The following is a 40,616-nucleotide window of genomic DNA, read 5'->3' as shown; positions in this document are numbered from 1 at the left end:
CGCAAGCATTGATCAGCCTGGCCATGCTCAGCCTCGGCGGCCACAAACCGGTACTCCCCGGACGAAAATGACCCACGGATATGTCAGGAGAGCCGGATTTTTGGCGATTTCCGGGTGTGCTTCAAGGCGATGGGCGTCTTAGAACGGAACCCTCGTCGGTCCGAATCCCTGAGTTGCACGGCCTTCGCAAGCGGCCGGCAGGCATCCAAGATGCGCGGAATAACAGGGAATTGGGCGATGCAGGTCGCTGCTCAATGCCAGCGGTGTCCTTCCGGACGGCGCCCAGACGGTCCTCCCCTTCGAATACAAAGGTCGTCGGTTGGAAGCGCTCGGTAGGGCGGGGTATATGACGCTGACCTGCGGTTTTCCTGGAGCCGCGTGGCCTGGCGGTGCTCCGTTCGGACCGAACTCATTAGAAACTCATTAAATTGAACCTCGGACCGTATCGGTTAGCCCCTTCCCTCTGCGTCCATTGACCTTATCCCGGCTGAGCACGCGGTGGATAACCCCGCCGTCGCTGACCGCCTTTCGTCTCGGCTTCTAGGCACGGAACATACTGACTCTGATCGAATGTCAACCCAACGGGTGGTGGCACTCTAGCTGCAGATTCATTTCCCAGACCCATGGTGCGGCAACCCAGACCATACCGAACATGCTCATGGGCATTCTCGAGAACATGGCATCGAGGATTTGGTTGTCCATCTCTGGGATATTTGATGTCTCCGACCTAGGGCATTCTGGCTGGCCGGCCGTGCGCAGAGGACTATTCAGAAAGGATGCAACAGCATACCAAGCGATCGGTGAGTCTAGTGTGCCCTCGCGACGTTTGGGGCTTGAGTCCTGCATTTCCCGCGTTTAGGAGAGTCCCAAACGTAATAAATGCGAGTGCTCGAAGAAATAAGCATGTTTGCTGGATGGACTGGACTAACCTCGAATCGTGCTCAAATCCAACTTCACGTCCAAGCCATCACGTGGGCAGACGCTGCCATTAGTCCTTCTTATTGTGGGTGTACTCCTGGGCCTCATGACTTTCGTATTTGCGGGGAATCAGTCCGAACCCGCCCTCGTTATCCTTGGTGGACTCGGTGCAGTCACCGCAATTGTGCTGACGTTCATTATTGCCCGGAACCAGAATGCGGACACGTCCCACTTGCGACACATTGGTGAAGCGACCCACGACCTCGGTGAAGCAACAAACCAGGTTCTTGAAGATGTTCGACGCGTGTTACTCAGGGTCGAAGAGCAAACTGCGAATCATGACTACGGTCAAAGTTTGCAAACATCATCAGAAGAATCCAGCAGCGTGGACGTGAGCTTCCAAGAAGCAACCGACGAACCCGCCCACGCAGACATGCCGTCCTATGCTGCCGAGGCGATTGTGATGCTTCAGAAGCGCGGAGCAAACTTAACGTTCGAAAATCTGCTTTGGCGCCCTAAAATTCCCCTCCCTGCCATGAGAGGCAACCATGGGTGGTTCGTGGAATCCAAAGACGGTACGAATCCCGAGCGCTGGTTCGTCCGCAAGGCCAAGGGCCTAACAGTGCGAAAAGCCATGCCCCGGGAGTTTTTGGACGCATTGGAAACACAGGCTCCCCTCGACCTCCGCGAAATTAAACATGACTTCCAACTTAGAGATCACGGACTAGCCGCTTGGTACGCACGTACCTACGACAACGTCCTCTGGAAGGTGTCGCGAAGCAACAGGAATGCATCCGCCGGTATAAGCGTCACCCGTGAGAATCCTGACGATTAGGTTCAACGCTAAGCGTGACGACACTCGGGGGTGTATCGCTGAAAGGTGACGGAATTATCCGGGTCGAGGGGCACCAATGGACGGTAAACGGCTTTTATGCTGTTTTTCCTTGGGTTGATTGATTCATTTAGGATCGGGTGGAGGCGGAATTTTGGGGTCTCTGTTTTCAGGAATCGGATCAGATATTTGCTCATGGGGTCCGCCCAAAGTTTGGTTGCCATCTTGGAGTCAGGGTCAGGTCGATAGGTCGATCGGTGCATGGTGAGTCGGCATTCAGCGGTGTTGCTTGTGGCTGGGTGTCGTACCTAGATCAGATGGGCATATCGGTTGTTCAGAGTTAACTGATATGACTATGCATAATAGTTGATAACAGGTTACTATTGTGTCTATGGTTCAATCTTGGATGACCACAGTGGAAGCTGCCGAGGAGCTAAAAGCCACACGGCCTATGGTCCATAAACTGCTCAAAAATGGAAGTCTGCTCGTGGCCGGCCGTGCTGGACGCTCGATTCTCATCGACAGTGCTTCTGTCCAGCGTTATAAGAACCGGCGTCCCCTGAAGGGGCGCAGTTGGAATGCTGCGACGGCCTGGGCCGCGCTCAAGATCATTGAGGGTGGAACACCAAGCTGGATTGACGCGACGTCCCGTTACCGTCTCAAGCAGCGCCTCAAAACCATGGATACAGCCGAACTGGCGGCGGCCGTGGGTACCAAAGACCAGGTGAAGCGCTACCGCATTGCACCCGCCGGTATTCCACGTGCTGCAGACTACTTCCTGCCTACAGGGACGACGGCCCTGAACGATTCAGTGGTTGCGGATCGATTCGGGCTGGCCGCCGGAAGGACGGATGTTCTGGAAGGCTACCTCGATACAGTCAGGGCGCCGATGATTGTCAACGGTCTGTCCCTGGTGGAGGACCCTGCCGGGAATATCATCATGCACATCGTCGATGGCGGATACGCCTTCGAAGATCCCGGCACGCCAGATGCTGCCATTGCCGTCGACCTTATGGATTCACTCAACTCCCGGGAGCGGGCCGCCGGCAAAAACATGCTCGAAAAGATCTTCACGCAGTGGAAAGAAGCTAATGGTGGTTGAACGCGAAACTTGGACTATCGAGGCACCTGCCGGAGGATGGGCGCCGCCTTGGCCGCAATGCATGGAGTTGGCCGCCGTGATCCCTTCTGACCAGTGGACGCTGGTTGGTGGACTCATGGTTCAGCTGCACGCAACGGCTGCTGGCCTTCCGGTTAGCCGAGCCACCACGGACGTGGACATGGTGCTGCACATTGAAACGGAGGCAACTACTGCTCCGAAGATGCAGCATGCCCTCGGGGCTCTGGGCTACGAGATCAAGCAGTCACTGAATGAGGATGCACCCGCGCACCGCTTCCTTCGCGGTAAAGAGCAGGTCGATGTCATGATCGCAGACCACACGGCGCCGCGGAACATCACGAAGATGGCCGGTAGGGAGCCGTTCCAGATCGAGGGAGGCACTCAGGCTCTCCAGCGCACGGTAAACGTGGTGATCATTGGCGATGATGGGGTCAAGACCCAGCTGAGCATCCCCAACGTGCATGGCGCCCTGGTTCTCAAAGGTGCCGCCTACATGACGGATTCACGGGACCGCGGCAGGCACTTGGACGACGCTGCCGTGCTGTGTGCGTGCATCAAAGACCCCTACGCCATCGTCGAGGCGCGTCACGGCTCCGACAGGAAGAGGATCAAGGCCCTGTTTACTGCGCTCGTGTCTCCGACGCACCAGGGGTGGATGCAGCTCGAAGAGTCGAAACGTCAAGCGGCACACGACGTGCTGCGAATCCTGGCAACTGCAGACAAGATGCCGGTGCTGCCTCCGATCGGCCGTTTGGGCAACCCCGACTGAGCCAGCCTACGAGGCCATCTTGATTTCGTCGGCCGGCTTGTAGTCGTACGGGCGAGGCGCGCGAGCTGTCACCACGGTGGATGTAACCGACTCATTAGAAACTCATTAAATTGGATGACAATCATGCAAGCTTCAGTACCATCCATTGTTATGCTTCCTTCGTACTGAAAAAGGTCAGGAATGGCTTTTGGCAAGTCGAATCGGACGATAGAGGCGACAGCGGGGGTCATGGGTTCGAATCCCATAGGAGGCCCATTGGTGGTCGGTAGTTATCGGCACTGCTCAAAAATCCTGGAATTGCGGGGATTTTTGGCGATTTCCGGGTGCGCTTCAAGGCGATGGGCGTCTTAGAACGCAACGGTCGTCGGTTGGAATGGCCCGGTGGGGTAGGGGACGTACCGCTGACCTGCGGCTTTGCTGCGGGGGAGTGGGACTGGGAGACGCTGCTTCGACCGAACTCATTAGAAACGCACTAAATTGATACAAGACCTGTGCGGTTCACCTGCGCGCGGTCTTTGAAGGTAGCTTGGGCGCATGTTAGCCAAGCTGCCTGACCGATCGCCGCCCCCAAACATGGGGCGAGGTGGACATACCCACCTCGCTCGCGGCGGCGAGTGTATTGCAACTGAGCCCTGACAATGTTCCTTGGCTGCTGGTACTGCAGCTCTTGCTGCTATTGCAGCCGGTATCCCCGGCCGCTCCAACTTCCGGACGCTGTCCTTCTCGAAATTCAAGACCCTGTCATCGGCCGCGGGGTTGGCGACGAGGCCACGCGCGGGATGCAGGATCCTTTTGAAGGCCTTTTCGCATTTGAAGTTCCGTTCTGCGAGAGGCCACGGCCTGAACGCAAAATGTTCCGGTGTTGGTGGGCAACGCGGCCACGTTTGGATGCCGCGCGTGGAACAACTACAACGGCGGCGATCACGTCATCGTGGTGGGTGCGGTCTGCGCACTGACCGTGGGGGATGCGGGGCCGTTGCTCTTCCACGAGGGCGCCTTCCTCCAGATGGGTGAGTGTCTCGATGAAGGGCAGGATGGCGCGTCGTTCGCCGGCGCGAAGTCCTTCGAGCCGTTTATCCGTTAGGAATACTGAATGTGGTTGCCTCAGCAGGTCCGGCCTGGACTACACGGCGGGACCCGCTGAGTCACTCGTGTTATTTCAGGAGTGCTTTGATGACTTCGTTGGCCACGTCCTCGCTGGACTGAGGGTTTTGTCCAGTGATGAGGTTGCCACTGCGGACTACATTGGAGCTCCAGGCAGCACCATTGTCAATGATGGCGCCCTTGTCCTTCAAGGCATGCTCAACGAACCAAGGAGTGTTGGGCCCGGTCCCACCGTTGAGCTCTTCTTCATTGGTGAATACGGTCAGGTGGCGGCCTTCGAAGGCGAACTTGCCCTCATCACTCACCGCGCTTAGCAGAGCGGCCGGACCATGGCAGAACGGGGCAATGATCTTTCCGCCCGTATCTGCAGCGATGAGCAGCCGGCCCAAATCCTTGTCCTTGTAGAGATCGGTCATGGGGCCGTGTCCACCGGGCACGACGACGGCGTCGTAGAGTTCCACGTTTACCTCCGCCAGCACCAGAGGCGCAGCCAGCTGCGCGTCTATCGAGGCGATGTACTCGCGGAAACCCGCGGCTCTTTCCTGGCCCCCAGCCGAATCGGGCGCCAAACTCACCTGATCCACGGTGGGCTTCACGCCTCCGGGAGTTGCAATGTGAACGGTGTGTCCGGCGTCGAGCAGGGTCTTGTGCGAAACCACAAGCTCCTCCGCCCAATAGCCGGTGGGGTGTTCGCTGCCGTCGCGCATGGTGAGGGAATCAGCGGCGGAAACAACCATCAGTATGTTAGCCAAGTTTGTGTTCCTGTTCTGCTGGGCCGTGCGGCCCAGCTGATGTTCGTGTGTAGTTATTGACGCGGTGGAAGGCTGTTAGCGCGCTGCTTCGAGTTCCGCGTAAGTTTCGTCATCAAGGGCCACGCCGGCCGCGCCCATGTTTTCTTCGAGGTGCTTGATAGAGCCGGTGCCGGGAATGGGCATCATGGCCGGCGAGCGGCGCAACAGCCACGCCAAGGCCACCTGCGAGGTGGTGGCACCCAGGCGCTTGGCGGCCTCATCGAGGGGTCCGCCGGGCCGTGCCAGCTCGCCAGCGGAAATGGGTGCCCAGGGGATGAAGCCAATACCGTTTCGCTCGGCGTAGTTCAGCACGTCCTCGGAGCTGCGGTCGGTGAGGTTGTACCGGTTCTGCACGGTAGAGACGGTGAAGTACTTCCCGGCTTCCTGAAGCTCGGCCACGCTGACCTGTGAGAGGCCTATTGCTTTGACCTTGCCCTCTTGCTGCAGCTCACGCAGGACCGTGAATTGCTCTTCCGGATCCACCTTGGGATCGATCCGGTGCAGCTGGAGCAGATCCAAGGAATCCACTTTCAACTTGCGCATACTCAGCTCGGTTTGCTGGCGCAGGTATTCGGCTCGGCCCACGGGAATCCATGCGTCGGGGCCCGTGCGGGTGAAGCCGACCTTTGTGGCGATCTTCAGGCCATCCTTGTAGGGGTGCAGTGCCTCGGCCAGAATGTCTTCGCTGATGTTAGGCCCGTAGGAATCAGCGGTGTCAATGAAGTCGACTCCGAGTTCCACGGCACGTTGGACGACGGCGATCGCGGCACTGCGGTCCGCAGGCTCACCCCAGACTCCGTCACCGACGATGCGCATGGCACCGAACCCTAAACGATGGACCGTTCCCAGACCCGATAGATCGATGGTGGGTGATAGTTTCAGATGCTGTGAGTTCTCATGTTCCATAGAGGACACAACCCCCTCGACTCGCCGAGTATTCCCTCGTGGTTGTGAAGTGGCAGGTGGAACGTGCCTCCTTCTCGTAGTGAACTCGGACTTTTGACCGTGTCCAAACAAGCGACTTATTGACTGCACCACGCTCATCAACCTAACTCGTGGCTACATGGCAGGCCATCTCGATGGGGGCACTTTTAGCTCAGCAGTTTGCGCAGTCCAATGCCGTAGCCTGCCCGTGCCACAACAGCTCCAAGGGGTCGCAGCCAGCGCGGCAGCCACGCTGGCCGGAGACTTTGGGTCCAGGTGACCACCACGCCGGCGTCGTCCTGCTCTACGCGGGCCTCGACCTCGCCTGCCAGCGGACCAAATTTAGACACCTCTAAGCGTCCCGGATTTCCAGCATTAGGTGCTTCGGCGCGGCGTACCACCATGCGGTCAGCCATTTTTACTGGCCCCACGGATGTGAGTCCAACAAACTCCAGACCATCATGCATCCGGCTCTGTGCTGGCGACACGATGGTGAGGGGAATGGCTCGGGTGTGGCCATCAAGATCGGTCAGCTTGTCCCATACATCATTGGCCTCTCCGGTGCGCCTAATCTGGAGCGTGAACGTATCGCTGAAAGGCCCACGCGCCTTGGCCATTCCGTGCGTTGCGCCAAGTGCCCGTGCGGCAGCAGCTCCACTGGCCAATGCTCCTTGGATGGAGGCTTCGGCAGTATCTCCGGCGATGATCACGCCGTCGATCCCACTTGAAAGGGGCCGTCGCCCGGGCTCAATAGAGGGCAGAGCATCCGGGATGTGGTGCCTGACCAGCAACCTCCAGCTGGGATCTTTGACTCCCATGATGCTGGCGGCTTGGGCCATAGCCTCGCTGTCATCGAGATTATGCACACCCACAGCGGTGGCTTGCACCAGATGTCGTCCGGCAGGGGCGTAGGACGGGCACGCATTGGAGATCACTGAAGTGTGGATCAGCCGGGAATTTCCTCGGAGATCAAGGAAGAGGAAGGGCAACTTACTGGGACGCTGAGGAGCATCAAACCACCACGTGGTCAGAGAATTCATGGTCGGCTCTGGCTGTCCAGTGAGCCGGGCACTATCCCGGGGACCGGTGGCCACCACCACCTGGTCCGCTATCAGCTCTTCGCCGGAGGTACAGACCACTCTCACTTGGCCATTGTGGCTGCTAAGTGATTCTGCAGTCGTCGAGAATCTGATCCGTTCCAAGACCGGCCCGGCCAACTGATGTGCCACTGCCGACATTCCTTGTGCCGGCAAGGATGGGATTCCCTTGGCGAAATACCAGGCCAGTGTCCTAGCTGAAGAAGCCACGGTTTTTAGATCCCGGTCTGCCACCACACCCGAAAAGAATTTTTGAATGACCTTGCGTAAGGACACTGAGAAACCAGCGCTGTCAATCGTTTGGTGCAGTGTCAGTGATTCGTCGCTTGCAAGGCGATTCCAACGGAGCAACGCAGCAACGTCGCTTAGTTTGACCGTACCGCTGAACAACCCTTTCAGGTATGAGGGATGCCGGAAGGGATCTGCGACTATCTGCAACCCAGACTCATCGCGAACTGCGACACCGCGTCCTGATGGATGTAGGTCAAGGTCTTTGAGGTTCAGCGCCCGCCGAGCGTCTGGGTAAGCCGGGTTAATGAGCTGAAACCCCCGGTCGCACCGGAATCCGTCAATTAGTTCTGTATCGACGCGGCCACCAACTATAGGGGATGCTTCCAAGACCGTGACCTCGTGCCCTTCCGCCACGGCTAGTCCTGCGGCACGCAGGCCCGCCAGCCCCGCGCCAATCACAATTACCTTCACAGCATTTTCCTTCTCCGGTCAGGAATCATCGTATTAATTCGTGCCCTTACCAAAGCTACGTGCCGTTACCAGAGCTTAGCCCTGATCCGCCAACGAAAGTCGGTGAATGACCGATATTTTTCATCATCAAATCTCCCCTGTCTCGGAAAATTCAACTCACTGTAGAACAATTCTTCCAAGAACAAAAGGCACTTCGCGGATGCATGTTTCTTACCGTCTATCCCGGGTGCAGTCGTAAATATGCGGGGGCTTGGACTCCACATCGGTGGCCGCCGCAGGGGGTATCGACGCTAAGAATTACTGGATTCGGGGGTGGGGATCAAACTAGCGTGTCTTCGACAGTCGGTTCCACCTCTCTCTGCAACGGGGTCGGAGTACCGTGATGACATGACTGATCAGCAGCCTTACCAAATCGTGCGAAGCTTCGATGATTTTGAAGTACGCCGCTATCCCGAGCACGTCCTGGCGGAGGTCCTTGTCGAGGGAACCTTTGAAGATGCCAGCAACCGCGCGTTCCGTTACCTTTTTGCCTATATCAGCGGAGAGAACCAGGCAAGCCACAAAGTCGCGATGACCGCCCCGGTGGTGCAGGAGGCTGCTCCAGAAAAGATCTCGATGACCGCTCCCGTCCTACAGCAAGGAGTTGAGGTCCAAAGGGATGGCGGCGGGACGTCAAAGTTCCGGGTCGCCTTTGTCTTGCCGGAAGGTTTCACGATCGAGAGCGCGCCTTGGCCCACCAATCCCAATGTGCACTTACGGACAGTTCCAGAGAGCCTTGCTGCGGTTGTCCGCTTCAACGGACGCTGGAGTGCCGCGCGCTATCAGCAGCATCTTCAATCGCTGAGAATTGCCTTGAGGGAAGCCGGTCTCGCATCGATTGGCGCGCCCCGCTTCGCCAGATTTGATCCGCCGTTCAAGCCATGGTGGCTGCGTCGCAATGAGATAGTGCTTGACCTTGTGGAGCCCGGCCAAGGTGGCACCGGATACAGCTCAACATAGACCATCCACTCTTGTAATCGCCACAATGTGGACAATGGAGTTCCGTAACCATCAATAGCTACCCGCCAAAAATAACGCCAGTTACAACCGACTCATCAGAAACACATTAAATTGAGTGCCAAACGCCGGCTTTTCAGTATCATCTATTGTCATGCACCTGTCGCAGTAACAAAGGACAGAATCGGCTTCTGACATCTCAAAACTGTCGATCGCGTCGACACGGAATTTTTCAAGTCAAGCGGTACCAAGGTGAGTTAGACAGCGGCTAGGCTGCTGTTTTTCAGGTGGGTTCTTGTGGTTGGTTGATCCATGCCGGGCCGGGGAGGGCCAGAATTTTGGGGTCGGTAGTGGTGCTGAATCGTTGGGGGCGTGTGGCCCGTGCTGCCGCCAGGGTCTGCGATCATTTCTGTGCGACCTCGTCGACGAAGCCGTAGTGGACGTTAGCCGGGGTGTGGAAGACGATCCGGGAGTGTTGGGGGTGGTGGCAACGTCCCCAGCTGGATCCATGCACCGGACAGAGCGAATATGTTGCTGTCGCAGTTCCGGGTGACCCGGTCAACCCATGTAAGAATTGTGGCTCTACGTGGATCCTGAAGCCACCCTTTTGGTTACAGGCTTGATTGTGGCTACTGTGCCCATCGGCATTACTGGTGAACTGTCTCAGTTTGCAGGCGGTTCTGAAAGGGCTTCCGGTTCCAGGCCTCGGGCAGGGTCTTTCCGTGTTGCCTCCTTACTGCCAAGGGACAGGGTGGCCAGCAAGCCCAGGCTCAGGAACCCTGCGGCGAAGTAGGCGGAATATTTGGTGCCGTTCGAAAATGCTGTTCTGGCGGCCTCCGCAGCACCTTGGGTTGTCGGATCCTGCTGAAGGACTTTAATGGCGGCTCCTGAGCTTTCCACCACGGTTGTGACGATCTGCTCCCGTGTTTGTGGGGGCATGGTTTGATCGCTCAGGTAGTTGTCCAGCTGCACCGAGGCGGTCGTGAACAAAACTGTTCCAAGGATGGCGATACCCAGAGCGGAACCGATTTGTCGTGACGTGCTTTGGGTTCCGGATGCCTGACCACTTTTGAGCTGCGGAACATCCTTGAGTGCAACCCCAGTGAGTTGGGCTGTGGCAAGTCCTACTCCCAGTCCGTAGATGAACAGGAAGGGCACCAATAGACCCCACGGTGTGGTTGAACTGATCGACAGGCCCAACAGTGCCACGCCGATAATTTCCAACCCAATGCCCGTGCGGACAATTGTCACGGGCTTGATCTTATTGCCCAGAGCACCGGCCAATCCACTGGCGGCGAAGGACCCTGCCGCAAGAGGCAGCAGCAGCAGACCCGTCTGTAACGCGGAGTACCCCAATACGTTCTGAAGCCAAATTGGCAGTGACAAGATGATGCCGAACTCGCCCAAGCTCACAATCATGGCTGCTACATTGCCATTCCGGAAGGACGGGATGGAAAAGAGGCTGAAATCAAGTAGGGTACTGGCGCCCCTGCGCGAACGGGACAGCCCTGAAGCGATGAAGGCTACTACCGACAGAAGGCTCACAACGAATGCCACCGGCACCGGCGACAGTTCCAGGGGCCAACGCCAGCTGCCCAAAGTGAAAGGGTTATGGACCAGCCACCACCCGTAATTTCTTCCCTCAATCAGCCCGAACACCAATGCTGCGCTGGCGATCACCGAGAGCACGGCACCGCTAATGTCGATTGTCCTGCCTGAGGTGGTGTCGCGCGACTCCTCGACTGCCATGAATATTCCCACCACAACTATCATGCCCAGGGGAATGTTGATCCCAAATGCCCACCTCCAAGAGAAAGACGTGGTCAGCCATGCACCCAGCAGCGGACCTATGGCGGACATGCCACCAATCGTGGAGCCCCACACGGCGAAGGCGATGGCCCTTTCCTTGCCGCGAAAAGTGGCATTGATAATCGAAAGGGTCGTGGGCAAAACCATGGCACCGCCGACGCCCTGCAAGATGCGGGATCCAATCAGAAATACACCGAGACGACCACAGCAATTCACCCTATGGGGCGGGCAAGGCGAGTGCATCTGTAAGCATTCCTTGCCCGCCCCGCACCATTTTTGTTAAGGGTTGCGTGCCACCATGGCAGGAATCGGAGCTGAATCTATCTAGGAACTCCCTCCGGGTCACTTGGGGTGTTCCTCAGAGAATTTTTCCTTTTCCGCGCCACCCATAGGGACTCCAACAAGATGCTGCACAAGACCCAGAGCAACGTCCTAATCGCCACATGTCCGGTCTGCAGACATTAGGTCGAACTTTCCCCAGCATTTCGTGTAGACCAGCAAGCTGGTACCAATTGTCATTCGATTGTATCGACCACGAGATTGACTGAATTTTGTCCGCATCATGGTTCCACCTACGGACTGCACCAGGTCTGTGCAGCCGAGTACTGAAATTGGTGGAGGCGACTTCTGAAAATTAGAGGCGGGGGTACTCTCACTGATGCGCAACGGCGCCTGGCTTCGTTCTGATGTGCCGTGGTGTCTCGCCTCGGTCGCGGGTTTGGTCGCCGAGTTGTGTCCGCAAAGTCTCATTTTCCTTCTCCAACACCAAGACTAGGCGGATGCCGGAGAGGTTCAGGCCCAGGGAGAGAAGCTCCGTGATCCGTCGAAGGGTTACCAGGTCCTGCTCGCTGTAGCGGCGCGTGCCGCCTACGGTACGCCCCGGTACCAATAACCCCTTCCGTTCGTAGAGCCGGAGGTTTTGCTGGCCCGTTCCGACGAGTTCAGCCGCGACGGAGATCGCGTACACGCCGCGTGCTTGCGGGTTGGATACCACGGTAGTGAGCTCCTGAGTTGCCATCTTGCTTGCTTGAATAAATACACCTTGCACCCAGTGTGTCAGTCGTGTTATAAAAAATCTATGCCAGCCACAACAGATCATGGCGGCGTGAGAGAACTAAATATCTGCAACTGAAAGCTAAATGACACTGAGATTAAGTGGCGTTGTGAAGGAGTGAGTAAGCAATGTTGATGCGTACAGACCCGTTCCGTGAACTCGACCGGCTCGCGCAGCAGGTTCTGGGAACCGCGGCCCGCCCGGCGGCGATGCCGATGGACGCCTGGCGTGACGGGGACACCTTTGAGGTGGAATTTGACCTTCCCGGGGTAGCCCCGGACTCGATCAACCTCGATGTGGAACGCAATGTCGTCACGGTCCGGGCGGAACGTCCGGGCCTGGATGGGAACAAGGAGATGCTGGCCTCCGAACGGCCCCGCGGCGTGTTCAGCCGCCAACTGGTCTTGGGCGAGAACTTGGACACAGAGCACATCGAAGCCAGTTACGACACCGGGGTACTAACCCTGCGCATCCCAGTAGCCGAGAAGGCCAAGCCACGCAAGATCGCTATCACCACCAAGGAAGGAGACCGCCAGGCCATCAACGCCTGACGCAACAGTACTCAAAACCGGTTAACCCAGACCGGGAAGGCAGACCAGGTCCGCGAAGGGATATCGGGCGATCGCCGTAGGGCACGCCACCGCGCCTCAAGCGCAACAAAAAGCGGTAACTGTTACTGTCTCCCGCACCGGCGGTCCCCGGCCCCCAAGACCGGGGACCGCCCCACCCATCAGCTGATGCCGCCCCGGGGTGCCGGGCACCGCGGGGCTCGCGAGGATGTGAGCTGTGATGAGAAGTTCCCCAGACTTATATGCCGTGCTGCATCTGGATCCGCAGGCCACCCCAGCGGAAGTGCGCCGCGCATACAGATCCCTGCTTCGATACCACCACCCAGACGCCCGCCCGGCTCCGGCCACGCAGGGCGAGGCGGCCAGCGAGCACGAGAAGCTGACGCAGATCATGGACGCACACGCCGTGCTGGCGGACCCTATCCGACGGGCCCGCTACGACCATAACCTGCCTGGCAGCCAAATAGGGCAGTCGACAGACAAACGGGATGAGAGGACACCGGAGAAGACCTCCTCAACGAGGTACACGGGTACAGGCCTCCCCACAGCACCGCACGAGTGTCCCTGGATCATTGTCGGTCCGCTACGGTGGGGACCACCCCGCCAAGGAGGTAGATTTTGATGAGCGCATGGCACCGCTACGATTCACCCCTGCTGCCGGCTTTCCACGAACGCTTCGAGCAACGCTGGGGCAAGGGCACGGCCCCGTTCCTGGATCCCGAATTCCACGAACAACCGCTGCCCCGTGCTCAATGGATTAACGCTGATACCGGGGCCGCACTGGCCGTGGTCCCGGTATGGAACGATGACGATGGCATCCACCGTTCCTTCGCCGTGTTCTATCTCCCGCCCGCAGGAGACATCTGGCTGCTACGTCCAGGCAGCACGGACTACCTCCAATCCCCCGGCACGGAGCACATCGCCCTGCGTAACGACGCCTTCAAAAAAGCCGTCGACCACGCCGAAAATTTCATCCACGGCCCCGAAAAGCACTAACCACCACCACTGACCGCACCAGTCAACCGCGCCAGATAGCCCCGCACACTCCCGGGACCTGCACCGCTATGAGGGACGTCCCTAGTCGAACTAATTCGCTCCCGTGGCAATCGCTGATGACACGTTGAGCATCCCTCGATAACCATATGGTGTCCCGTTCAAGGTTCCCTTGCGGAACACCATTTTTGCGAAGCACTAAATCCACTGTATTGAGCGTAGTGGCACCATCCGCAGACCTTTCGAGAGACAGGGCCCCATTTTTCGAGTATGACAGGGAAGTGGCAGACTTGCAGCCATGAAGACGACAACTTGGTATCAGCGGATCGAACGATGGGAGCCACTGGTTCTTAGCATCGTGTTAATCGCTGTCGGCATCAGCATTGTCAGTCGTGTTGCCACAGATCCGTCCGGTTGGGATTGGGTGTTTTTTTGCGTTTGGTTAGTGGCGATTCTGTCCAGCGGCGGGGCGGCAATTGCACGACGACGCCATCTGGGTAGGTGGCTCACGAAACGAGTCCCCACAACAGGTGAGATACCAGCCGGTGACGTGCAGGCGGCTGTCGAATCCACCGACAATCGGATAGCGGCAACCAAGGCCCTACGTGAGCTACACCCGGGACTCGACCTGGTGGCTGCCGCTGATCTGGTCAACGACCTAATGGACAGTGACCAACGACCCTAGTACCCCATGCTGGCTGACATTCTCGTGGTGGCGGGTACACCTCGGTTTACTATCCCTACTTCATATCCGAAGGACCGGGCCTCTAAATCCACCATTCGCACTCGCGCCCTTAACGATGTCAACACTGTGCCGACTAGCTGTCCCGCATACCCTCCCGGCATACGGTCCGCTTGCCCCGGTCTCCTCTCAATGGCATGGAGCTGGACTTATCAACGCTGTATCGGATCCAACTTGGTGAACTGTGAGAGCTGCCTTGAGTGATTCGAGGTGGGCGTGGCTGGATTCAGCGGCACTGGTGCTGTCTTGCGTGGCAATGGCTTCGACAAGCGCAAGATGGGCACCGTGGTCAGTTTCGCTATCGAGTGGCGCGCTTAGGCGAAGCACCTCGACCATGGATTGCCGTAGCCGAGGAACGAAGCTATCGAAGAGCTCAAGTAAAACAGTGTTGTTGGATGCAGCGACCACGGCACGATGGAACTGCATATCGGCATCGACATACTCTTCCTTGGACTCCGTACGACGAGCCCGTTGCTCGAGGGCGCGATGGATGGTGAGGAGGTCCTGAGGGGTTCTTCGTTTTGCTCCGAGTGAGGCTGCTTCGGATTCGATCGCTATACGGGCTTCGGTCGCTGAAATGATGTTGGCGCGTCGAAGCACGACTTCCCAGTCATCATTCACATCCAAGGCCGTAGCAAATACCCCGACGCCTTGCCTGGTCTGCAGGACGCCTTTACCGACCAGTTGGCCGATCGCTTTCCGGACAGTTGAACGTCCGACGCCAAGCTGGGGACCTAGGGTTGTTTCGCCGGATAGTTTCGCACGCAAAGGCCACTCGCCGGAACGGATACGTCCGTGTAGGAGTTCGGCGGCCTGGTCGGCTAGGGCGTGTTTCCTTGTTGGCGTAGCCAGATCAGGGTTGCGTAGAGGGCTATGCCGGCTCGGTAGGTGATGGCGAGTTTGTCGTTGCGTGTGGCGATGCTGCGCCATTGTTTGAACAGGCTGAGGGATTGCTCGACGACGGAGCGGCCTTTGTAGGCTTCGCTATCGAAGTTCACGAGCCGGCCGCCGTTGGCACCTTTGCGTTTGCGGTTGGCAATTTGGTCTCGTGGTTCCGGGATGATGGCCTTGATTTTCTTGTCCCGGAGCAAGGTTCGGTTGGCCCGGGATGAGTAGGCCTTATCGCCCATGACCGCATCGGGGCGTGTTCTGGCGCGGCCACCGCCTGGGCGTGGGACGCTGATGGCGTCCATGACGTGTGTGAACATGCGCGAATCAGAGCCTTGGCCCGGCCCGAGGACGAACGCCAGCGGTCTGCCCTTGCCGTCACAGGCGTGGTGAATTTTTGTGCTTAGCCCGCCCCGGGAACCACCCACGGCATGATCCTCAGGCTCGGTCCAGAGTTTCTTGTAATTCGGTGGATCCCCCTGTGCTGCGGGGAAGGTTTGTCCTGGTGATTGCGGAACGGGCGCCCGCGCTGGCCCTCAGAACTAGGCAACAACGGCTCAACACGGTCCCATTGGTCATCTGTAAAAACTAGAAAACGCGATACCCTCCAAGTTAATCAACCAACGACCAACCTATTTGGGAGACACGTCCTAGCCGCCGAGCCGGTCGGTGATCTGCTGGGCCGTCTGGGTACAAGCCTCACCCAAGGTTTGAAGCCGCTCCGGGGAGACACGGAACCGGGGCGCGGGGATAAGCACCGCCGCCACCAAGTTGCCTCGGTGGTCGCGGACCGGTGCGGCAACACCAACCTCGTCCAATGAAGATTCACCGTAGTTGGTCGCATAGCCGCGTGCCGCGGCATCCTTGAGTCGGAGCAGGTACGCTTCCAAGCTGGCCTCGTCCACGCCAGCGTAGGAGATGGTGCCGTCTAGGATCAGCGCCCGGACCCGTTCCTCCGGCTCTACGGCGAGGAAGACCTGCACGGAGGCGCTCATGGCTTCATGGTAGCGGGCGCCCAGCGGGGTGGTGTGCTTGACCTGCTGGGGGCTGGCGATTTGTTCCACGCACATGGATTCGCGGCCGTTCCACACCATGAGCGCACTGGTTTCGGTGGTCAGTTCGGTCAGGCGGTGCAGCAGCGGATAGGCCACGCGCCTTTCTTCGAGTTCGGCCAAGAGAGGCCCGGCCACCGCGATCAGGCCCAGCCCCAGTTTGTAACGGCGCGAGCTTGAATCACGCTCCACAAGGTCTTCCTGTTCCAAAGTGGTCAGGATCCGCGACACCGTGCTCTTGTGCATGCCCACCCGCAGGGCAATCTCGGTGACGCCCAACAACGGCTCTTCGGCGGAAAAGCAGCGCAGGACGGCAATGGCATTCACGATCACAGAAGTGCCGCGGGCGTCGGGGGAGGCGCTGGCGCCGTCGCTTGAGTTGGCTGTAGTCGTCATGGCCACCATCTTTCCCTAATTGTGCTCATGTTGTGGACACCTGCGGCTGCGGCGCCACGGGTTTCGTGGCGCCGCAGATGGGTGTTAGGCGTTGATGATGTTGTGCTCCGGGCCGAACGGGAACTTGGTGATGTTCTCCGCACCGCTTTCACCAACCACAAGGATGTCGTGCTCGCGGTAGCCGCCGGCACCTGGCTGGCCGTCCAGGACGGTGATCATCGGTTCCATGGAGACCACCATGCCTGGTTCCAACACCGTGTCGATGTCTTCACGCAGTTCCAGTCCGGCTTCTCGTCCGTAGTAGTGGGAGAGGACGCCGAAGGAGTGGCCGTAGCCGAAGGTACGGTTGGCAAGGAGCCCGCGATCCACGTAGATCTCGTTGAGCTCGGCGGCGATGTCCTTGCAGACGGCGCCGGGCTTGATCAGTTCCAGCCCGCGGCGGTGGACCTCAACGTTGACGTTCCACAATTCCAGCGAGCGGGCATCAGGCTCGCCGAGGAACAAGGTGCGTTCCAGTGCCGTGTAGTAGCCGCTGGTCATGGGGAAGCAGTTCAGCGAGAGGATGTCGTGCTCGGCCAGCTTGCGCGTGGTGGCCCAGTTGTGGGCACCGTCGGTGTTGATGCCGGACTGGAACCACACCCAGGTGTCGCGGATTTCCGAGTTGGGGAAGGTGCGGGCAATTTCGTGCACCATCGCCTCGGTGCCGATCAGGGCCACCTCGTATTCGGTGATGCCGGGACGAATCGCGTTGCGGATGGCTTCGCCGCCGAGGTCGCCGATGCGGGCGCCGTGCTTGATGACAGCGATTTCCTCCTCCGACTTGATCATGCGCTGGCGCATGGCGTCCTGCGCCACGTCAACCAAGGTCGCGCCGTCGAAAGCTGCCTGGATCTTGTTGCGGTTGTCCAGCGGCAGCGAGTCGTCCTCCACGCCGAGGCGGCGGACCTTGATGCCGCGGGTGCGCAGGGATTCCTGGATGGCGAAGATGTAGTTGTCCCGGCGCCAGTCCGTGTAGACGACGTTCTCTCCGTAACCGCGGCGCCACGGCATACCGGCGTCGATGTTCGCGGTGACGGTGACGGTGTCGCTTGCAGTCACCACCATGGCGTAGGAACGGCCAAAGGAGGTGAACAGGAAGTCGGAGTAGTACTTGATGCCGTGGTAGCTGGTCAGGACGACGGCGTCCAGGTCCTTGGCTGCCATGATCCTGCGAAGCCCCGCAAGGCGCCGCTCCATTTCAACGTCTGAGAACGTCAGCTGCACTTTTTGGCCGTTGTGCAGAACCTTCAGGCGCTCCAGTTCGGTGACGGACGTGGTGACTTCTGGGGTGGTGATGCTCATGGTGACTCCTTGTTGATAGCGTTTGTTTACATTTGTGGGGAAGGATCGGAGAGGATTGGGAAAGCTAGTGTTTCAGGGGGGCCTTGGACGTTTCCTTGGCAAGGGACACCGCAATCAGGGATACCACGGCGGCTGCCATCAGGTACCAGCCTGGGGCCAGGTCGGAGCCGCTTACGTTGATCAGCAGTGTTGAGACGAAGAGTGCGGTGCCGCCGAAGAGGGCGTTGGTGAGATTGAAACTCACGGCAAATCCGCTGTAGCGGACCTTGGTCGGGAACAGTTCGGCGAGGAAGCTGGGCAGTGTTCCGTCGTTGAGTGTCAGCATGGCGCCCAGCAGAATCTGGACCAGGATGATCACCAGGAAATTTCCAGTGCCCAGAAGCATGAACGCGGGCACGGTCAGGACTACGAAGAGTATCGAGGCCGTGATGAGGACCCGCTTGCGGCCGAACCTGTCCGAGGCCAAGCCGGTCAGGAAGATGAAGCCAATGTAAGTGGCGAGGGCGACAGTGGTGGCGATGAATGAAAGGGAAGCATCCAGTCCAACAACCTCGCTGAGGTAGGTGGGCATGTAGCTAAGCACCACATAGAAGCCCACAGCGTTCAGGACGACGGCGCCGACCGCGATCAGCAGCGGACGCCATTGTTCCCGGAACATGGACATGACTGGTGCCTTGATGGCTTCGTCCTCCATTTCCAGGGCCAGAAATGCCGGGGTGTCCTCGAGCTTGACACGGATGTAGCGACCGATCAGGCCCATCGGGGCAGCAAGCAGAAACGGCAGGCGCCAGCCCCAGGAGTTAAGTTGTTCTGGCGCGAGCGAAACCGAGAGCAGCAGTGCGATCAACGAGCCAAGGAGCAGCCCGGTGGCTGTGCTGGCCGGCACGACGGCCGCGTAGAGGCCGCGCCTGTTTGCCGGGGCATATTCCACCAGAAACGCGGAGGCGCCGGCGTATTCACCTGCGGCCGAGAATCCCTGGACAACCCGGACGATCAGCAGCAGGATCGGCGCCCAAATACCGATGATGTTGTAGTCGGGGATCAATGCGATGCCGAAGGTAGCCGCAGACATGATCAGGATCGAGAGGGACAAGGCGTTCTTTCGCCCCACCTTGTCCCCGATATGCCCCCAGATGAAGCCGCCGATGGGACGGACAAAGAATGAGATGGCGAACAAGCCGAACGTCAGCAGCAGAGCGGTCTGCTTGTCTGCTTCGGGGAAGAACACATGGGATATGGTGACTGCCAAGTAGCCGTACACGGCGTAGTCGAACCACTCAACAAAATTACCGATAAAGCTGGCGCCAACCACTCGGCGCAAGGTGCTTTTAGATACCTGGTTGCAATTCTCAGGGTAGGGCTGGCCGCTCAAGGTCGTCTGCTCGGCAAGATTCGGCATCGTTGCCGCCCTGCCGGAGCTTGTGGGTTGCTGATTTGTCATTTGATCCACCAAAGAGTTTGGGGTTGCATCCAACGCAACGCTGTTGCACCAGATTATGTGTGGTGCGCGTCACCGTCAAGGCTTATTGGTCAATATCTTCAAAGACTTTTCGTCCGCTTAGAAAATCAAAAAGTTGCGCCTCGCACTATTGACGTACGTCACATTCGCCCCTAGTGTTGCACTCACCGCAACTCAGTTGCATCAAAACGACATTACGAAGGAACAACGATGACGTTCACCCTTGACGACACCTTGGCAGGCGCCGACGCAGAAGTTGCCGCTGCCATCACGGACGAGCTGCTGCGCCAGCAATCGACGCTGGAGATGATCGCCTCCGAAAACTTTGCCCCCGTCGCAGTTATGGAAGCCCAAGGCTCTGTGCTGACCAATAAATATGCCGAGGGTCTCCCGGGCAAGCGGTACTACGGAGGCTGCGAGCACGTTGACGTCATTGAGCAGCTGGCCATCGACAGGGTCAAGGCCCTCTTTGGTGCCGAGGCCGCCAATGTCCAGCCGCACTCCGGGGCGCAGGCCAATGCCGCCGCCATGTTCGCCCTGCTGGATCCGGGCGACACCATCATGGGGCTGGACCTGGCCCACGGCGGGCACCTAACCCATGGGATGCGCATCAACTTCTCCGGCAAGCTCTACAACGTCGTCCCGTACCATGTGCGTCAAGATGACATGCGTGTGGACATGGCCGAAGTTGAGGCGCTGGCGCTGGAGCACCGGCCCAAGTTGATCGTGGCTGGCTGGTCAGCCTACACACGCCAGCTCGACTTTGCCGAGTTCCGCCGCATTGCGGATCTGGTGGGCGCCTACCTGATGGTGGACATGGCCCACTTTGCCGGGCTCGTGGCCGCCGGCCTGCACCCGAACCCGGTGCCGCACGCCGACGTCGTCACCACCACAACGCACAAGACCCTGGGCGGACCGCGTGGGGGTGTCATCCTCAGCAAGGAATCGCTGGCACGGAAGATCAACTCCGCAGTGTTCCCGGGCCAGCAGGGCGGGCCGCTGGAACATGTGATCGCCGCAAAGGCAGTGTCCTTCAAAATCGCCGCCTCCGAGACCTTCAAGAACCGCCAGGCACGCACTCTGGAGGGCGCTAAAATTCTCGCCGAGCGCCTGCTCGCTCCCGATGTTGCCGAGTATGGAATCTCCGTGGTGGGCGGTGGCACCGACGTGCACCTGGTCCTGGTGGACCTGCGCAACTCCGAACTGGACGGACAGCAGGGTGAGGACAGACTGCACCGGATCGGCATCACCGTCAACCGCAACGCCGTCCCCTTTGACCCCCGCCCGCCCATGGTCTCCTCCGGCCTGCGCATCGGCACCCCTGCCCTGGCCACCCGCGGCTTTGGTCCGGCAGAATTCACCGAGGTTGCCGACATCATCGCCGAGGCCATCAAGGGCGAGCTCAGTGAAGAGTCCGCCGTGCTGCTGCGCGACCGCGTCACCATCCTTGCCGAAAAATTCCCGCTCTACCCCCACCTATTCGACGGTAAAGCTACCAACAACGCCGGAACCACCCCGAACGGAGTCCCACAGTGAGCGCAGACCACCTTCCTGAGCACCCGGAATTCCTGTGGCGGAACCCGGACCCCAAAAAGTCATACGACGCTGTCATCGTTGGCGGTGGCGGCCACGGCCTGGCCACAGCCTACTTTCTGGCCAAGAACCATGGCATGACCAACATTGCCATCCTGGAAAAGGGCTGGCTGGCCGGCGGCAACATGGCCCGCAACACCACCATCATCCGGTCCAACTACCTGTGGGACGAAAGTGCGGCCATCTATGAGCACTCCCTGAAACTGTGGGAAATCCTGCCGGAGGAACTTGAATACGATTTCCTGTTCAGCCAGCGCGGAGTCATGAACCTGGCCCACACCCTGGGCGATGTACGCGAAAGCATGCGCCGAGTCGGAGCCAACCAGCTCAACGGCGTCGACGCCGAATGGCTGGATCCTAAGCAGGTGAAGGAACTCTGCCCCATCCTGAACATCAACGACAACATCCGCTACCCCGTCATGGGTGCCACCTACCAGCCGCGTGCCGGCATCGCCAAGCACGACCACGTGGCGTGGGCGTTCGCCCGCAAATGCGACGAGCTGGGTGTGGACATCATCCAAAACTGCGAGGTCACCGGCTTCCTCAAGAACGGCAACAAAGTCACCGGCGTGCAGACCACCCGAGGCACAATCAACACCGAAAAGGTGGGGCTCTGCGCGGCAGGACACAGCTCGGTGCTGGCCGAAATGGCCGGTTTCAAGCTTCCCATCCAGTCGCACCCGCTGCAGGCGCTCGTCTCCGAATTGCACGAACCGGTTCACCCCACGGTGGTCATGTCCAACCACGTGCACGTCTATGTCTCCCAGGCCCACAAGGGCGAACTGGTGATGGGAGCCGGCGTCGACTCCTACAACGGTTATGGCCAGCGCGGCTCCTTCCATGTGATCGAGGAACAGATGGCGGCCGCCGTCGAGCTTTTCCCGATCTTTGCCAGGGCTCATGTGCTGCGCACCTGGGGCGGAATTGTGGACACCACCATGGACGCCTCTCCCATCGTGGGTCTGAGCCCGGTGGAGAACATGTTTGTGAACTGCGGCTGGGGGACGGGCGGTTTCAAGGGCACCCCCGCAGCAGGGCTTACCTTCGCGCACACCATCGCCACCGGCGCCCCGCATGCGCTGAACAAGCCGTTTGCCTTGGAACGCTTTGAAAGCGGCGCCCTTATCGACGAGCATGGCGCCGCAGCCGTAGCCCACTAACCGGCCCTCTTAGGAAAGATCAGGAGCACATAATGTTGTTGTTTTCATGCCCCAATTGTGGGCCGCGCAACGAAACCGAATTTCACTACGGCGGGCAGGCCCATGTGGCTTATCCGGCACAGCCGAACGAACTGTCGGACCGCGAATGGGCCGAATACCTGTTCTACCGGGAGAACCCCAAGGGTCTGTTCGCGGAGCGCTGGGTGCACACCGCCGGATGCCGCAAATGGTTCAACATGGTCCGCGACACCGTCAGCTACGAAATCCATGCCGTTTACGGGGTGGGTGAGCAGGCTCCGGAAGACCTGATCGCTCCGGCGGCGGCAAAAACCCAATCCCAGCCCTTGGCACCTGCTGAGGCCGGCACTCTCACATCATCGGAAGGCGTGTAGTCATGACACCGCAGAACCCGCAGCCAAATCGGCTCGCACGCGGCGGCAGGATCGACCGCAGCGCCGCCCTGAACTTCACCGTGGACGGTGTCCCCTACGTCGGCCATCCTGGCGACACCGTGGCGTCGGCCTTGATTGCCAATGGCCGCTTGGCCGCCGGCAACTCCCTGTACGAGGACCGTCCCCGCGGCATCCTGTCATGCGGTGTGGAAGAATCCAACGCGCTGATCAAGGTCGCCGGCCGGTTCCCGGGCCACGCCGCCGAATCCATGCTGCCGGCTACCGCCGTTTCCCTCGTTGACGGGCTTGAGGTGGAGCTTCTTTCAGGGCTGGGCAGACTGGACCCCACCGAAGACATGGCCGAGTATGACAAGAAGTACGTCCACACGGATGTGCTGGTTGTGGGCGGTGGACCCGCAGGCTTGGCCGCAGCCCGTGAAGCGGCCCGCACCGGTGCCCGTGTCATCCTCATCGATGATCAGCCCGAACTCGGCGGGGCGTTGCTCTCGGGCCGCGACGAGCTCGTGGATGGCACGCCCGCACTGGACTGGGTGGCCGGCATCACCGAAGAGTTGGCAGCAGCCCCGGAATGCACCGTGCTGCACCGCACTACAGCATTCGGCTCCTACGACAGTAATTTCCTGCTGGCCGTGGAGAACCGCTCCGACCACCTCGCAGCGGCACCGGCTGACGGCGTGTCGCGCCAGAGGGTGTGGCACGTCCGTGCCCGGCAGCTCGTGCTGGCCACCGGAGCCCACGAACGCCCCATCGTCTTTGAAAACAATGACCGCCCCGGCATCATGCTGGCCTCTGCTGCCCGTAGTTATCTAAACCGCTATGGTGTAGCGGCCGGGTCCCGGGTCGTCATTGCCACCACCAACGACAGCGCCTACCAGCTCGCCGCGGACCTGCTCGCTGTCGGGATTGAGGTCGCCGCCGTCGTGGACGCCCGTCCACAGCTGTCTGCACTGGCCCAGTCTGCGGCCGCCGGCGAGGACGTGCGGGTCATCAACGGCAGTGCCGTGGTCAACACCACCGGCGCGTCAGTGCTGGAATCGGTCCTGGTATCCGGCATCGACGCGGATGGCTCCCCCGTTGGCGAGGTCGAGCAAATTGCCGCCGATCTGTTGGCTGTATCCGGCGGCTGGAGCCCCGTGGTGCATTTGCACAGCCAGGCCCAGGGCAAGGTGAGCTGGGATGCGGACCTGGTGGGCTTTGTTCCCTCCAATGTGGTGAGGAATCAACAGGTTGTCGGCGCCGGCCGGGGCAGCTACAGCCTGTCGGATTGTGTCGCTGAAGGGGCCACGGCCGGGGCGGTTGCCGCCGTCAACGCTGGCTTTGCCACGGCCGAGACGGTTGCCGCCGCCACCGCCACCGCCGCGGCAGCCCGCCCCGCCCGCCCGGCCCAGCCCTCAGCCCCCACCCGCGCCTTGTGGCTGGTCGGCGGCACAGAAGGAACGGCGTCGGACTGGCATCACCACTTTGTGGACTTCCAGCGTGACCAGAGCGTCGCCGATGTGTGGCGTTCCACCGGCGCCGGGCTGCGCAGCGTCGAGCACATCAAGCGCTACACCTCCATCAGCACCGCCAACGACCAAGGAAAGACCTCCGGGGTCAACGCTATCGGCGTGATTGCTGCAGCGTTCCGCCAGCAGGGGACCGTGGTTGACCCCGACATTGGCGCGATCGGCACCACCACTTACCGTGCCCCGTTCACCCCGGTGCCGTTTGTGGCCTTGGCCGGGCGGCAGCGCGGGGTACTTTTTGACGCGGCCCGCCGCACTTCCATCCACCCGTGGCACGAAGCCCGCGGCGCGCTTTTTGAGGACGTCGGGCAGTGGAAACGACCGTGGTTCTACCCGCTGCCGGGTGAGGACATGGACGCGGCTGTGCTGCGCGAATGCGCCGCAACACGCGACTCGGTCGGTTACATGGACGCCAGCACGCTGGGCAAGATTGAGATTCGCGGCAAGGACGCCGGGGAGTTCCTGAACCGGATCTACACCAACGCGTTCAAGAAACTGGCCCCGGGCTTGGCCCGTTATGGCGTCATGTGCACCCAAGACGGGATGATCTTCGACGACGGCGTGACCCTGCGCTTGGATGACGACCGGTTCTTCATGACCACCACCACCGGCGGCGCCGCCAAGGTGCTGGACTGGCTGGAGGAATGGTTGCAGACTGAGTGGCCGGAGCTGGACGTCACCTGCACCTCGGTGACAGAACAATGGAGCACCATTGCCGTCGTCGGTCCCAAATCACGGGCTGTGTTGGCGAAATTGTCACCGGAGCTGGACCTGTCAACCGAAGCTTTCCCGTTCATGGCGTTCCGCGAAACGACGCTCGCCTCAGGTGTTCCGGCCAGGATCTGCCGGATTTCCTTCTCCGGTGAGCTCGCCTACGAGATCAACGTCCCGTCCTGGTACGGGCTGGGAACGTGGGAGGACGTGACGGAGGCCGGTGCGGAGTTCAACATCACCCCGTACGGCACCGAAACCATGCACGTGCTGCGCGCTGAAAAGGGCTACCCGATCGTCGGTCAGGACACCGACGGCACGGTCACCCCGCACGACGCAGGCATGGAGTGGGTGGTGTCCAAGGCCAAGGACTTCATCGGCAAGCGCTCCTACCTGCGTGCCGATGCCAACAGCGAAAGTCGCAAGCACATGGTCAGCGTGCTGCCGGTGGACGGTTCCATCCGACTGCCGGAAGGCACCCAGCTGGTGGAAGCCGGCATCGCCGTCAACCCGGCCTACGGGCCCGTGCCCATGCAGGGTTTTGTCAGTTCTAGCTACCACAGCGCCGCTCTGGGCAGGTCCTTCGGCCTGGCCCTGATCAAGAACGGACGCAACCGGATCGGTGAACGTCTTGTGGCTTCCGTGGGATCCGAGCTGGTGGACGTTGTTGTAGGAGAAACAGTACTTTTTGATGCCGAAGGGAAGCGCCGAGATGGGTAACACAATGAACAACACGAACGTGCAGGCACGCCGGCACAGCCCGGCAGAACACCTCTGGGCCGATTTTGAGGCGGGTTCCGTTGCCGGCGAGCGCGGGGTGTCCCTGCGCGAAGTCCCCTTCCAGGTCATGGTCGGCCTCCGTGTTGATCCGCTTTCAGATGCCGGCCAGCGGATGGGGGCCGTAACCGGGGGGTTGCCTGCCACGGCAGGCCAAGTCACCACCGCTCCTTCCGGCAACGGCGGGGCCGGCATCAGCACGTTGTGGTTGGCTCCGGACGAGTTCCTGGTGGTAGGTCTGGAAGAGGGCGTGCCCGGCACACTGGCCGCGTCCCTGGTGGCTGCCTTGGGTGACGGCGCCGGGCAGGCCATAGAGCTCTCCAGCAACCGCACCACCTTCGAGCTGTCCGGGCCCAGCGCCCGAGCCGTGCTTGAAAAGAGCTGCGCGGCGGACCTGCACCCACGATCCTTCGCAACCGGAACCGCCATCACCACGGAAATCACCAAGATTCCGACCATTTTGTGGAAGACCGGGGACGACTCGTTCTTGATCTTCCCCAGGTCGTCCTTTGCCGACTACCTGGGCCGCTGGTTCCTGGACGGCATGCGGGAATTCGCCTCGGGGGGCGCACCGTGGCGCTAAGTGTCCTGGACCTGTTTTCCGTGGGCATCGGGCCCTCCTCCTCCCACACCGTGGGCCCGATGCGCGCGGCCAAGCGCTTTGCTGAAGGACTCGAGCGCGACGGCGAGCTGTTCGGCGTCGTCCGCGTTGAGGCCGAACTGTTCGGTTCCCTCGGCGCCACGGGCCGCGGCCACGGCTCCGACAAGGCCGTGGTGCTGGGGCTGCAGGGGCATGACCCTGAGACAGTGAACACCGCCACGGCTGACGACCAGGTGGCCGCAGCGGCTCTGGATGCGCAACTGATGCTCGCGGGGCAGCACCGTGTCGACTTCAACTACGACAAGGACGTGGTGCTGCACCGTCGCAAGTCGTTGCCGGCTCACCCCAACGGCATGACCTTCCGTGCCGTGGACCACGCCGGGGAGGTGGTTCGCGAGCGCACCTACTACTCCGTGGGCGGCGGCTTTGTAGTGGACGAGCAGGCGGTGGGGGCGGACCGGGTGGTCATGGACGAAACTGTCCTGCCCCACGCGTTCAGCACCGCTGACGAGCTGCTGGCCATCTGCGCAAGGCAGGGCATGAGCATTTCCGAGGTCATGCTCGCCAATGAAATGGTGTGGCACACGAAGGAGGAACTCCGGGCAAAACTGCTAAACATCTGGGCTGTCATGCAGGCGTGCGTGGACAACGGCTGTGCCGCCGAAGGCATCCTGCCCGGCGGGCTGAAGGTCACCCGCCGGGCGCCAGGGCTTTTCCGCACGCTGCAGGCGCCCGAGGATGCAGATGATCCGTTGCGGGCCATGGAATGGGTGAACCTCTTCGCGTTGGCCGTGAACGAGGAAAACGCGGCGGGTGGGCGTATTGTCACTGCCCCCACCAATGGGGCGGCCGGCATCATCCCGGCCGTGCTGCACTACTACATGAAGTTTGTTCCCGGTGCCGACGACGACGGCGTCGTGCGGTTCCTGTTGACGGCGGCGGCGATCGGCATGCTCTTCAAACTCAACGCCTCGATCTCCGGCGCCGAAGTGGGCTGCCAGGGGGAGGTCGGTTCGGCATGTTCGATGGCCGCAGGCGCCTTGTGCGAGGTGCTGGGCGGCACACCCGTCCAGACTGAGAACGCTGCTGAAATTGGCATAGAGCACAACCTTGGTCTGACCTGCGATCCCGTGGGCGGGCTGGTGCAGATCCCGTGCATCGAACGCAATGCGATCGCCAGTGTCAAGGCTATCAACGCGGCGCGGCTGGCCCTGCACGGGGACGGTAGCCAAAAGGTGTCGCTGGACAAGGCCATCAAGACGATGAGGGAAACTGGTGCGGACATGATGAGCAAGTACAAGGAAACGTCCCGCGGGGGCCTCGCCGTCAATGTGATTGAGTGCTGAGATGAGCACCTATTCTGCACCGGCCGGGACCGCCCAATATGTGCTGACCCTGGATTGCCCTGACAGTCCTGGGCTGGTCCACCAGATATCGGGCGCCCTGCTCAGGCACGGCGCCGACATCATCGACAACCGCCAGTTCAGTGACCGCCTGCACCAGCAGGCGGCCGCGGAATTGGACGAGCCGGACGGGCACTTCTTCATGCGCCTGCATTTCAGCGCCCCGGACGGGGCAGAAGCGTTGGCCCTCCTTCATACTGACTTTGAGCCGTTGGCCGTCCGGCACAGCATGCGGTGGGAACTGCGCCCGCACCGGGAAAAGCGGCGTGTGCTGATCATGGTGTCCAAGTTTGAACACTGCCTGAACGACCTGCTGTTCCGCGCCCGAACCGGTGAGCTGCCTGTGGAGGTGGTGGCAGTCGTCTCCAACCATCCGGACCATCAACGGCTGGCCGAATGGCACGGGATCCCGTTCTTCCACGTCCCCGTCGCCGCAGCCACGAAGCCCGCGGCGGAAGCCCGGCTGCTGGAGCTGGTGGATGAGTTCGACGTCGAGCTCGTGGTGTTGGCCCGCTACATGCAGGTGCTTAGCGATGGGCTGATTCGAAAGCTGGGCGGGCGGGCCATCAACATTCACCATTCATTTCTGCCCAGCTTCAAGGGCGCCAAACCGTATCACCAGGCGTATGCTCGCGGGGTCAAGACTGTCGGGGCCACGGCCCACTACGTCAACAGCGAGCTGGATGAGGGGCCCATCATCTCCCAGCAAGTCATCGAGGTGGATCACACCTTTGGGCCGGAGGACTTGGTAGCGGCCGGACGGGACACCGAATGCAAGGCGCTGAGCAATGCTGTCCGCTGGCATTGCGAGGGGCGAGTGGTCCTCCAAGGCAACCGGACCATCGTGTTGCGTTAGTGCTGAGCAGCTGGTGGTGGCCCCCAGTACGCCGTTGCCAGCTGCTGTGGGGCCTCACCAATGCCCTTTGTCGGGGGAAATCATCTTGGTTCGGGCAGACAGTGATCGGAGTTGACCACTGGCTGTCGACGTCCAATGAACAAGCTCTCTTATCTGCATTCATACGCAGGTACTAACTTTAAGGGCATGTTTCAATCGGGCACCTTCGAGATCCATCTGAAGGTTTCGTGCAATGAGGCACCCGCCCCATGAGGCGAACGTGCTATGTGACTCGCATTGAAGCCCCTTGCATATATGCAAGGTCGGTCATAGTCTTGGTCGTATGGTTACTTCCACGGCGGCGTCTATCGTTACTCGAATGCGCCTTAGGCGGCAGCTCAGTAAGACGGCATTTGCCGAGCTTATTGGCTTGCCTGCTTCAACGATTACCAGGATTGAGTCGGGGTTGGTTGAGCCGACGTATGCGATGTTGCAGCGGATCGCTTCAGGAGCTGGTTTTCAGCTGACGGAAACTCTGTCTGACTCGGGCAGCGATTTGCCGTTTGCGGTGGCCTTGGACCGTATCCAAAATGCTACTGGTGCAGAGAGGCGGCGGCTTCTTGGGAAACTGGCTCAGACTGCGAATCTGGCTCCTGTTGCAAAGAGGCCCGGTGCGCGATTCTTTTCCCTTGAAAGCTCTCTCGCAGAGTTCGTTCAGCAGCTTGAGAGACAGGGGGCGAATCCTGTTGTTTCGTCATTGGAGGCTGTCTCCGGTGACGTTTCCCAGACCAGTTCCTTCACTCCCGTCGTGTATGTGGATAATCCTGGAAAGCTAGTGGATTTGCCGGCAATGTCGCCTTCTGCCAGGGCAAGTGTTGTGGTCTTGCCGTCGACGGAGAGCGCGCGCCGGTTCATGCGCAAGGTGGAGGGGACAGCCATGGTGAGTGCGGGGTGGGGGATGCTTGACGCGCTGGCTTCTCCGGGGCGCCAGGCTGATGTTGCGCTCAGTTTCCTGCCAGCGTTTGCCCAAGCAGCATGAACGATAATTCAGGGATTCCACGCCAGCCTCGTATGGAAGATGCCCGGTATGGGGCTGAACGCTCGAGACGGCTGCTGATCACGACCATTATTGCGTTGGGTCCGTATGCAGAGGCGCTAACTATTGTCGGTGCGCATGCGGTTCATGTTTGGGTCCAAAAGAAGTGGGGACCCATTGACATGGAATCGACGCGGGACGGAGATCTTGTCATCGATCCGGTCTTTGTCGCGGAAGACCCCAAAATACTAGATCTCATGGCGTCAATTGGCTTGGAGCCTGCACGCGAGGAACGTCCAGGGATCTACGGGTATTCCAGCGAACGGGGACTGCCGTGGGAACAACGCACCACCGTGGATCTTCTGGTGCCCGAAGGATATGCCGGCAAGAAGGGCCGAACAGCAAGGATTGCCGGACAGGAGAAGGCAACGACCCGGGCCTACGGGTTGGAACTGGCAGTCCACGACCGAGTCCTCACAGAAATATCCACGATTGACGCAGAGCCCACAATTTCCGCCAAAGCCTATGTGGCAGGTCCCGCGGCGCTCCTGATTGCCAAGGCCCATAAAGTCCACGAACGGCTGGCTGAGGCGGATCGGCGTCCGGACAGGCTACGACCGAAGGACTCCGGGGATATCGCCCTGCTGATGATGGTCACCGACGGCGCTGAAGTTGCCGAGACTATGATGTTCCATGCACGAGCGCACGCCGAGATCCGCAACGTCGTCAACGAGGGAGCAAGTCACCTCATAGCCATGTACTCCGCACAGAACGCCACGCTTGTCCGTGAGCATATGGTCGACAGCTTGGCCACACGCTTTCAAGAGCAGGATTTGCTCGCTGACGTGGACACTTGGCTGGCCGCATTCTCCGCCAGATTCCAAAAGATCGAAAGTAGCTAGGCAGGCCGGACTTGTGCATGTCCGGCTCTGCCCGTAGGCGAGTCATGCGGTACATGGCCAAGCGTGTCCAAAACACTGATGGGACACATGTGATGCTGAAGTCATTGGCTGGCTTGCATGGGATCTTTGCCCAGAAGTCAACGATGCGGCATCGAATATTTTGGGATGGTTATGCATTGGTCTGAAACAGTGGATGAATGTAACCGACTCATTAGAAACTCATTAAATTGGGCGATAATTGCCGACTCTTCAGTACCATCCATTGTTGCGCGCCTTTCGAACCAACAAAGGCCAGGAACGACCATTGGCAAGTCGAAATTAACGATCGAGACGACAGCGGGGGTCATCAGTTCGAATCTGATAGGGGGCCCAAAAAGCCCGGATTTACAGGGATTTTGGTTGTAGGAATGGCCCCGAAAGGGGCCATTTTCAACTTAACACGCCACAAACTCTCCACAATGGGCTTCCATTTTCATCACTTATCATCCTTTTTATTCGTCGACGGCGGCTCTTCAATAGGGGTTTTTGGGCTGGATGCATCCATGAATTCCTTCGTGTCCAATGCTGCTTGATGCTCTTAGATGTAGTGCTCTTGGGGCATGGAGGCTTTGGAATGTCCAAGCTGGTAGGCGGCGGCCTCGGCTCCCAGTTTTCTTGCAATCAGCGTTGCGCTTGATTTCCTGAGAGTCTTGAAGGTGACCCAGTCATATTCAAAAGCGTCGGACGCCTTGCGCCACGTCTTGCCGATGTTGTTTGGATCGCAGATGGTTCCCGTGGACGAGAGAAACACAAGTCCAAGCAGATTTGGGAATGCACTTCTCTCCTGCCGTTCGAGTCGGATCTGGAGTTGCCTTATAAGAAAATCTGGCCCTTGGCAGACGTACACCATGACGAGACTTTGGATGATCCTGGATCCGTACGCCGCCCGTGCTTGTACGGATGACCGTTGCGTTGACAAAAACTGTTGGTGGAGTCGCTTTCATATCGACGTCGTCCCAGCGGAGAGCGAAAAGCTCGCCTGGGCGGAGCCCCGTGTGGATGAGGAAATCCGCGATTTCATGAAGTTCTTGTAATCGGGCACTTCCGAGTGCTGGGGCCTGTTCCCATGTGACTAGCTTTTCCCTCAGGTCTTGATATTGGGCAGCATCGAGGGCTTGGGGCTTCGTCGTCCGGTTTAGGGGGATTGAAACACCGATGACCAGGTTGACGGTGACGGCATCATGGCGCTGCTCTACCTTGAACATCCACGACAATACAGCTCCGCAGCTCCTTGCGGTTGAGGGTCCCACGTCCTCGACGACTTTGCGAATGAAGTGATCGATCACGCCAGAAGTTGCTTCTCCAATACGGATAGATCCGATCGCTGGGGCTATGTACTTTTTTGTGCAGTAGGAATACTTGTTTTTCGTTCGGGATGCCCTATCAGAACTTTCCAACTCAACAAGAAATACTTCAATGAGCTAGTCAATTTTGTTCAGGGGTGTCGCTAACCCATTTCGTGGTGTTTTCCGCCCGACGAGCTTTTTCTGCAAGGAGCGCCGGGCATCGGCGGCGGAAGCTCCGCGGGCTTCCATCCTGCGGAGTTTTCCGTCCTGTCTCTGTACCGGGTTTCAGCCAGCCAACTTCTTGCTGACGTGCGGATTGTATGGATTGTTCCCCATGCTCCGAGAGGAAGAGGTTTTCTGCTGATGTCACAACGCCTCAGTCTCGAGTGTCACGGATCGGATCCGAAGGAGAGCCAGGCGTCGAAGTCTGTCCGGGTAACTCACAGATGCTTGCCGATCACATAGGCGTGCGGCCCAACTCTACGTGACCTCCACTGGTAAAGGGTCTGCAGTGGAATCTGCAGTTCGGGCAGATCTCGGTGGGCGTGGGCCACTCCACTACCGGGGGCGGTGTAGTAAGGGCCGGCAGCTCCTGCTTGTCCGTGATGGCCTCCATGGGTTCTGGATGGTTACTTAATTCATGGTTATTCAGTAGTAAATCGACGTGCAGAGTCTGGTTCCAAATAGCAGAATATTCGTAGCGCCTTCAGCGTAGTAAGGCAGCGGTGGGTACTGACTGTCAGGGGATCGGTGAGAATGCAATCAAACCTGCAAGCTCCGGATAGGCGGGCGACGTGGCGCTGTTTTCTGTGCCGTTAGTGAGCGATGAAGCAGGGACAGGGCAAACAGCCGCAAACAATGGCCGACAAAGAGACAAAATTGCGGCGCGGCTGATCGATACTCAAATGCAACGTACTACACCCATAGACTTTGCTCATATGTCGACCAAGCAAGGCACCCGCATTGAATAGTGATCCGCAGTGGATGAGTCGTTTGTGGACGCACCAACAGGAAGCCGTCCTGGTATTCCGCGAGTATCTCGGACGCAAGTCCAACGACAAGGCAGCGATCGTTTCTATGCCAACAGGGACAGGCAAATCGGCTGTCATTGCCAGTCTTCTTGCTGATGAACGGAGTAATGCGCGTAAGAGCGTCCTCGTAATCGCACCGTGGAAGGGATTGGCTGCACAACTGCGAGAGGACATTGACACCAAGGTATGGGTTCATCTCGGGGTAGGGCGCCCAGCGTCATTGGCACCCGTGGAATTAGTTAAGAGTGCCGCAGACTTTATGAATAAGGTGCGTGTAGACAATCCAGAGCCGACGGTCTACGTCACGACCATGGCGATGGTCGTTCAGATATTTAAGGCCCAAGGCGGTAGCCCGTCGAAGATGGCCGAAATCTTCATTGCTTTCTCCTGCGTCATCGTCGACGAGTGTCACTATGAGCCTGCTCCGACCTGGTCTGTCGCCGTGCGGGCGACGGGACTCCCCACGTGTTTAATGACCGCTACTCCATTTCGCAATGACAACAAGCGTTTCGTGCTTGATTCGAACTGCCAGTTTCGCTACAGCCACGCCAAAGCCGTGGAGGATGCAATCCTTCGTGAACCCAAATTCCACATCCTTGAATCAGTTACCAACGAGGTTGACTTTGCGAGAGTGCTGTGTGCAAAGATCGAAATTTTGCGTGTACCCGCGTCGACTAGGGTGGTCGTTCGCTGCACCAGCAAAGCCTCGGTGGAGGCGATGGTTCATGCACTCCGAGCTCAAGGACACATCGTGTATGGTTTCCACGAGACGTTCGATGCGAAGGTCGCGGACGAAGGACTCTTAAAGCGCGTTCCGCCGCCGTCCGAGCGACCGGAGGACATTCGATTCTGGGTTCACCAACACAAGCTTACTGAGGGCTTTGACCAACCGAAACTGAACATTCTCGCGATCTACGAGGGGTTCGGCAACGATCGGGCGCGAATCCAACAGATCGGCCGCGTACTTCGAATGGGCTCCGGCCAAGGTAATGCGAGTGCACATGTGCTTGCCCTTGACGGCGAGATGGAAGACGCTTGGGATCGGTACCGACGCTATGATGATGGTGAGGCTCCTCATAAAGTTGCCACAGATCCTGCCGGTATTGAAGCCCTCCTAGCCGCCCAGCCCAAATCGATCTACTGGGATAGGCTGTTTCGCGAGCAAGTGGATTTGAGTGCCGATGATGCGTGGAAGCACCTCCGTTTTCGGCTCAACGCCTCTGTGCGCCACCTCGCTCGGACGCCCAACCTCGACCAGATAATGGACGAGGTCACTGCTGACCATATTGAAAAGGACCAGCAGGTCCTGAGCGTCACAGCGCCTGATAGAGCAACCCGGGTCCTGATCTATTTGTCCGTAGAGAACTCACCGCTCCTACTCGCTGGGGCATTCGTAGAGATGTCTCTCGGCTACGCGCTCGTTCACTGGGACGGTAGTAGACTCTTTGTGGCTGACTCTGGTTCGTCAGTACCCCGGTCTGTCCAGGACAGTACAAACCCTATCCCGGCACAGTCCCTCGTTAGTCTCTTACCCGACTCGGCTCGGATTTCTACAGTCACTCTCGTCAACAACGACTTGGGTCCATGGAGTGTGCGGGGTCGTTCCATCTCTGCCGACGATCTTCGCCTCATCGCCCCTGAAGTCGGCGTAGGCACCTTCGGTTACTCGACCGCCAAGGGGTCAATTAAGGTAGGCCCCGATAACGTTACCCGCTACGCAGGGGTAAAGAATGCGCGGGTTCGGGACCAAAGACCGACTGAGGGCAAGCTGGCCGACGTGCTAGCTTGGTTCTCCGAGATCGGCCAGGATCTTGACGCCAATAACTCGCCGTCGCGTGTCATAGGGCGATATTCTTCTCCGGCGGCCCCGTCCGGCGTATCCCAGCCTACGTACGTGATGATCGACGTTGACCCAGACTCCTTCGAACCGATAGATAGCAACGGACCACCACTGACGGTGGAGAAATGGGGCGGGACGGTTGGGAGTGATCGTTCTTTCGTCGCCACTATTGCTGGCGTGACGATGAAAACACGGGTTACATGGTCGGAGATAGAAAAACGCTTCGACTTGGAGTCTGACTTCGAGGTTCCCTATCGATCCAAACACGGAAGAAAGGCTTCGTTTTGGGATGAGGTGCAACGGTCCCGTGGCCTCAAAGTTGCCGACAAGAGTGGCGTCGTCTACTCGAACGGTAACTTCTGGTCCCTTGAACCCACGGAACGCGACGCAGGTCACGGCCTGTTATCGATCGTGTCAGGACACAGCAGGCTAGAGGCGTCGACAGGCGAAAAGGGCACCGTGATAAACGGCAAATGGGACCCTGCCTCAGTCTTCGGCATCATCGATCAGGCTCTCCTTCCCAACGCGCTGGGCGCCGGGTCGACGATCCTTTGCACTGATATGGGGACCGAGATCGCTGACTTTGTTGGCTTCTCTGATTCAAAGGTCATCTTCGTTCATGCCAAGGGAAAAACCCAGTTCAAAAAGTCTCACGTGTCAGCATCAGCGCTCCACGAAGTGGTTTCGCAGGCGGTAAAGAACATGAAGTACCTCGCGATTGGCAACGTGGAGAGCCCGTCTACAACTAGTTGGACCAATCCTTGGACGGACGGGATTCATGGGGCAACGACCCGACACAGGGCCGGGACGGCATCGAATAGTGGTGAGGAGTATTGGAACCGGATTAACAGGGTGGTGCAGAACCATGGTGCTGAAAGAGAGATTTGGCTGGTCCTGGGAGCGAGCCTCTCTCTAAAAAGACTGGCAAAGGCGCTCGCAAAAAAATCGCCGCCAGGGTACGCAGTGACAACACACGCACTCTTATCGTCGGCATGGTCGACGTCACAGCAGTATGGCGTCCGTCTTCGAGTGCTGTGTTCGCCCTGACATCAGGGTTCGACCTCTTTGAGTTGTGCTGAGGCAGCCGAAGACCGTTTCGTTCGTCCTTGAAGGTTGCTGGTCGGGCTGATGCACACAAATCGTCAATCGGTCCCTGATTAGCACTGGGTCGAAGACGAGGCGGGCTGGCCGTGGTGCGGTGAGACGAATGGGTTGATTTGCCGAGGCGCGCGATGAGAATTGCGCCAGCGAGTTCCGCACTGGCCGCAAGTTGTAGTTTCCATGCCAGTTCATGGGAGTAATGGGCTTCAATGACGTGTACGGGCGTCGTGCTGCAAACCGACGGCCAGGACCTTGGATGCCAGGCGTGTAAGGATTCTTTGGTTGCGGCTGCAGCATGGAAGGGTGGGGGTGAATTTGCTGTGGGTGCGGGCTTGGCGATGGGATCTGGCTGCGGTGGTGAGTAGGGAAAAGTTGGACGTATGGCAGTGGCGCAGGGGAGTGTCGCATGTGGTTTTCATGCGGTACTGGATCTCCGGTTGGGGGTGAATATTGAATGGCGAGCCGGAGCCGTTCAATCTCGGTGGGGTTGAATCCTGACCAGTGGTGGTGGTCGCTGACCACGAATGGGGCTTGGGAATAGCCGAAGTCTTGGACGTACTCGAGCGTTGCGGCTCAGGCGCAGCAGGACAGCATCGAGACATCGGTGGTGAAGGCCTTACAAGCGATCCTGAGGCCTTCGGCCATCGTCAGGTAGGGGCTCCACGCGGCGACGACTTGCGCGGTGGTCATTCCCGCTTCGAGGATGTAGACGCCGGCGGCGGCGATTTCCCCGGCATCCTTGGCCACCGCGGAGATGCCCAGGATGCGTCCGGTGTCGCGCTCGGCGACAACCTTGATGAAGCCGCGGGTGTCGCGGTTGACCACGGCTCGCGGCACGTATTCCAAGGGCAGGACCCGGCACTCGCAGCGGATCCCGGCAGCGACGGCTTCCTGCTCCGTCATTCCGACCGACCCGAGGGCTGGACTGGTGAAGGTGACCCGCGGCAGGTGCCGGTAGTCGACCTCGGCCAAGGCGTCGGTGAACGCGTTGTCTACGGCCAGGGCGCCGTGGGCCGCCGCGACGTAAACGAACTCGCGGTGGCCGGTCACGTCCCCGGCGGCCCAGATGCGCGGATTTGAAGTGGCCAGGCGGGAATCGACAACGATCTCCCCATACACCCCGGACTCCACTCCGACAGAGTCAAGGTTCAATCCCTCGGTCACGGGATGGCGCCCCGTGGCCACGAGCAGCCGGTCAGCCCGGAATACTTCCTTTCCGCCAGCCACGGATGCGGAGACCAGAATTCCTCCGATTGCCTCATCGCTCGCCACGCTGTCAACGGTGGCCCGCCGGACCACTCGGATGCCTTCGTCGGCAAACACCCCGGCCAGCGCCGTGGCTGCCTCCGGTTCCTCCTGCGAGGCCAGCCGGGAACGGACCAGCATGGTCACCCGGGAGCCCAACCGGGAGAAAAGCTGCGCCATTTCCAGGGCAACATAGCCCCCGCCTAGGACTAGCAATGATTCGGGCACTTCCGCCAGTTCCATCGCCGTCGTCGAGGTCAGGTACCCGGCCTCGGCCAGCCCGGGAACGGGGGGAACCCAGGGCGCGGCCCCGGCGGCCACGAGGTAGTGCCCGGCCTCGATCATTCGCACGGCACCATCTGGGGAGGCGACCCGGAGCAGCGGTGCGTCCTGGGTCCCGGTGAACGACGCGTCCCCCTCGATCATGGCCCAGCCGTAATCCGCAGCCAGGTCGACGTACTTCTCCGTCCGCATAGACTCCACCAGGGCGGCCTTGCCCTGGATCAGGGCCGGCATGTCCACCGGACCCGCCGAGGCCGCCACCCCGGGGAAACGGGCCGAATCCAACGCCAGGTGGCGTGCCTCCGCGGCGGCCAGTAGCGCCTTCGAAGGCACGCACCCGGTGTTCACGCATGTCCCGCCTACGGTGCCGCGTTCCACCATCACGACGCGCTTGCCCAATCCGGTGGCCCGGATTGCGGCCGCAAAAGCGCCGCCGCCGGAACCAATAATCGCCAAGTCGAATTCTTCGTTTGTCATTCCAGACGCCTTCTTCCCTGTGGTTCAAAAGATCCTAGGCACCATCATGAACCTTCCAGTACAGTGGAATGTCAAGTGTGGTCGCCATTGAAAGGGAATCGTCGAATATGAGGATCGGACAACTTGCGGAAGCGACCGGGACCACGACCAAGACACTGCGGTTCTATGAAGAGTCGGGGCTGCTTCCCCCGGCCGAACGCCTGGCCTCCGGCTATCGGGACTACGCCGAGGATGCCGTGGGGCTGGTCGGGTTCATCCACCGTGGCCAGGCCGCCGGGCTCACCCTCGCCCAGATCGGGCAGATTCTGAAGATCCGTGAGGGCGGCCAGACGCCGTGCTCACACGTCCAGGGCCTGCTGGGGGCGCGCCTCGGCGAACTCGATGCTCAGATCGCCGAGCTTCTGGCCCTCAGGGAAACTATTTCCCAGCTCCATGTAAAGGCGAGCAAACTGGAGCCGGATTCCTGCTCCGCTGACCAGGTCTGCCGCTACCTCTGATCAACATCCCACCTCGGTGGTCGCGGGTGCCCATGGCCCCGTGCGTCTGGTCGAGGGTCTGGTTGGCTCCAAGGTTGCCCGTTGGCCTGGCACCTCAGCGGGGCCGAACACCTGTCCGACCATGCCGTGACTCTGATGGGCTGACAAGTCGCGACTCTGCGGCCCCGGTTGCAACAAGAACCGCCAAACCGAACCATCAATGAACCACCGCACCGAACCGACATTCACAGATTCTGAATTGCGGCGCGCAAGGACGCGCTGATGAGGTTCGGCTTACTGTGGGAATCGGCGATCTGGCTCAATGGAAGAAATCCGGGCGGCAATGGGCAGGCCGTCGCCATCCGTATAGACGTTGGGTCGAGGTATGTTCGTTGAATTACGTGAGCTGGAGATTCGCGGCGACCGAGTCGGTATGCTTGCCGGCCTCTGGGCAAATTTTACCCTTGAGGCTAGCCAGTGCCGCGCGTACGACTTTTACAGGTGCATCGGCATGGTTGATGACATCTCAGCTGTTGCCCTAAAGGGGCAGCATATTTTCAACGAACTGCGTTATTTGGCCTGGCTGGCCGAGGGGTCAGGAGGGCTGTGAAATATGAATTTGTGGGGCTTTCTGTCCTGGGCGGGAGCCTAGTTGCCCTTGTATCTGGCCGCTATTTGCCGCCGACTAGCATTCCCGGCCGGCCCGAAGCTGGATCATCTCCTGAGCCGAACTGCCAACCTGAGGAAGACTGCCAGAGACGAGGAATTGAGAGGATTGGGTTTCCGCGGGTCCAAGTGAATTGATCCCGGGTATGTGGAGGTCGGACCGGCGGTCAGCCAGTGGTGAAAGGTGACGTGGCCTGGGCACCGAACTTCATGTGTAACGAAATTATAACTTTTGGTTCTTGTCCGTTAGGATTGAAAAAATATATACCCCTAACGGGTATTTCGTGGGCCGCTTCGCCAAACCCCGTCGGCGGTCCGCGATCGTTCATTTTTGCGACGGGGACGGAGGAACCACTACCGGTGCCTTGTTGCACCTTGGGGTGAAGCCTGCTCAACAAACCACTGCCTATATGGCGGGGCGTTGGACTGGCCGGGCCTACCTCGCCCGAATCCGACAGCTAACTTCGTAGGCGTTGAGAGGACCTCATTTATGCCTGCCCACCGCCAGCATGGCCGCCGTCGCGCGACCAAATCAAGACTCATCAACACGTCGAACAAAGGACGTCACTGGGCGTCGGCCCCTGACGTGACTATCGAGCCCTTCACAGGCAAGAAATCATTGACGATGGCTGTCGCAGCAGCAGGTTTCATTGCATTGACTGCCCTTCCTGCCGCCCACGCTGAGACCAATCATCTTTCGCCTGCCGTGACCGCCAACGTGTCTATGTCCTCGGGTCAACCGAAAATAACGGCGGATCAGGATGTCGTGGTGTCCTTCGCTAAGCCACTGGTGTCCAGCAAGCCAGCCCAGGCAGCAACGCCGCCGAGCGCCCTGCACCCGGCGGCTGCCCAAGAGGCGCCAATTCCCACACTGGCGCCAGAAGAGGCGCCAGCAGCTGTGCCAACGCCCGCGCAGCCGTCCTCAGGGCTTCGCCCTCCGTTGGCTGAGCTGACGGTCACCTCACCATTTGGGTATCGGGTCAATCCGCTGACTGGGGCGGGAGGGGAACTGCACACAGGGATCGACTTTGCTGGCGCGTGCGGCACCTCAGTATTTGCGTCAGGCTCAGGTACCGTGACGGAAGCTGGGTGGAGCCCGTATGGTGGCGGAAATCGAATCGTTATCGACCACGGTGGTGGGATCAAGACCACCTACAACCATTTGGACTCCATTGGGGTCAGTGTTGGGCAGGAGGTCAATGGCGGCGCCCCGATAGCTGGAGTCGGCACGACGGGCAATTCCACGGGATGCCACCTGCACTTTGAGGTCGTAGTTGATGGACAGACGGTGGACCCTACACCGTTCATCTAGGACTTCATCATGGATTGCGGCCGGGCGCGTGGCTTTGAGCGTACGCTGCCCGGCGGCCATTATGGGTTCGGGGTTCTCCTCAGGTGTCGCGGCGCCCAATTGCCCGGTGATGGAACTTCGAGGCATGGAAGTTCAGGCGCTGCGAAATCGGCGCCCGTCGACTACGCCTGGCACAGGAGCGGGCGGCTGGACAAAGCCGCCCGCGGATAGCTGCCGAAGCTCTCCAGGGTGGTTGGTGTCGAACGGGTTGTCTGGCGGTGCCGTTGCTGAACAAGGGCTTTTTTAGGCCGGTGTGAGGCTGTTGGTGTTTGCATGATTTTCATGTCGGCAGGCATTTTCGCGGTCCACGGCGGGCACCTTTGGGGGCGG

The 40,616-nt window shown here is 59.6% G+C and carries 35 protein-coding genes, 3 pseudogenes and 1 riboswitch; of the genes and pseudogenes, 23 read left to right on the top strand and 15 right to left on the bottom strand.

The features are described 5' to 3' along the window. Positions 1-573: 573 nt before the first annotated feature. Positions 574-702 carry a hypothetical protein gene (locus AB0O97_RS17875; RefSeq protein ID WP_363884483.1) on the bottom strand — a complete coding sequence of 43 codons (129 nt, stop codon included), beginning with the start codon at positions 700-702 and terminating at the stop codon, positions 574-576. Positions 703-937: 235 nt separating this feature from the next. On the opposite strand from AB0O97_RS17875, the gene AB0O97_RS17870 reads away from it, so the two are divergent. The 4 genes from AB0O97_RS17870 (at position 938) to AB0O97_RS17855 (ending at position 4,723) form a co-directional block, all read left to right on the top strand. Beyond that, the gene (locus tag AB0O97_RS17870; protein WP_363884482.1) at positions 938-1,753 is read left to right on the top strand and encodes a hypothetical protein; all 816 of its coding nucleotides are present in this window, start codon (positions 938-940) and stop codon (positions 1,751-1,753) included. A gap of 403 nt (positions 1,754-2,156) precedes the next feature. Continuing rightward, positions 2,157-2,852, top strand: coding sequence for a helix-turn-helix domain-containing protein (locus AB0O97_RS17865; RefSeq protein ID WP_363884480.1), 696 nt, complete (start codon positions 2,157-2,159; stop codon positions 2,850-2,852). Positions 2,853-2,928: 76 nt separating this feature from the next. Beyond that, a complete protein-coding gene (locus tag AB0O97_RS17860; protein ID WP_363884478.1) occupies positions 2,929-3,639 on the top strand; it encodes a hypothetical protein in 711 nt (236 codons plus the stop codon). Positions 3,640-4,498: 859 nt separating this feature from the next. Beyond that, positions 4,499-4,723, top strand: a complete 225-nt coding sequence (locus AB0O97_RS17855; protein ID WP_363884477.1) for a flavin reductase family protein — start codon at positions 4,499-4,501, stop codon at positions 4,721-4,723. 70 nt (positions 4,724-4,793) lie between these two features. On the opposite strand, the gene AB0O97_RS17850 is transcribed toward AB0O97_RS17855, so the two are convergent. The 3 genes from AB0O97_RS17850 to AB0O97_RS17840 all read right to left on the bottom strand — a co-directional run bounded on the left by AB0O97_RS17850 (position 4,794) and on the right by AB0O97_RS17840 (position 8,257). Then, positions 4,794-5,495, bottom strand: coding sequence for a type 1 glutamine amidotransferase domain-containing protein (locus AB0O97_RS17850; protein ID WP_363884475.1), 702 nt, complete (start codon positions 5,493-5,495; stop codon positions 4,794-4,796). Between the two features lie 75 nt (positions 5,496-5,570). After that, positions 5,571-6,440, bottom strand: coding sequence for an aldo/keto reductase (locus AB0O97_RS17845; protein ID WP_363884473.1), 870 nt, complete (start codon positions 6,438-6,440; stop codon positions 5,571-5,573). 185 nt (positions 6,441-6,625) lie between these two features. After that, positions 6,626-8,257: an FAD-dependent oxidoreductase gene (locus AB0O97_RS17840; protein ID WP_363884471.1), complete on the bottom strand. Its 1,632-nt coding sequence runs from the start codon at positions 8,255-8,257 to the stop codon at positions 6,626-6,628. 387 nt (positions 8,258-8,644) lie between these two features. Between AB0O97_RS17840 and AB0O97_RS17835 the strand changes: the two genes are divergently transcribed. Next, the gene (locus AB0O97_RS17835) at positions 8,645-9,256 is read left to right on the top strand and encodes a heme-binding protein (RefSeq protein WP_363884469.1); all 612 of its coding nucleotides are present in this window, start codon (positions 8,645-8,647) and stop codon (positions 9,254-9,256) included. Between the two features lie 280 nt (positions 9,257-9,536). Here AB0O97_RS17835 and AB0O97_RS17830 read toward each other — a convergent pair. The 3 genes and pseudogenes from AB0O97_RS17830 to AB0O97_RS17820 form a co-directional block, all read right to left on the bottom strand. Continuing rightward, a pseudogene (locus tag AB0O97_RS17830) lies at positions 9,537-9,731 on the bottom strand (IS3 family transposase); the annotation flags it as partial. A 185-nt stretch (positions 9,732-9,916) separates the two neighbouring features. Next, positions 9,917-11,305: an MFS transporter gene (locus tag AB0O97_RS17825; RefSeq protein WP_363884467.1), complete on the bottom strand. Its 1,389-nt coding sequence runs from the start codon at positions 11,303-11,305 to the stop codon at positions 9,917-9,919. A 409-nt stretch (positions 11,306-11,714) separates the two neighbouring features. Next, positions 11,715-12,080 (bottom strand): MerR family transcriptional regulator, encoded by a 366-nt coding sequence (locus AB0O97_RS17820; protein ID WP_363884465.1) that lies wholly within the window; start codon positions 12,078-12,080, stop codon positions 11,715-11,717. 164 nt (positions 12,081-12,244) lie between these two features. Here AB0O97_RS17820 and AB0O97_RS17815 point away from each other — a divergent pair, with 164 nt between their 5' ends. The 4 genes from AB0O97_RS17815 to AB0O97_RS17800 all read left to right on the top strand — a co-directional run bounded on the left by AB0O97_RS17815 (position 12,245) and on the right by AB0O97_RS17800 (position 14,363). Continuing rightward, positions 12,245-12,667: an HSP20 family small heat-shock protein gene (locus AB0O97_RS17815; RefSeq protein ID WP_363884463.1), complete on the top strand. Its 423-nt coding sequence runs from the start codon at positions 12,245-12,247 to the stop codon at positions 12,665-12,667. A gap of 238 nt (positions 12,668-12,905) precedes the next feature. Then, positions 12,906-13,307, top strand: a complete 402-nt coding sequence (locus tag AB0O97_RS17810; RefSeq protein ID WP_363884461.1) for a J domain-containing protein — start codon at positions 12,906-12,908, stop codon at positions 13,305-13,307. Continuing rightward, positions 13,307-13,681 carry a hypothetical protein gene (locus AB0O97_RS17805; RefSeq protein WP_363884459.1) on the top strand — a complete coding sequence of 125 codons (375 nt, stop codon included), beginning with the start codon at positions 13,307-13,309 and terminating at the stop codon, positions 13,679-13,681. Before AB0O97_RS17810 ends, AB0O97_RS17805 begins: the two co-directional genes overlap by 1 nt. Before the next feature lie 295 nt (positions 13,682-13,976). Further along, complete coding sequence (locus AB0O97_RS17800; RefSeq protein ID WP_363884457.1) at positions 13,977-14,363, top strand: hypothetical protein; 387 nt, start codon at positions 13,977-13,979, stop codon at positions 14,361-14,363. A gap of 186 nt (positions 14,364-14,549) precedes the next feature. Here AB0O97_RS17800 and AB0O97_RS17795 read toward each other — a convergent pair whose 3' ends face one another. The 6 genes and pseudogenes from AB0O97_RS17795 to AB0O97_RS17770 form a co-directional block, all read right to left on the bottom strand. After that, a complete protein-coding gene (locus tag AB0O97_RS17795; RefSeq protein ID WP_363884488.1) occupies positions 14,550-15,041 on the bottom strand; it encodes an FCD domain-containing protein in 492 nt (163 codons plus the stop codon). Between the two features lie 75 nt (positions 15,042-15,116). Continuing rightward, positions 15,117-15,350: pseudogene (locus AB0O97_RS17790) on the bottom strand (hypothetical protein); the annotation flags it as partial. After that, a pseudogene (locus AB0O97_RS17785) lies at positions 15,242-15,897 on the bottom strand (IS5 family transposase); the annotation flags it as partial. The pseudogenes AB0O97_RS17785 and AB0O97_RS17790, both read right to left, overlap by 109 nt. Before the next feature lie 61 nt (positions 15,898-15,958). Further along, positions 15,959-16,765 carry an IclR family transcriptional regulator gene (locus tag AB0O97_RS17780; protein WP_363884455.1) on the bottom strand — a complete coding sequence of 269 codons (807 nt, stop codon included), beginning with the start codon at positions 16,763-16,765 and terminating at the stop codon, positions 15,959-15,961. Between the two features lie 75 nt (positions 16,766-16,840). Further along, positions 16,841-18,097: an aminopeptidase P family protein gene (locus tag AB0O97_RS17775; RefSeq protein WP_363884453.1), complete on the bottom strand. Its 1,257-nt coding sequence runs from the start codon at positions 18,095-18,097 to the stop codon at positions 16,841-16,843. Between the two features lie 64 nt (positions 18,098-18,161). Next, on the bottom strand, positions 18,162-19,496 hold the full coding sequence (locus AB0O97_RS17770; protein ID WP_363884486.1) for an MFS transporter: 1,335 nt from the start codon (positions 19,494-19,496) through the stop codon (positions 18,162-18,164). Between the two features lie 270 nt (positions 19,497-19,766). Between AB0O97_RS17770 and glyA the strand changes: the two genes are divergently transcribed. From glyA to AB0O97_RS17725, 9 genes are all read left to right on the top strand, one after another. Next, positions 19,767-21,092, top strand: a complete 1,326-nt coding sequence (gene glyA / locus AB0O97_RS17765) for a serine hydroxymethyltransferase (RefSeq protein WP_363884451.1) — start codon at positions 19,767-19,769, stop codon at positions 21,090-21,092. Then, positions 21,089-22,309, top strand: a complete 1,221-nt coding sequence (locus AB0O97_RS17760; RefSeq protein ID WP_363884449.1) for a sarcosine oxidase subunit beta family protein — start codon at positions 21,089-21,091, stop codon at positions 22,307-22,309. The genes glyA and AB0O97_RS17760 overlap by 4 nt, the downstream gene beginning before the upstream one ends. Before the next feature lie 32 nt (positions 22,310-22,341). Then, positions 22,342-22,701: a sarcosine oxidase subunit delta gene (locus AB0O97_RS17755; RefSeq protein WP_363884448.1), complete on the top strand. Its 360-nt coding sequence runs from the start codon at positions 22,342-22,344 to the stop codon at positions 22,699-22,701. A 2-nt stretch (positions 22,702-22,703) separates the two neighbouring features. After that, positions 22,704-25,658, top strand: a complete 2,955-nt coding sequence (locus AB0O97_RS17750; RefSeq protein WP_363884446.1) for an FAD-dependent oxidoreductase — start codon at positions 22,704-22,706, stop codon at positions 25,656-25,658. A 4-nt stretch (positions 25,659-25,662) separates the two neighbouring features. Beyond that, a complete protein-coding gene (locus AB0O97_RS17745) occupies positions 25,663-26,298 on the top strand; it encodes a sarcosine oxidase subunit gamma family protein (protein ID WP_363884444.1) in 636 nt (211 codons plus the stop codon). Further along, entirely contained in the window at positions 26,289-27,662 is a 1,374-nt protein-coding gene (locus tag AB0O97_RS17740; protein ID WP_363884442.1) for an L-serine ammonia-lyase, read from the top strand. Before AB0O97_RS17745 ends, AB0O97_RS17740 begins: the two co-directional genes overlap by 10 nt. A 1-nt stretch (position 27,663) precedes the next feature. Beyond that, positions 27,664-28,575, top strand: a complete 912-nt coding sequence (gene purU / locus AB0O97_RS17735) for a formyltetrahydrofolate deformylase (RefSeq protein WP_363884440.1) — start codon at positions 27,664-27,666, stop codon at positions 28,573-28,575. 322 nt (positions 28,576-28,897) lie between these two features. Beyond that, positions 28,898-29,593, top strand: a complete 696-nt coding sequence (locus AB0O97_RS17730; RefSeq protein WP_363884438.1) for a helix-turn-helix transcriptional regulator — start codon at positions 28,898-28,900, stop codon at positions 29,591-29,593. After that, positions 29,590-30,492 (top strand): hypothetical protein, encoded by a 903-nt coding sequence (locus AB0O97_RS17725; RefSeq protein ID WP_363884436.1) that lies wholly within the window; start codon positions 29,590-29,592, stop codon positions 30,490-30,492. Before AB0O97_RS17730 ends, AB0O97_RS17725 begins: the two co-directional genes overlap by 4 nt. A 577-nt stretch (positions 30,493-31,069) precedes the next feature. Here the strand turns inward: AB0O97_RS17725 and AB0O97_RS17720 are convergent. Beyond that, positions 31,070-31,381 carry a hypothetical protein gene (locus AB0O97_RS17720; protein ID WP_363884435.1) on the bottom strand — a complete coding sequence of 104 codons (312 nt, stop codon included), beginning with the start codon at positions 31,379-31,381 and terminating at the stop codon, positions 31,070-31,072. 1,230 nt (positions 31,382-32,611) lie between these two features. On the opposite strand from AB0O97_RS17720, the gene AB0O97_RS17715 reads away from it, so the two are divergent. Both AB0O97_RS17715 and AB0O97_RS17710 read left to right on the top strand, forming a co-directional pair. Then, positions 32,612-32,788 carry a hypothetical protein gene (locus AB0O97_RS17715; RefSeq protein ID WP_363884433.1) on the top strand — a complete coding sequence of 59 codons (177 nt, stop codon included), beginning with the start codon at positions 32,612-32,614 and terminating at the stop codon, positions 32,786-32,788. Positions 32,789-32,801: 13 nt separating this feature from the next. Further along, positions 32,802-35,735 (top strand): DEAD/DEAH box helicase family protein, encoded by a 2,934-nt coding sequence (locus AB0O97_RS17710; protein WP_363884485.1) that lies wholly within the window; start codon positions 32,802-32,804, stop codon positions 35,733-35,735. Between the two features lie 627 nt (positions 35,736-36,362). Here the strand turns inward: AB0O97_RS17710 and merA are convergent. After that, positions 36,363-37,793 (bottom strand): mercury(II) reductase, encoded by a 1,431-nt coding sequence (merA, locus tag AB0O97_RS17705; protein WP_363884431.1) that lies wholly within the window; start codon positions 37,791-37,793, stop codon positions 36,363-36,365. Positions 37,794-37,900: 107 nt separating this feature from the next. Between merA and AB0O97_RS17700 the strand changes: the two genes are divergently transcribed. From AB0O97_RS17700 to AB0O97_RS17690, 3 genes are all read left to right on the top strand, one after another. After that, positions 37,901-38,290: a heavy metal-responsive transcriptional regulator gene (locus AB0O97_RS17700; RefSeq protein ID WP_363884429.1), complete on the top strand. Its 390-nt coding sequence runs from the start codon at positions 37,901-37,903 to the stop codon at positions 38,288-38,290. Between the two features lie 364 nt (positions 38,291-38,654). Beyond that, entirely contained in the window at positions 38,655-38,879 is a 225-nt protein-coding gene (locus AB0O97_RS17695; protein ID WP_363884427.1) for a hypothetical protein, read from the top strand. A gap of 341 nt (positions 38,880-39,220) precedes the next feature. After that, a riboswitch (cyclic di-AMP (ydaO/yuaA leader) is annotated at positions 39,221-39,420 on the top strand. A 101-nt stretch (positions 39,421-39,521) separates the two neighbouring features. After that, entirely contained in the window at positions 39,522-40,247 is a 726-nt protein-coding gene (locus AB0O97_RS17690; RefSeq protein ID WP_363884426.1) for a M23 family metallopeptidase, read from the top strand. The last annotated feature ends 369 nt before the right edge of the window (positions 40,248-40,616 follow it).

Source organism: Specibacter sp. NPDC078692, from assembly GCF_040686835.1.
Taxonomy (GTDB): domain Bacteria; phylum Actinomycetota; class Actinomycetes; order Actinomycetales; family Micrococcaceae; genus Specibacter.
The sequence above is the reverse complement of the archived record's forward strand: the minus strand, read 5'-3'. Positions and strand labels throughout refer to the sequence as shown.

Bases quoted from the DNA above. Each gene is read 5' to 3' on its own strand.
- AB0O97_RS17875 (WP_363884483.1), bottom strand. From the start codon at position 702: ATGGACAACCAAATCCTCGATGCCATGTTCTCGAGAATGCCCATGAGC.
- AB0O97_RS17865 (WP_363884480.1), top strand. From the start codon at position 2,157: ATGACCACAGTGGAAGCTGCCGAGGAGCTAAAAGCCACACGGCCTATG.
- AB0O97_RS17845 (WP_363884473.1), bottom strand. From the start codon at position 6,440: ATGGAACATGAGAACTCACAGCATCTGAAACTATCACCCACCATCGAT.
- AB0O97_RS17835 (WP_363884469.1), top strand. From the start codon at position 8,645: ATGACTGATCAGCAGCCTTACCAAATCGTGCGAAGCTTCGATGATTTT.
- AB0O97_RS17825 (WP_363884467.1), bottom strand. From the start codon at position 11,305: ATGCACTCGCCTTGCCCGCCCCATAGGGTGAATTGCTGTGGTCGTCTC.
- AB0O97_RS17820 (WP_363884465.1), bottom strand. From the start codon at position 12,080: ATGGCAACTCAGGAGCTCACTACCGTGGTATCCAACCCGCAAGCACGC.
- AB0O97_RS17815 (WP_363884463.1), top strand. From the start codon at position 12,245: ATGTTGATGCGTACAGACCCGTTCCGTGAACTCGACCGGCTCGCGCAG.
- AB0O97_RS17810 (WP_363884461.1), top strand. From the start codon at position 12,906: ATGAGAAGTTCCCCAGACTTATATGCCGTGCTGCATCTGGATCCGCAG.
- AB0O97_RS17805 (WP_363884459.1), top strand. From the start codon at position 13,307: ATGAGCGCATGGCACCGCTACGATTCACCCCTGCTGCCGGCTTTCCAC.
- AB0O97_RS17800 (WP_363884457.1), top strand. From the start codon at position 13,977: ATGAAGACGACAACTTGGTATCAGCGGATCGAACGATGGGAGCCACTG.
- AB0O97_RS17780 (WP_363884455.1), bottom strand. From the start codon at position 16,765: ATGGTGGCCATGACGACTACAGCCAACTCAAGCGACGGCGCCAGCGCC.
- AB0O97_RS17775 (WP_363884453.1), bottom strand. From the start codon at position 18,097: ATGAGCATCACCACCCCAGAAGTCACCACGTCCGTCACCGAACTGGAG.
- AB0O97_RS17770 (WP_363884486.1), bottom strand. From the start codon at position 19,496: ATGCCGAATCTTGCCGAGCAGACGACCTTGAGCGGCCAGCCCTACCCT.
- glyA (WP_363884451.1), top strand. From the start codon at position 19,767: ATGACGTTCACCCTTGACGACACCTTGGCAGGCGCCGACGCAGAAGTT.
- AB0O97_RS17755 (WP_363884448.1), top strand. From the start codon at position 22,342: ATGTTGTTGTTTTCATGCCCCAATTGTGGGCCGCGCAACGAAACCGAA.
- AB0O97_RS17750 (WP_363884446.1), top strand. From the start codon at position 22,704: ATGACACCGCAGAACCCGCAGCCAAATCGGCTCGCACGCGGCGGCAGG.
- AB0O97_RS17745 (WP_363884444.1), top strand. From the start codon at position 25,663: ATGAACAACACGAACGTGCAGGCACGCCGGCACAGCCCGGCAGAACAC.
- purU (WP_363884440.1), top strand. From the start codon at position 27,664: ATGAGCACCTATTCTGCACCGGCCGGGACCGCCCAATATGTGCTGACC.
- AB0O97_RS17730 (WP_363884438.1), top strand. From the start codon at position 28,898: ATGGTTACTTCCACGGCGGCGTCTATCGTTACTCGAATGCGCCTTAGG.
- AB0O97_RS17725 (WP_363884436.1), top strand. From the start codon at position 29,590: ATGAACGATAATTCAGGGATTCCACGCCAGCCTCGTATGGAAGATGCC.
- AB0O97_RS17720 (WP_363884435.1), bottom strand. From the start codon at position 31,381: ATGGTGTACGTCTGCCAAGGGCCAGATTTTCTTATAAGGCAACTCCAG.
- AB0O97_RS17710 (WP_363884485.1), top strand. From the start codon at position 32,802: ATGAGTCGTTTGTGGACGCACCAACAGGAAGCCGTCCTGGTATTCCGC.
- merA (WP_363884431.1), bottom strand. From the start codon at position 37,793: ATGACAAACGAAGAATTCGACTTGGCGATTATTGGTTCCGGCGGCGGC.
- AB0O97_RS17700 (WP_363884429.1), top strand. From the start codon at position 37,901: ATGAGGATCGGACAACTTGCGGAAGCGACCGGGACCACGACCAAGACA.
- AB0O97_RS17695 (WP_363884427.1), top strand. From the start codon at position 38,655: ATGTTCGTTGAATTACGTGAGCTGGAGATTCGCGGCGACCGAGTCGGT.